The sequence below is a fragment of the Amycolatopsis sp. NPDC051106 genome, from assembly GCF_040682775.1.
In the GTDB taxonomy this organism is placed as follows: Bacteria; Actinomycetota; Actinomycetes; order Mycobacteriales; family Pseudonocardiaceae; genus Amycolatopsis.
In genome coordinates, this window is record NZ_JBFBBQ010000019.1 from 1 (window position 1) to 55629 (window position 55629).

Consider the following 55629-nt stretch of genomic DNA (forward strand, 5'->3'; position numbering starts at 1 on the left):
GTGTAGCCGCCGCGGGCCGCGTACAGATCCTCGGGCACCGTCTGCTTGCCGTCGGACATCAGCACTATCCGCGCCGGCGGTGGCCATGCGTCAGACGCACCGAAGGCCACATTGGGGCGCTTCAGGCCAGGGTCGGGAGCTGGGCCGCCACTTCGGCCGGGGACGGCATGGCCGCGACTTCGGCCGCCAAAGTGCGGGCCGCGTCGCGGACCGACGTGTCCGTGAGCAGGTGACGCGCCGTCGTGGCGACGGCGTCGGTGGTGACGTCGGCGGCCAGGAGGCGGTCCCCGACGCCGGCCGCCAGGACCGCGTCCGCGTTGCTGAACTGGTCCGCCCCCTGCGGCAGGAGCAGCTGCGGCCGGCCCGCGCCGAACGCGCCGAGCGTCGTGCCGCTGCCGCCGTGGTGGACCACCAGGTCGACGTGCGGGAGCAGCTCCGACTGCGGCACCCACGACTCGAGCCGCACGTTGCCCGGCACTTCGCCGAGCGCCGCCGGGTCGACCGTCGGGCCCGTCGCGACCAGGACGTCGACGTCCAAACCGGACAGACCGGTGATCGCCGCGCCCAGCACGCCCGCGTGGCCCATCGCCGTGCCGAGCGTCAGGTAGACCAGCGGCCGCGACCGCTCGAGCACCCCCGCGGGCAGCTCGCCCGGCTCGCTCCAGCCGACCGGCCGCAACGGGACGCGGGTCGCGCGCGCCAGGAACCCCGGCTCCTGCACCGACTCCGGGCAGATGTCGACGAACGGGCCGCCGAACGCCAGGTCCTCGCCGACGTCGATGCCCAGCTCCGCGCCGTGCGCGCGGATCGCGTCGCGGATCCGCGACACCATCGGGTCGTCGCTCGACACCCGGCCGAACCCGTGTGCCACCACCGGGATCCCGGCTTTCATCGCGGCGAACGCACCGCCCGAGTTGCCGGATTCGCTGACGACGAGGTCGGGCCGGAAACGAGAGAACAGCGGCAGCAGGTCGGCGACGAACCGCTTCGGCATGAACTCGCCGAACACCTTCGCGACGATCGGCCCGAGCACCTCCGGCGGGATCTCGCCGGGCGGGCGCCGCGGGCCCGGTGGCCCGGACTCGGCGAAGGCCTGCCCGAACGCGTCGCGGATCGCGAGCCCGGCCGCCGCCGTCTCGAGCCCGGCTTTCGTCAGCTGTGGCAGGAAGTCTTCCGAGGTGGCGAAGACGACGTCGTGGCCCGCGTCGCGCGCGGCGATCGCCAGCGGGACGAGCGGGAACGTGTGACCGAAGGACCCCAGTGAGGTGAAGAGCAAGCGCACTCCCCCGACCCTAGCCCGTAGGCTGGCGCGGTGACTTCGACCTCCACACTGCGTGACGCCGCGTTCCGCTGGATCGCCGACGACCCGGACGACAGCTCCCGCGCCGAACTGCAGGACGTCCTCGCCCGCGCGATGGGCGGCGAGGCCGGTGCGGCCGCCGAGCTGGCCGACCGGATGGCCGGGCCCCTGGAGTTCGGCACCGCCGGCCTGCGCGGGCCGGTGCGCGCCGGGCCGAACGGGATGAACGTCGCCGTCGTCACCCGGACCACGGCGGGGGTCGCGGAGTGGCTGAAGGCGCACGGGCACGCGGGCGCGCTGGTCGTCATCGGCCGCGACGCGCGGCACGGCTCGGAAGCCTTCGCGACCGCGGCCGCCGAGGTGCTCACCGCGGCGGGCTTCGACGTCAAGGTGTTCCCGAAGCCGCTGCCGACGCCGGTGCTCGCGTTCGCCGTCGGGCGGCTCGGCGCGGTGGCCGGGATCCAGATCACCGCGTCGCACAACCCCCCGGCCGACAACGGCTACAAGCTCTACGACGCGACCGGCGGCCAGATCGTGCCGCCGTCGGACGGCGAGATCGAGCGCGCCATCCAGGCCGCGCCCGCCGCGGTGAGCGTGCCGCGGGCACCCGGCGCCGAGGTCGTCGATCTGCTGGACCGCTACCTCGACGAGGTCGCGACGCTGCCGATGGGAGCCGAGCGCGCGGTGCGGGTGGCCGCGACGGCGCTGCACGGCGTCGGTGCCGACACGCTGCGCGCGGCGTTCGAGCGGGCCGGGTTCACCGACCTGCACCTGGTGGCCGACCAGGCCGCGCCGGACCCCGACTTCCCGACCGTGTCGTTCCCGAACCCGGAAGAGCCGGGCGCGACGGACCTGCTGCTGGCGCTCGCGTCCGATGTGGACGCCGACCTGGCCGTCGCGCTCGACCCGGACGCCGACCGGTGCGCGCTGGGCGTCCGGGACTCGGGCGGCGGGTGGCGGATGCTGCGCGGCGACGAGACCGGCGTGCTGCTCGGCTCGTACGTGCTGTCCACAGTGGACCGGACGCTCCTGCCGGATCCGCTGGTCGCGACGACGATCGTCTCGTCGTCGATGCTCGGCGAGATCGCGAAAGCCGAAGGCGCCCGCTACGCCGAGACGCTGACCGGGTTCAAGTGGCTGGTCCGCGCCGGCGAAGGGCTCGTGTTCGCCTACGAAGAGGCGCTCGGCCTGTGCGTGAACCCGGGTTTCGTGCGCGACAAGGACGGCATCGCCGCCGCGACGCTGGCCGCCGGCTACGCCGCCCGGCTGAAGGCCGAAGGACGCACTCCGCTGGACGTGCTCGACGAGCTGGCGCAGCGCCACGGCGTCCACCTCACCGACCAGGTTTCGCTGCGGGTCACGGATCTCGCGGTCCGCGGGCAGCTGATGGCGAAGGTGCGGGAGACGCCGCCGGCCGAGCTGGGCGGCGTCACCGTGACGCTGGAGGACCTGCTGCCGGACGCGGACGTGCTGCGGCTCACCGGCGACGGCCTGCGCGTGGTCGTGCGGCCGTCCGGCACCGAGCCGAAGCTGAAGGCGTACCTGCAGGTCGTGGCGCCGGTGCCGGGTTCGCTCGCGGAGGCTCGCGATGCCGCGAACGCGAAGCTCAAGGCGTTGCGGACCGCCGTCGAGGAACTGCTCGCCTGATGCCGAGGCTGTTGATCGTGCACCACACGCCGTCGCCGTCGACGCAGGCGCTGTTCGAGGCGGTGCTGGCCGGCGCGACGCACCCGGACGTCGAGGGGGTGGAGGTGGTCCGCCGGGCGGCGCTGGCCGCCACCGTCCCCGACGTCCTCGAAGCGGACGGCTACCTGCTGGGCACGCCGGCGAACCTGGGCAGCATGAGCGGGGCGCTGAAGCACTTCTTCGACACCGTCTATTACCCGTGCCTGGACGCGACCCGAGGCCGGCCGTTCGGGTACTGGATCCACGGGAACAGCGACACGTCGGGAACCGAACGCCAGCTGCTCTCCATCACCACGGGTTTGGCCTGGGAGAAGGTGGCGGAGCCGGTGATCGCCACGGGCGACCCGGACAAGAAGACCCTCGAAGCGTGCGCCGAGCTGGGCGGCACCGTGGCCGCCACGCTGATGTCCTGAAACGTAAGGGGCCTGTCACCGGAAGCCCTGGGGGTCGACCTCCGGCAACAGGCCGTGGCCAAGGGATCGCCCGAGAGCGTTCGACCTTGGCAGCTGAAGCGTACTACAGACCGCGGATCATGACGAGCCGGCGGACGCGAAGGCCTCTCGTCTTGCGGTTCCGTACACCCCCAGGGTACGGAGAGCAAGACGAGAGGCGCGTCAACTGTAAACCACTGCATACGATAGCTGTCAACATGTGCGTACAGTGGTTTCCCGGCTAGAATTTTCACGGTGGAAACCTAGGGGACGGGTATGGCACGGGAACGCACCTTCGCGGAACGCCTGAGCGCCCTGATCGAGGCCGCTCGGATGGACGGCCGCGCGCCGCACAGCTACCGGGAGATCTCGGCCGCCGTCGAGCGGGCCGGCGGGCCGGCGATGTCGCCCGCCTACCTGCAGCAGCTGGCCACGGGCAAGCGCGTCAACCCGAAGATCCACTATGTTGAGGCCCTGGCGAAGCTGTTCGGCGTGCCCGTCACGTACTTCTTCGACGAAGAGGCAGCCGCGCCCCCGGCCGGGGAAGCGCAGCTGATGGCGATGCGGGCGCAGGAACTCTCGCCGCAGGGCCGGCGGCAGGTGATGGACCTGCTGGAGCTGGTGGAGCGCTACGAACGGGCCGAACGCGAAGGCCGGAACCCGGAGGACGCCGCGCGATGAGGGAACGGGAGCTGCGCCGCCGCTGCCGCAAGCTGCTGAAGCAGCTCGACATCGGCCCGCCGCTCGACGTCGAAGTGCTTTGCGCGCGGCTGGGCGACCAACGGGGCAAGCCGATCCGGCTGATGCCCTATCCGCTGGAGGTGCCCGGGCCGTTCGGCTGCTGGATCGCCACCTCTTCGGCGGATTACATCTTCTACCAGGCCGAAACCACGAAATCCCACCAGGACCACATCATCCTGCACGAGCTCGGGCACATGCTGGCCGACCACCACCCGCACGGCGACGCCCAGCCGGCCGACTTCCTGCGCGGCCCCGCTCCGGATCTTGACCCGGATGCAGTACACCGCGCACTGCGGCGGACGTCCTACGATGACGCGCACGAGTGGGAAGCCGAGACCGTCGCCACCATCATCCTCGAGTGGGCGTCGGTCCTGAACTACACGATCCCGCGGCGTGCCGCTGACCGGGATCTCCGCCGGATCCAGGGGACGCTCGGCGATCACCAAGGGTGGTTGTGAGCACACTTTTCAGCCCCGTGAACATTCTCGCGATGGTGCTGTTCGCCGCCGCATTGGCGTGGCGGATCTACCAGGTGCAGCGCGCGCCGACGGTGCCGAACTGGGCCGTCACCGCGTGCATCGCCGGGTTCGCCGCGGCGTTCCTGCTGCAGCAGACCGTCGTGTCCGACGAAATCGACGCGGTCTTCGGCGCCGGCGCGGCGCGCGTGGCCAACAACGCGCTGCTGGCGTGCGCCGTGTGCGCGCTGGTGATCTTCTTCCTCGGCTCGACGCTGGGCCCGCGCCGCTACCGCCGGGTGGTGGTGGAACTGGTGCCGCTGGCCGCGGCGATCACGCTGATGATCGTCACGATGGCCCTTACGGCACCGGAACTGCGCGGGCTCCCGCTCGGGCCGTCGACCATCCACGACACCGGGATCGCGCTGTTCTACCTCGGCGCCGGGCTCTACCTGATCTACGGCCTGATCGCCTGCACCGCGTGGATCGTGCGCTACCTGCGGGTGGCCGACCGGCACCTGCGGATCGGGCTGCGGATGGGCGCGGCCGGCATGGCCTGCGCGGCCGTGGGCAGCATCTTCCGCGCCCTGTACATCGTGGTGGCGTGGGCGTTCGGCCCGGTCGTCAAGGTGCTGCTGCTCCTCGGGGTGCCGTTCGTGATCGTCGGCGGGATGCTGTTCCTGCTCGGCGTCACCTACCCGGGCGTGAGCGCGCGCGTGTCGGCGTTGCGCCGGCGCCGCCAGCACCGCCGCGAACACCAAGCGCTCGGTCCGTTGTGGACGGTCCTGGTGCAGGCGTTCCCCAGCATCGTGCTGCGGACCCCGCCGCGCCGGCGCAGCGAACTCCTTTCCCCGCGCAGCATCCACCGCGCACACTACCGCCGGGTGATCGAAATCCGGGACGGCCTGGTGCAGCTGTCGCCGTACCTGTCCGCGGACTTCGGCGAGGTCGTCGCCACCGATCCCGGGGCCGCCGCGGCCGCGTTGAAGACGGCGCTGGCGCGGCACGCGGCCGGCGAAGAGAGCGACGGCCACGCCAAGCAGGTGCTGCCCGCGCCGGCCGACGACATGGAATCCGACGTCCGGCCGTTGCTCGCGCTGTCGGCGGCGATGGCGAACGGGACGGCGTGACGTGGACACCCTGATCACCGCGGGCCGGGTGCTGCCGCGGCCGTCGGCGCCGGTCGAAGACGGCGCCGTGCTGGTGCGTGACGGGATGATCGTGGCGGCCGGTCCGCGCGCGGACGTCGTCGCCCAGGCGGCGCCGGACGCCGCGCGCCACGACTTCCCCACCGGTACCGCGCTGGCCGGGTTGTTCAACGTCCACGTGCACCTGGCCTTCGACGCGTCGCGGGAGATGCTGGCTCACTTCTCCGCTTCCGGCGATCCCCTGGAGGGCGCGCGCTCGCGGCTGACGTCGATGCTGCGCAGCGGCGTCACGACGGTGCGGGACCTCGGCGACCGCGACCACCTGGGCGCGGCGGTCCGCCGGTCGTTCGCCGGCGCGGCCGCGCCCCGGCTGCTGGTGTCGGGGCCGCCGATCACGGTCCCGGACGGGCACTGCCACTTCTTCGGCGGCGCGGTCTCTTCCGACGCGTCGATCCGCGAACTGATCGACGCGAACGCGGCGGCGGGCGCGGACGTGATCAAGGTGATGGCCAGCGGCGGTCAGATCACCGAGGGCGGCGCGGACATGTGGGAATCCCAGTTCTCCGAACGCGAATTGGCGTTGGTGGTGTCCCACGCGGCTTCCCACGGGCTGCCGGTGGCGGCCCACGCCCACGGCGCGGACGCGATCGAGGCGGCGGTGGCGGCCGGGGTGTCGACGGTCGAGCACTGCAGTTTCCTGACCGGGCCGAGGTCGTTCGACCGTCGCGATGCCGTGGCCGCGCGCATGGCCGCCGACGGCATCTCGGCGTGCTCGACGAGCAGCCGCAACTGGCGGGCGATCGTCGAGAAGCTGGGCGACGAGGTGGCCCAGGCGATGTACGGGCGGCTGCCGTGGCTCGAGGAGCACGGCGTCCGGCTGCTGGCGGGGACGGACGCGGGGCTGCCCGGGTCGGTGTTCGACGACCCGGTGGGCGCGCTGGAGCTGTACGAGTGGCTCGGTTTCCCCCGACGCCGGATCCTGGAGATCGCCACCTGCGACTCCGCGGCGGGGCTGGGCCTGGCCGACGTGACCGGACGGCTGGAAGCCGGGCTCTCGGCGGACGTCCTGGTCGTCGAAGGTGACCCGCTCGCGTCGCTCGCCGCGCTGCGCAACCCCCTCCTGGTGCTCGCCCAGGGTCGCGAAGCCTAGTTTCCCGATCGGGGCATACCTGGTTTGGTGACACTGTTTTAAAACAGTGTTATCGTAGCGGCAGCCCACCTCGAAGGAGTCCCCGATGCACGGCCCCACCCAGCTCTTCACCGTGATCGCCCTGGTCTCGCTCCCCACCGTCATGTACGGCGGCTACGCCCTGATGGGCGTCCTGCGCGACCGGAAGCTCACCGAACACCAGCGCGCCATGTTCCGCGCCGGCCACGCGCACGCCGGCGTCCTGCTGATCCTGGCCCTCGTCGCCCTGCAGGTCCTCGACCGGACCACCCTCTCCGACGCCACCCTGTGGGTCACCTGCTTCCTGCTGCTCTTCGGGATCCTCGCCCAGTCCGGCGGCTTCTTCCTGCACCTGATCCCGGACCGCGGCAAGCTCGGCGGCCGCGTGACATCCGCCGGCGCGGTGCTCCTCGCGGCCGGCACGCTGCTCACCGCGTACGGGGTCGCCTTCGCCTGACGAACCCGGTCGTTAAGCTGGGTGACGTGCCTGAATACCTGCCGACCGCGCCCTACAAGGGGACCCGGGACTTCCTGCCCGCCGAAATGTCCGTCCGTACGCAGGTCTTCGGTCATCTCTACGACGTCCTCGAGCGCCGCGGCTTCCTCCGCTACGACGGCCCGATCCTCGAATCGGCCGAGATCTACGAGCGGAAGTCGGGCCAGGAGCTGGCCGACAAGCAGCTGTACACCCTGACCGACAAGGGCGGGCGGCGGCTGGCGCTGCGCCCGGAGATGACGCCGTCGGTGGCGCGGATGATCGCCGGGAGCGCGAAGTCGCTGTCGTTCCCCGTCCGCTGGTACAGCCACCCGAACTGCCACCGGTACGAGGCGCCGCAGCGCGGCCGCGTGCGCGAGCACTGGCAGATCAACGCCGACATCTTCGGCTCGGACAGTGCCAACTGCGAGATCGAGATCTTCGAGCTGGTCCACGACATGATGGCCGCGCTGGGCGCGACGCCGGACATGTTCGTGCTGCGCGTCAACGACCGGAACCTGCTGACGTCGGCGCTCACCGACGTCGCCGGGGTGTCCGAGGACCACCTGGCCCAGGTGTTCGCGCTGGTCGACCGCTGGGAGAAGTACCCGCGCGAGAAGCTGGCGGAGAGCGCCGCGGAGATCGGGCTTTCGGACAAGCAGTTCGAGAAGCTGGCCGAGACGCTCGACATGGGCGAGGCGCTGCTCGACGAGCTGCCGGCCGAGGTGCGCGAGCAGTCGAACCTCGTGAAGGTGCTGAACAGCAGCGCGGGCAGCCTGGTGAAGTACGAGCCGATGATCGTGCGCGGGCTGGCGTACTACACGTCGACGGTGTTCGAGGTCTTCGACACCTCACCGGAGAACCGCCGAGCCCTCTTCGGCGGCGGCCGCTACAGCGACCTGGCGTCGATGTTCACGCCGCAGCAGATCCCGGGCATCGGGTTCGGCATGGGTGACGTGACGCTGATCGACTTCCTCGAGACGCACGGCCTGGCGCCGGCGCCCCGCAGCGAGGTCGACGTCATGGTGATCCCGGTGACCGAGGACCTCTCGGACGCGGCCCGCTCGGTGGCGTCGTCGCTGCGCGCGGCGGGGCTCCGGACGTCGACCCCGATCGAGCACCGCAAGCTGGGCAAGGAGCTCACCCGTGCGGACAAGGCGGGCGCGGTCGCGGTGGTGATCGTCGGCCAGGACGACTGGGCGGCCGGGAACGTCACGGTCCGCAGCCTCGCGACGCGGGAGCAGAACCCGGTCGCGATCGCCGACGCCCCCGCCGCGGTCCAGGCCCTGCTGGGCTGAAAACGGCTCGACGTCCCTGGCACGCTGGGAACGTGTTCGAAGCCGAGATGCCCGACCTCGACGTGCTCGCCGCCGGTGACGTGCGGCGGTGGGTCGAGTTCGACGTCGCCGTCCGGCGGGCGTGGTGGGTCGGGCGGGACCTGAAGCCGAGCCGGCGGCCGTCCCGCGCCGAGCTGGCGATCACCGCCTGCCACGGGAACGGCCGCTTGCGCGAAGCCGCCGTCGCGCGGCTGGCGGTCAGCGCCGATCCCGAAGCCCTGCCACTGCTGCTGATCCGGTGCGTCGACTGGGTCGAGCCGGTCCGGGACCTCGCGCGGTCGCTGGTGCTGCCCAAACTGGACGAACCGGCGTTCCGCGCGATGCTGCCGTTGATCGGCGTGCTGCGCCGGCGCCAGGTCGACGACTGGATGACCACGCTGTTCCGGCAGGCGCTGACCCCGCGGCTGCTCGACGCCGCGTTGGCGGTCGCGGACCGGGAGACCCGCCGGTGGGTCCACGGAGAAGCGATCGGGCTCTTGTCCCGCGAGCGGCTGCTGGACATTTCGTTGCGGGACCAGGACTTCGTGGTTCGCGCACGGTGCGGCACCGCGTTGCTGGACCGCGGCGAATGCGTCGAGGAACTGCTCGCGGGCGGAGCACCGAAGGTCCGGATGCGGGCGCTCACCCTGGCCGGCCACGCAGAGGCGTACTTGGCCGACCCGGCCTCCGCCGTGCGCTCGATGGCGCAGGCCCTGGTGCGCAAGGCGGGCGGCGACCCGGCCGCGCACTACCGCGCGCTGCCGGTTTCGTTCGGCATGCTCGCCGGGCTCGGCGAGACCGGGACGTCCGAAGACGCCGGACTGCTGGAACGGCACCTCACCGACGAGCGCCCCCGGATCCGGCGGGCCGCCGTCCGCGGGCTGCGCCGGATCGCGCCGGAGTCGACGGCGGTGCGGCCGCTGCTCACGGACCCGTCGCCCGCGGTGACCCGCCAGGTGGTGGCGTTCCTGCGCGGCAAGTTCGTCGACGTGTCCACGCTCCAGGGCTTGCTCGCCACGGACGGGCCGCTCCACACGCGACGCGCGGCCGCGGCGCTGCTGCGCGACCGCGACACGTGGACACGGCTCCACACGGACCTGACCCTCCTGGGCGACCCGGATCTCGCCGACGAAGCCCGTCAGGACATCTACGCCTGGCAGGACCACGTGACCGGCGTGTACACGAAACCGCCGGCCGGCTGGCGAATCGAAATGGAGGTCCTCTGCGACCAGCTCGAACCCGCGCTGGCCCGCGAGATCCGCTTCGCACTGGGCTTCAGGAACTGAGCTGACACCGATCTCGCGTGATCGGAGCCGTAACTCGCGTGATCAGGTCCGTAACTGGCGTGATCAAGCCCGTAACTCGCGAGTTCCGGCTTCAATCACGCGAGATCCGGGTTCCGTCACGCGAGTTCCGGCCCTGATCACGCGGGGTCGGCGCGGAGGAGCCGGAGGGTGAACGTGGCTCCGTCGCCCGGGCGGCCCGCCGCCGCGATCGTGCCGCCGTGGCCCGTCACCACCTCGCGGACCAGGGCCAAGCCCAGGCCGAACCGGCGGCCGTCGCCGTCCGATCCTCGGGCGAAGCGCTCGAAAATCCGCTCCGCGTCCGCCGACGGGAAGCCGATGCCCGTGTCGCGGATGCGCAGCTCGACGTGCCTTTCGTCCGGGACGCCCAGCCACACCTCGATCGAGCCGCCCGGTGGCGTGTGGCCCAGCGCGTTGTCCAGCAGTGCCGAAAGCACGCGCCGCAGGGCTGTCGGGACGCCCTGGACCACGTACGGCCGGCGCTCCCGGGACACCGCGAGCCGGACCTGGCCCGCCCCCGCGCGGACCGCCTCCGCAGCCACCGCTTCCTCGGCCAGGCCGCCCAGCTCCACCAGCTCGAACTCCGGCCGGTCGCACGCCTGGGCCGACAGCAACAGGTCTTCGACGACCTCACCGAGTTCCCGCGTGCCGCGGACCAGCTGCTCGAGGTCCTCCGCGTCACGACCGGACGCGCGCCGGGCCAGCAGCTGCGCGCGGGTGTGCAGCCGGGTGAGCGGGGCGCGCAGCTCGTGGGACGCGTCCGCCACGAACGTCCGCTGCCGGCGCAGCGCGTCGGCCAGGGGCCGGATCGCCCGGCAGGCCAGCACGCGGCCGCACAGCACGGCCGCGAGCAGCGACAGCACCTCGGCGACCACGAGCCCGGACACCAGCGCCGAGCGGTCCTGGATCTGGTACAGCTCCTCGAAGTACGCCTGCGAAACGACGCCGCCGCGGTTCTCGACGCGGATCGTGTACGTCATGCCGCCGATCGGGCGCCGTTCCGTGTGGACGTCGCCGGGCGAGGGCACGGTCGCGTCCAGCGCCACGATCGGCATCCCGGCCGGCGGTTTGCCCGCGGGCGCGTGCAGGACCGGGGTGAACAGCCAGACGCAGCCGGGCGGGGTCGCGGCCGGGCCCAGCTCGACCGTCCTGGCCAGCGTGCGGTCGGCCTCGGCGTGCTGCCGGGTCAGCAGCATCGCGTAGGCGATCCCGCCCGCGACGGCCACCAGCATCGACACCACGACGGCGATCTGCGCGGTGATCGCCCACCGCGCCCGCCGCAGGGCCCGCTCCTCCGGGGCCGGTCTCATACCGCGCCGAGCTGGTAGCCGAGGCCGTGCACGGTCCGGACGACGTCGCGGCCGAGCTTGCGCCGCAGGTAGTACACGTAGGTGTCCACAATGGACTCCCCCGTCGAGTCGGCGAAGACGTTCGTGCGCAGCGACGCGCGCGGGTGGATCGCCTTGGGCCGCTGCGCGAGCGTCCGCAGCAGCTCGAACTCCCGTCCGGACAGCGTGATCCGCTCCCCTCGCGGCAGCACGACCTCGTGCCGCTGCAGGTCGAGGGCCGCCGCGCCGAGCGGAAGGCACTCCGCGCCCTCCAGGTCACGGCGGCCGAGCGCGCGCAGCCGGGCCAGCAGCTCCTCGGCCTCGAACGGCTTGACGAGGTAGTCGTCGGCGCCGGCGTCGAGCCCGCCGACGCGGTCGGCGAGCTCGCCCAGCGCCGAAAGCACGAGGACGCGCGTGGTCACCGCCTGCGCGCGCAGGCGGGCGAGCAGTTCGAGGCCGTCCAGCACCGGGAGGCGGCGGTCGATGATCATCACGTCGTACCGCCCGGTGAGCCCGAGGTGCAGGCCCCGCTGGCCGTCGTGCGCCGCGTCGGTTTCATAGCCTTCGTCCGCGAGCAGCTCGGCGAGCATGCCCGCCAGCTCGCGGTCGTCTTCGACGAGCAGCACTCTCGGTTTCGTCGCCCCATCGTGCACGTACCCATACTGGCAGTGATTTTCCGAAATTGAACTATCAACTTTTCCCGGTAACCGGGACCGGATCGACCATCAGGAGCACCTCGCTGCTCCCCTTGCGGGCATCGCGGCGGTCGAGCCAGCTGAGCAGGGGCGCCGTCATGATCGTGGTGACCAGCGCGACCAGCACCAGTACCGTGAACAGCGCCGGCGAAACGATCCCCGCGGCGAGCCCGACGTTGAGCGCGATCAGCTGCATCAGCCCGCGGGCGTTGACCAGCACCCCGACGCGGGACGCGATCTCCGGCGGCTCCCCCGCCAGCCGGGCCGCGCCCCACGACGCGCCCAGCTTGCCGACGATCGCGACCGCCACGGTCACCAGCGCGAACGCGAGCAGGTTCCGGTCGGCGAGCAGCGCGAACCGGGTGTTCAGGCCGGAATAGGTGAAGAACAGCGGGACGAACACGATCCGCCCGATCGGCATGATCTTCGCGAGCACCGCGTCGGAGGCTTCACCGCGCGGGAACGCGACCCCGACGGTGAACGCGCCGAACACCGCGTACAGGCCGATGGTGTCGGTGAACCAGGCGGCGGCGAACAGGATCATCGCGGTGACGAGCACCCGCTGGTCGACGGTCACGCGGTCGCTGCTCATCACCCGGTTCAGCAGGCGCCGTCCGACGATGAAGACGAGCAGCGCGAACAGCAACCCGCCCCCGAGGGCGAGCGCGATCGGCCCCGCGGACCCGGCGTGCATGCCGAGCACGACGGCCAGCAGCAGCCACGCCAGCACGTCGTCGAGCGCGCCGCAGGCCAGCGCCAGCGACCCGAACTTCGTCGACGCGATCCCGCGTTCGGTGATGATCCGGACCATCATCGGGAACGCCGTGATCGCCACCGCCACCCCGACGAACGCGGCCGACGTCGCCAGCGAGACGCCTTCCTTGCCGATGCCGACCCACGACGTGCCGAGGACCGCGACCGCGATCCCGAGCGCCAGCGGCACCACCGTCCCGGCCGAGGAGATCGCCGCGACCGACTTCTTCGACTTCCTGATGCTGCTCAGGTTGAACTCGTAGCCCGCCCCGAACATGTAGATGACCAGGCCGATCTGGCCGCCGACGTAGAGCAGGGACTTGATGCCGTCCGGGAACACGGCCGCCTGGACGCCGGGCAGCAGGAGCCCGAACAGCGACGGGCCGAGCAGCACCCCGGCGACCATCTCGCCGACCACCGGTGGCTGACCGAGCTTCACGGCGGCCATGCAGACCAGCCGGACCACCACGAGGATGACCACGACGGCGAGGAAGAACAGCGGTGCCGCTTCCGACGGGCTCATGACTTTCCTCCGGCGAAGTAGGTCGAGCAGAGGGCTTGCTTCCGGGCGTCGAGCACCATGTACGTGCCGAAGACGAGCTGGGCGAAACTGCGCCAGACGTCTTCCCAGCGGTCGCGGACCGCGAGCCACACCAGCGGCGCGCGCTTGCGGCGCGCGCCGTGGGGGGTGAGCAGCGCCGGGCCGCGGTTGGGGATGGAACGCGTGTGCCCGGCCGTCGAGGCGAGGCTGAACCGGCGCAGGACTTCGCGCGTCACGACCCGCATGGTCGGCGGGGCCAGGCCGCGGGCCGGGCAGGCGCGGTTCTGCGCGACGCCGAACGGGATGAACTCGTCCTTCGCGGTCTGGGCGGCGAAGCCCGGGTAGCTGAAGCACAGCACGGTGCCCGCCGGGATGGTCAGGTCCGCCAGGTCGATGTCGGCGGTGGAGATCCGGTGCGCGATGCCGAACAGCGGGAACTCGCGCAGGCCGTCGTCGATGACGCGGTCCAGGTAGGCGTCGTCGTCCGGGTGCTCGACGAGGTGCCGCTGGACCTCCGGGCGCTGGGCGACGATCATCAGCAGGTGCGCCATCGCCTCGGACATCTGCACGACGGCGGTGTTGAAGAACGTGCCCTGCAGGTAGTAGGCCTGCTCCTCCGGCGTCAGGGACTGCGGCAGCGGGTGCGGGACGTCGGCGAGGCGCCGCCGCAGGTACTTCGTCAGCCGGGCCCGGCGGCGCATGTTCCGCGGCCGCACGCACTTCAGCGCCGAGACGACGTCGTCGGCGTGCCCCACGATGAGGTCGCGGGCCTCGGGCGGGCACGGCTCGTCGAACACCAGCTCGTAGTACAGCTCCGCCCAGATCGGCATCATCTCGTCGCGGAAGCGGACGAGCCCGGGCCGGACGCCGTCCAGCACGTGGGCGGCGACGCGGCGGGCCAGCTCCTCGGAGTCCTTTTTGGACCGCACCAGGATGTGCCGGGTGCACTTGGCGACCTCGTCGTAGCGTGGCCCGGCTTCGAGGTGCTCCTGGTGCACTTCGGGCCCGGGCGCGAGCCAGTACCAGAACAGGTCGGACAGCGCGGCGCCGCGGCTGCGGCCGTTCGCCGCCGGGTCGGCGTAGACCCGTCGGAAGTCCTCGACGCCGACCTGCTCGCCCGGGATCGTCACCACGTCCTGGCCGTTGACCAGCGAGAAGATCCTCATCCGCAGCGCCACGACCCGGTCGGGCAGCCACGCGGGCGCGGTCACGAGGGCCGCCGTGGCAAGCGCTTTCCCGATCATCGCCGCACCTGGTCCGGGGTCAGGTCGGCCGGGTGCCGGCCGCCGCACATGGCCAGCGCCTGGTCGAAGTCGTCGCGCAGCAGCTCCAGGACCTGCGTGACGCCTTCGCGGCCGCCCGCGGCCAGCCCCCACACGACCGGCCGGCCGACACCGACCGCGTCCGCGCCGAGGGCGAGGGCCTTGACGACGTCGGTGCCGCGGCGGATCCCGCCGTCGAGCAGGACCGGGATCGCCCCGCCCACGGCCGACGCGATCTCGGGGAGGACGTCGATCGTCGCGGGCACGGTGTCGAGCTGGCGGCCGCCGTGGTTGGACACGACGATCCCGGCGACACCGTGGTGCACCGCCAAACGCGCGTCCTCGGCGTGCAGCACGCCCTTGATCAGCACCGGCAGCTTGGTCTTGCCCCGCAGCCACGCGATGTGGTCCCAGTTCAGCCCGGCCGACATGACGATCTCGCGGACATGGCTGGCGTTGCCGCCGCTGCGGTTCTCGCCCAGGTTGCGGAGGTTCTCCACGGCCAGCCCCGGCGGCAGGTCGTGGAAGTCGTTGCGGTCGTCGCGCTCGCGGCGGCCGAGCACCGGCGAGTCGACGGTCACGACGAACGCCTTGACGCCGGCGTTTTCGGCCCGGCGCACGATCGCCTCCGTGAACTCCAGATCCGGCTGCAGGTAGAGCTGGAACCACAAACCCGGGTCCGGCGCGATCTCGCGCGCCGCCGCGGCGATGTCCTCGATCGCCGCGGTGGCGGCCATGCTGACGATCATGATCGTGCCCGCCCGGGCCGCGGCGCGGGCGGTCGCGAGCTCGCCGTCGGCGTGGGCGAGCCGGTGGAACGCCGTGGGCGCGACCAGGATCGGCATCGAGGACGACGTCCCGAGCAGCGTCAGGCTCAGATCGCGCTTGTCGCTGCCGCGCAGCACCCGGGGCAGCAGCTTCAGCCGTTTGTACGCGGCTTCGTTGTCCGCCACGGTCAGTTCGTCCTGCGCGCCGCCCGCGAAGTAGTCGTAGTGCACCGGGTCGAGGCGCTGCCGGGCCGCCGCCTCGAACTCCGCGATCGTGCGCATCACAGCTCCCGGGCGAAGAACGCGGTCAGCGGTTCGACGTGCACCTCTTTGTCCCACTCGTTCTCGAGGTTCTCGGTGACGTGGTGGGTCGCGACGAGCTCGCCACGGCGGTAGTGCCGGACGATCGGGTGCAGGTAGTGGCCTTCGCCGGAGTCGTTGGCCTTGTCCTGCGCGGCGCGCGCGACGAAGTCGAACGGGTCGATCTTGTCGTGGTCGGGGCCGTAGTCGAGGGTGACGACGTAGGCGTCGTCCGGCGGGTCCTGGAGGACGCGGTCCACCGGCACCTCTTCGAGGTAGCGGGCGGTGTCGCCGTCCACGACCAGGACGTCGCCGAGGAAGCCGAACTGCTGGTACAGCGCGGAAGTCCGGTTGATCCGGGTGATCACGGCATCGGTCAGCGCGTCCGGTTTGGCGGGCAGCTCGGTGCTGGGCCACGGGGTGTCGTGGTGGCGCTCGTTCAGCACCTTGGCCAGCGCGCGGACGCCGTAGCGGAAGCCGTGGATGAACGCGCTGGTGGCCTTCTTGAAGTCGCGGACCTGCGTGATCGTGCCGGCGAAGTAGAGGCCGGGCACGTTGACCGACTCCCAGTCCGGCGTCTGCGCCGGGAAGCGGTCGTTGATCGTGAGCTGCGGGCGGCAGTCTTCGTCGAACAGCGACGCGTCGAACCGGAAGCCCGTGCAGCCGATGACGCGGTCGTAGCGGATCTCCTTGATGACCTCGTCGGCGCGGGCGAAGGAGAACTTGACGTGGTAGCCGTCGGCGTCCTTGCGGACCTCGCGGACGTCGCCGTCGAGGATCGCGTGCTGGAGCTTCAGCTGGTACATGTCGAGGATGCCCGCGTTGTAGGCGCGGAGGTGGCCGACGAAGTGGGTGCGCCAGGCCAGTTTCACCGGCCGCGGGCCGCCGACGTGCACGACCGCGGCGGTCTCGATGAGGTTGTCCGCGGTCTCGAAGGCGGAGTTCCCCTTGCCCAGCACCAGGACGCGCTGGTCGGTGAAGCTCGCCGGGTCGACGTCGACGTCCACGTACTGGTCGATCAGCTCGACGCCGGGGAACTGCGGGATGTACGGCTTGGTGACGCCGGAGGCCATGACCAGCCGGTGCGCCTTGAACTCCTCGTCACCCGCGGTGAGGATGAAGACAGCGCTTTCCGGGTCACGGCGGATGCGCGTCACCCGGGTGTCGTAGCGGACGTTCACTTGATGCTTCGCGGCGTAGTCGGCGACGTAGCGGAGGAAGTCCGGCGCGTCCGGGAAGAGCTTCGCGCTGTAGTCGGTGAACAGGACCGGTTCGGCGTCGCCGTCGGCGAGGATCGAGTTCCAGTCCATCCGCATCCGCAGCTCCGGGTCGGCGTACCCGGTGTGCTTCTTGTTGATGGAGATGAGCGTCCGGTGCCGGGGGAACGTCTCGAAGAAGTGGCCGGGCGCGGAACCGGCCTCCAGCACCAGGTACCGGTGCCCGGCGTGGCCGAGGTGCTGGCCCAGCTGCAACCCCGCCGGTCCGGCCCCGACGACCAGATAATCGAGCACTTCCTCCACGACGACCTCCTGAGGCTCGGCACCGACCTTGATCGGCGCCGAGCCTGCTCCGGAGATCTCAGAAAAGGCTCAGAAGCAACTCCGTGCCTACTTGCCGGCGGCGCGGGCCAGGCGTTCGGGGTAACGCTCCCCCGCGACGGCCTCGGCGGGGGCCGCGGCCGCGATGGCCGCCAGGTCCTCCGGCGTCAGCTCCAGCGAAGCCGCCGCCACGTTCTCCTCGAGGTACTTGCGGCGCTTCGTCCCCGGGATCGGGACGACGTCCTCGCCTTGAGCCTGCACCCACGCGAGCGCCAGCTGCCCCGCCGTGACGCCCTTCTCCTCGGCCAGCTTCCGCAGCGCGTCGACGATCGCCATGTTGCGCTCGAAGTTGCCCTCGGCGAACCGCGGCAGGCCGCGGCGCATGTCGTCCTCCGGCAGGTCCGCCATCGACTTCACCGCGCCGGTCAGGAAACCTCGGCCCAGCGGCGAGAACGGCACCACGCCGATGCCGAGCTCCCGGCACGTCGACAGGATTTCGCCTTCGATGCCGCGGGTCCACAGCGACCACTCGCTCTGCAGCGCGGTCACCGGGTGCACCGCGTGCGCGGCACGGATCGTCGCCGCGCTCGCCTCGGAAATCCCGGCGTACCGGATCTTCCCGGCTTCCACCAGCGAAGCCAGCGCGCCCCAGGTCTCCTCGATCGGCGTGTCCGGGTCGACGCGGTGCTGGTAGTACAGGTCGATGTGGTCGACGCCGAGCCGGCGCAGCGACTCGTCGCAGGACTGCTTGACGTACTCCGCGTCGCCGCGGGCCCCCATCGCGCCGTCGGTCCACACGATGCCGAACTTCGTCGCGAGCACGACCTCGTCGCGGCGGCCGGCGATTGCGCGGCCGACCAGTTCCTCGTTGACACCGTTCGCGTAGACGTTCGCGGTGTCGAGCAGCGTGACCCCGAGATCGAGAGCCCGGTGGATCGTCGCGATCGACTCTTCGTCGTTGTCGCGGACGCCGTAGGCCTGGCTCATCCCCATGCAGCCGAGCCCCTGGGCGCCGACCTCCAGGCCGCCGAGCTTCCTGGTCTTCACGCGGAAATCTCCTCCCTGCCCGGTTCCACGCCGAGTACGTTGCGCTCGACCTGGGCGTAGTTCTCGATCTTGTAGTCCAGGATGTCGAGGCACCCCTGCAGCTCGGCGATCCGCTCGGCGACCGACCGGCGCTGCTCCACCAGCAGGGCCTTGCGGCGGCCCGCGCTGGCGACGCCGTGGCGGCGCAGCGACGCGTACTCGCGCATGCTCTTGATGGGCATCCCGGTGGTGCGCAGCTTGGTCAGGAACCCCAGCCAGCCGAGGTCGTCGTCGGAGTAGGCCCGGCGGCCCGCGGTGTCCCGCGCGGGCGGGTCGAGCAGTTTGATGCGCTCGTAGTACCGGAGAGTGTCGATCGACAGTCCGCTACGTCGCGCGGCTTCCGCTATCGAGTAGCTCATGAGCTCGACACTACGACCTGGAGTGCACTCCAGGTCAAATCCTCGTTCCGGCAAACATAACAGCGTTCCGATACGCTGTGTGCATGGCTCGGCCACGCACCCACGACGAAGCGCTCCGGCTGAAACTCCTCGACCGCGCCGGCGAGCTCATCGCCGCCGACGGGCCGAAGGCGCTTTCCCTGCGGAAGCTCGCCGCCGACGCCGGGACGTCGACCACCGCCGTGTACTCCCTCTTCGGCAGCAAACCCGATCTGGTGAACGCGCTCTACACCGAAGGCTTCCGCCGCTTCGGTGCCCGGATGGCCGGCACCGTGCTGACCGGCGACCCCGTCGACGACCTGGTCGCGCTCGGCAGCGCCTACCGTGCCAGCGCGCTGGCCGACCCGAACCTCTACGGGATCATGTTCACCAGGTCGGTGCCCGGGTTCGAGCCCAACGAAGACGCCGAGAAGCTGGCCCGGAAGACCCTGGAACCCCTCGAGGCGATCATCCGCCGGGCCATCGCCGACGGCGTCTTCCTCGACGTCCCGCCCGAGACGGTCGCCGTCGGCTGCTGGGCCTGCGTGCACGGGCTCGTGTCCCTCGAGCTGACCGGCAACCTGCCGGAGGAGTTCGACGTCACGGGCTCGTACGAGACGGCCCTGCGCGCGAACGCCTCCGGCTGGCTGCGGCCTCACAGCAGCCGCAGCGACCCGTCGTAGACGACCTTGCCCTGGGCGTCGCGGGCCTGGACGTGGACCATCGCCTGCGGGTCGAGGTGGATGTTCCGCGGGACCCACGTGGCGACCATGCCATCGATGACCGCGGTCGTGGTGCTCGTCCCGATGCCGAAGTCGATGGTCACCTCGGCCGCCGTCGTGGGCAGCGCCGCGACGAACGGGCGGCGCGCCTTCCCTTGTTCCGCCTCCGACTCGGTCCCGCCCAAGGTGTCCACGATCAGGGTGCGCGCCGGCGGAGTCTGTGGCCCGGTGAAGTCGAGGTAGGCGCGGTACTTCGTCTTCCCCGGCCGGTGGCGGTCGGGCTGAGCCGCGCAGACCACGACCCGGCCGTCGTGGCGGCCGAGCACCACCCGGTAACCGTCGGCCTCGAGCACCGGCCCCGGCGCGTACGCCTCGGCGTCCGGGACCACATCCAGCTCGGCGAGGGCCAGGCATTCGCCCAGCGCCCGGCCGGCCGGTGACGTCCGGTCGGCGGTCACCGGCCGGTCGACGGCCATGACCAGCCACGGCGGCGGCGTGGGCAACACGGTCCCACCCGGCGCCGGCGGGGTTTCGAGGCTGAGCGTCGTCGTCCACAGGGCGGACCGGGTCATCGCGATGAACTGGCCGGTGACCGGGGAAGAGCGGATCGACTGCGACATGTTTTCGCCGTCTTCGGTACGCGAGCCGAGGAACGCGTGCGCCGAACCCGCGTCCACGACTCCGGCGACCACCCCGGTCGGGCTGTGCAGCAGCAGCCCGGTGCGCGTGCCCGGCACGTAGGCGGGCGTGGCTCCCGGGTCCGACAGCGTCACGGTCGTCGCGGTGGTCTCGCAGAACATCGGCTTGCCCGCGGCGGTCGCCGCGACCACGGAGTCCCCCGCCAGGACTTCCGTGAACAGCGGGACCCACTCCTCGCGCGGGGGCACGCGGTCCGTCTTGCCCGCCGCCCGCACGGCCGCCCAGCAGCGGTCGAGCGCGGTCGTCGCCACCTTCGCATCGAGGGTGAGCCGGTTTTCGGGGTCCGGATGCGGCGGCGGGCCGGCGACGGACTGGTGCCGGACCGCCTGCGTCGCGACGACCGCGCCCGCGGCCAGCACGACGACAGTCGCCGCCGCGGCGGCGTACCAGACGCGTGTCGGCCGCCGCTTCGTCATGCCCTGGCGGACCTCGGCGCGCAACCGGTCGCGGACGTCGTCCGGCAGTGCTCGCCGCGGCGGAAGCCCTCGGAGGTCGTCGCTCATTTCTCCTCCAGCAACGTGCGCAGCCGGGCGCGGGCCCGGGACAGGTGGGCGCGGACGGTGACCTCGGCGACGGTCAGCGCCGCGGCCGCGTCGGCGACGCTCAGGTCACCGAGCAGGCACAACTCGACGACGGCCCGCTGCGCCTTCGGCAGCGTCCGCACGGCTTCGACGATCTCGCGCAGCCGTTGCTCGCCGTCGAGCTGCTCGGCCACCGCGTCGGCGTGGTCGGACACCACCGGCGGATCCGGGATCTTGCGGAGCAGCCGCAGCCGCCGTCTCGCGCCGCGGTACTCGTCGCGGGCGGCGTTGCCGGCCACGGTGTAGAGCCACGGCAAGGCGCTGTCCCGGATCAGCGTGACGTCGGCGCGGCGGCGCCAGGCGGTCAGGAAGGTGTTCGACGTGAGGTCCTCGGCGGCCGACCACGAGCCGGTCAGCCGGTAAGCGTGGTTCCAGACGGCTTCGGCGTGCCGCTCGAAGAGCGCGCTGAACGCCGCTTCGTCACCCCCGGAAGCCTTGTCCCAGAGCGCTCGATCACCCTGCGCCCGATCGTCCACCGGCGCCCCCGTCGCATGGCTGGTCACACCCCTCAGTGGCCGGCACCGGCGCGGACGTTGCGCGCAACTTCCGCGAACCGGGCGGCCACTTCCGGTCGTGATCATGGAGCAGGTCCGGACCACGGACAACCTTCGCCTGCGGTTGCCCGCAGCCGTCGCGTGCGTGTCGGCGGCGGTGTTCCTGCTGGCCCGGCCGCACCTCGTCGACGACACGTTCATCACGCTCGCCTACGCGCGCAACCTCGCGTTCCACGGCCACTGGGGACTGCTGGCCGACGCGACGTCGAACTCGGCGACGTCGCCGGCCAACGTCCTCGCCCTGGCGGCGCTGACCTTCGTGGTCCGCGACGCCGTGTTCGCGGCCGGAGTGCTCTACGTGGTGTGCCAGGTCGCGCTCGTCCTGGCCCTGCGCCGGCTCGGCACGGCGTTGCCGCGCTGGTTCCCGTCGCTGGCGTTCGCGGCGCTGACGGTCAACCCGCTGCTGCTTTCGTCGATCGGGCTGGAGGTCGAGCTCGGCGCCGCGGTGCTCGGGTGGGTGACGGTGTTCGCCGTCGAACGACGGCCCCTGGTTTTCGGGTTCAGCGCGGGCGCTCTCGCACTCGTGCGGCTGGACCTGCTGATCTTCGCCGTGGTCTTGGGTTTCTCGCTGCGTTCCGGACGGGCGGTGCTCGGTGCCGCGTTGGTCGCCGTGCCGTGGTTCGTCTTCAGCTGGGTCGTGCTCGGCGCGGCGGTGCCCGACACGTTCGTGATCAAGACGCTGCAGGGCGCGCAACGGGCTTGGGGTGCCTGGACTTTCGCCAACGGCCCGCTCTTCTACGCCCGGACCGACCCGTGCGTGGCGGTGCTGTCCTTCCTCCCGCTCGCGGCCGTCCCCTTCGCCTTCCGGCGGTCGCCCGCGCTCCGGCCGTTCGCGCTCCTCGCCCTGGGCGGCGCGCTCTACCACGGGATGTACGTGCTGCTCACGGTTCCGCCGTACCACTGGTACTACGGCCCGGGGATCACCGCGGCGACCGTGTTCGCCTGCGCCTGGGCGGCTTCGAGCCGGATCGCGACCGGCGCGGTTCTGGCGCTGGTGGCCGCGAGCGTGGTCGCGTACGCGGCGCCCGGACTGCCCCGGGAGTTCGCGCCGTTGACGTCCAACTACGCCTCGACCGCTCGATATGCGGAGATCGGCCGCGACCTCCACGCGCTGGCCGGGTCACGCGTCGTCGGCAGCGCCGGGGAGATCGGCGTGCTGGCCTACACGTGCGAGTGCGCGATCGTCGACGTCTTCGCCGACCGCGGCCTGCTCCCCGCCGCCATCGACGCCCGCGGCGCCGGTGATCGGTGGATCCGCGCGGCGCTGCGGGTCGACTACGCGTTCTTCGACTTCGACGTCCGGCCGCGGCGGCCCGACCTCGTCCTGCGTCGCCTGCCGAGCCCGCCGCCGGACGCCGTCGCGCACTGGACGCTCGACGCGCCGACGCTCGGACGGCAGGAGCTCTACTTGGTGCCGTCGTGAAGGAACTGCGCGTCGGTCAGGTCGAGTTCCTGGTGTTCGCCGCCCTCGAAGTCGGCGCCCTCTTCGAAGACCGTGCGCGAAAACTCGAACCGGCCCCCGGAGCGGATCCGGGTGAAGCGGACGTTACTGGTGAAGTGCGCCCGGGAGAAGAAAGCGCCTTCCTCGAAGACCGACCGGTCGAAGTTCACGATGTCAAGGAACTCCGTGCCGTAGAACCCCACCTGGCGGGTGAAGTGCGTGCCCCGGATGTGGAGCTGACCGACGAACCGCGCGCGGCTGAAGTCGGCGGCGTCCAGGGTGCACCCGCTCAGCCGGAAGTCGACGAGCGTGGCTCGCTGCAGGTCGATCGACATCCCCGGCCAGTAGCCCGCCGCGTCGTGGCTCAGGTGCGTCTTGAGCAGCTCCTGCACGGCCAGCCGGACGAGGAGTTCACCCTCCTCGGGGTCGTGGTCCAGATCGCGTGCCGCAGTGCCCTTGAGCCCGACGACCGGGGCCTTGAACGGCATCCGCAGGTAGGCGCACAGCACGTTCACGATCGTCTGGCGCTGCTTCGGGTTGTCCTGCCCGAGCCGCTCCAGCGCGTAGAGCCCGCCGAACCGCACCGGCGCCTTGTCGCTGCCGAGCTGTTCGACGGCCTTCGTGTAGAGCTCGGTGACCCGGCGCTCCTCGAGGTCGCGTTCGGTCACGCCCGCGACGCGGGTCGTCTCGGCGAGCTGCAGCTCCATCGTGCGCTGGCGGCGCGTCGCCAGCCACAGCGCGCACACGCCGCCCGCACCCGCGCCGATACCGAACGCCGTCTTGACGGCGTCGATGCGCACCGGCGCGTCCGGCGACCCGGACCAGCCCAGCAGCAGCCAGAGCAGCCCGGCCGTGACGACCGCGACCACCCCGGCGGCCGCGGCCACCCACCGCCACTTCAGGAGGGGCAAGGCTTTAGACGGCGCCGTACTGGCGGTCACCCGCGTCGCCGAGGCCCGGGACGATGAAGCCCGAGTCGTTGAGGCGCTCGTCGATGCTGGCGGTGACGACGCGGACGGGCAGGCCGGTCTTTTCCAGGTGGGCCAAGCCTTCCGGCGCGGCCAGGGCGCAGATGGCCGTGACGTCGTCGGCGCCGCGATCGGTGAGCAGCCGGATCGTGTACTCCATCGAGCCGCCGGTGGCGAGCATCGGGTCGAGCACCAGCACCGGCCGGTCGGCGAGCGATTCCGGCAGTGATTCGAGGTACGGCGTCGGCTTCAGCGTCTCCTCGTCGCGCGCGAGGCCGACGAAGCCCATCTGCGCGTCCGGGATCAGCTTGTGCGCCTGGTCGGCCATGCCGAGGCCGGCCCGCAGCACCGGGACGAGCAACGGCGGCTTGGCCAGCTTGTAGCCCTCGGTGCGCGCGACCGGCGTGTGGATCCGCTCGGTCTTGACCGGCACGTCGCGCGTGGCTTCGTAGACCAGCATGACGGTCAGCTCGTGCAGCGCGGCCCGGAACGCGGCGCTGTCCGTGCGCGCGTCGCGCATCGTGGAGAGCCGGGCCTTCGCGAGGGGGTGATCGACGACGTGCACATCCATGCGGGTCAATCTAGCCGTCCCGCGAACCTTTTCACCCAGCCGCGCTGCCAGGGCGTTTCGACGGCACGTTCGTTGTAGTGCTCACGCACCCAGGCGACGGCTTGATCCTCGCGGACGCCGGAGAGGATGGCCAGGCAGGCCATCACCGTGCCGGTCCGGCCGGCGCCGCCGTAGCAGGCGACTTCGACGGTTTCGGTCTTGGCTCGTTCGTGGAGGGCCGTGATCTGCCGGCGTGCTTCGGCGGGCTTGACGGGCAGCAGGAAGTCCGGCCAGGTGACCCATTCGTGCGGCCAGGTGATGCCGCCGCCGTGCTTGCGCCGCAACCGGCTCGTCCCCAGGTACAGCCCGAAGTCCGGCTCGCTTTCGTCCGGCCGCGGCCGACCCAGCCCGCGGCCGCGGACCCGGACGCCGTCCGGGAATTCCACTGTTGTCGACCCCATCGGGTCAGTGTCCTCCGGAAGATGGACACGCAGGGTGGTTTTCGCCGCTAAGCTCCGCCGGGTGAGCGAACTGACGCCCGACCAGATGAGGGCTTCCGACGCGGACCGCGAGCGCGTCGCGCAGGTGCTGCACAACGCCCTTTCGGAAGGGCGGATCACCGTCAACGAGCTGGAAGAGCGGCTCACGACGGTCTACGCGGCGAAAACCGTCGGGGAGCTCAAGCCGGTGACGGCCGACCTCCCGAGTTCTTCCGCCACTCTCGAACCGGCGCCGACGCGGGCCTTGGGCTTCCCGGACCAGCGCATCGGCGGCCACCCGGGTTCCCCGGTGTCGATCGGCGTGCTGTCGGGAGCGGTCCGCAAGGGCAGCTGGGTCCTCCCACCCCAGCACAACAGCTTCGCCTTCTGGGGCGGCGCGGAGATCGACCTGCGCCAGGCCCGGTTCGCCGACCGCAACTGCACGATCACCGCGGTCGCGATCATGGGCGGCATCCAGATCACGGTCCCGGACGACATCAACGTCGACGTGACGGGCATCGGGTTCATGGGCGGGTTCGTGCTGGAGGACAAGTCCGGGGCTCCGCCGGCCCCGGCGACAGCTCCGACGGTGAAGATCAACGGGTTGGCTTTCTGGGGCGGGGTGGTCGTGTACCGAAAACCGGCGAAGCGGTCGGAACCGCCGCAGATCGAGGGGGACTGACGCTAGCGTGGCACCATGCGATCTCTTGCTCGGATCATCACGGCCGGCTTCTTCGTCTCGGCGGCCGTCCTGACGCTCGTGCCCGTGTCCTCCGCGGCCCAACCCGGCTGGTGCTCGGACAGCGACGGGCCCTGCACCGTGTCCGCGCCGGCTGCCGCTGCCCCCGACGGCTGGTGTGTGCTTCCCGGGTCGGACATCTGCCGTCGATATTGACCCTCGCCACCTGGGGCGTAACACAGGGTGACCCGCCTCCGGACGCCGCGCGCTGTCGGGACCGCACTGTCGGACCCGCCGCCTAGACTCAGCCCCATGACAGCCACGACCAGCACGTCAGCGGCGCCGGCCACCCCGGCACCGCTGGTGGACGCGACTCGCGACGACGCGAGCCTGCGCCGCTTCCTGCTCGGGCTGCCCGGTGTCGACCAGGTCGGCGTCGAGCAGCGCGCGGCGGGCCTCGGCACGCGCAGCATCAAGAAGGACGCCAAGCGGTGGGCCATCGACACCGCCATCTCCATGGTCGATCTGACCACCCTGGAGGGCGCCGACACCCGCGGCAAGGTCCGGGCGCTCGCCGCGAAGGCCGTCCGTCCCGACCCGGAACGCCAGGACACCCCGCGCGTCGCCGCCGTCTGCGTGTACCCGGACATGGTCGCCACCGCCGTCGAAGCGCTCAAGGGCAGCGGCGTGCACGTCGCCAGCGTCGCGACCGGCTTCCCCGCCGGGCGCACGAGCCGCGAGATCAAGCTGGCCGACACCAAGATCGCCGTCGACGCCGGCGCGCACGAGGTCGACATGGTGATCGACCGCGGCGCGTTCCTCGAGGGCCGCTACATGGACGTCTTCGAGGAGATCCAGGCCATCAAGGCCGCCTGCGGCGACGCCCACCTGAAGGTCATCCTCGAGACCGGCGAGCTGGCGACCTACGACAATGTGCGGCGCGCGTCGTGGCTGGCGCTGCTGGCCGGCGGGGACTTCATCAAGACGTCCACCGGCAAGGTCTCCCCCGCCGCGACGCTGCCGGTCACCCACATCATGCTGCAGGCCGTCCACGACTGGCACGTCCAAACCGGCGAGCTCCGCGGCGTCAAGCCGGCCGGCGGCATCCGGACGACGAAGGACGCGATCAAGTACCTGGTCGCGGTGCACGAGGTCGCCGGCGAGCAGTGGCTGGTCCCGGACCTCTTCCGCTTCGGCGCGTCCAGCCTGCTCAACGACCTGCTGCTGCAGCGCCGCACCCAGGTGGACGGCCACTACAGCGGCCCCGACTACGTGACGGTGGACTGATGCCTGTTTTCGAGTACGCACCGGCGCCGGAGTCGCGCGCCATCGCGAACCTGAAGGACTCCTACAAGCCGTTCATCAACGGCGAATTCGTCGACGGCTCGGGTGAGCCGCTCAAGACGATCAACCCGGCCACCGAAGAGGTCCTGGCCGAGGTCGGCACCGCGTCGAAGTCCGATGTGGACACCGCGGTCAAGGCCGCGCGCAAGGCTTACGACTCGGTCTGGTCGAAGATGCCGGGCACCGAGCGCGCCAAGTACCTCTTCCGCATCGCGCGGCTGATCCAGGAACGCTCGCGCGAGCTGGCGGTGCTGGAGAGCCTGGACAACGGCAAGCCGATCAAGGAGTCGCGCGACTCCGACGTCCCGACGGCGGCGGCGCACTTCTTCTACCACGCGGGCTGGGCCGACAAGCTGGAGTACGCGGGGTACGGCCCGAACCCGCGGCCGCTGGGCGTCGCGGGCCAGATCATCCCCTGGAACTTCCCGCTGCTGATGCTGGCCTGGAAGATCGCGCCGGCGCTGGCCACCGGCAACACCGTCGTGCTGAAGCCGGCCGAGACGACGCCGCTGACCGCGCTGGTGTTCGCCGACATCTGCCGGCAGGCGGAGCTGCCGCCGGGCGTGGTGAACATCCTCCCGGGCGCCGGCGACATCGGCGCGTCCATTGTGGACCACGCCGGGATCGACAAGATCGCCTTCACCGGCTCGACCGAGGTCGGCAAGGCGATCCAGCGCCAGGTCGCGGGCACGCCGAAGAAGCTGACGCTGGAGCTGGGCGGCAAGGCCGCGAACATCGTGTTCGAGGACGCGCCGCTCGACCAGGCCGTCGAAGGCATCGTCAACGGCATCTTCTTCAACCAGGGCCACGTCTGCTGCGCGGGCTCGCGGCTGCTGGTGCAGGAGTCCATCGCCGAAGAGGTGCTGGAGAAGCTCCGCTACCGCGTCTCGACGCTGCGCGTCGGCGACCCGCTCGACAAGAACACCGACGTCGGCGCGATCAACTCGGCCGAGCAGCTGGCGAAGATCCGCGGGCTCGTCGAGTCCGGGGACGCCGAGGGCGCGCAGCGCTGGACCAGCCCGTGCCCGATGCCGGACCGCGGGTTCTTCTTCGCCCCGACGGTGTTCGCGAACGTCCACCAGTCGATGCGGATCGCGCGCGAGGAGATCTTCGGCCCGGTGCTGTCGGTGCTGACGTTCCGCACGCCGGACGAGGCCGTCGCGAAGGCCAACAACACGCCGTACGGGCTTTCGGCCGGCATCTGGACCGAAAAGGGCTCCCGGATCCTGTGGATGGCGAACCAGCTGCGCGCGGGCGTGGTCTGGGCCAACACCTTCAACCGCTTCGACCCCACCGCCCCCTTCGGCGGCTACCAGGAATCCGGCTTCGGGCGCGAAGGCGGCCGCACCGGGCTGGAGGCGTACCTGAATGTCTGACCGGATTTCCGTCGCGAAGACGTACAAGCTCTACATCGGCGGCAAGTTCCCGCGTTCGGAGTCCGGCCGGGTGTACCCGGTGACGGACGCGAAGGGCAAGTTCCTGGCGAACGCGGCGCACGCGTCCCGCAAGGACGTCCGCGACGCGGTGGTGGCGGCCCGCAAGGCGTTCCCGGGCTGGTCGGCGGCGACGGCGTACAACCGCGGCCAGGTGCTCTACCGGGTGGCCGAGGTGCTGGAAGGTCGTCGCGACCAGTTCATCGCGGAGGTTTCGGCGTCCGAGGGCCTGGCGGCGAAGAAGGCCGAGTCCCTTGTGGACGCCGCGATCGACCGCTGGGTCTGGTACGCGGGCTGGACGGACAAGATCGCCTCCGTCCTCGGGTCGGCCAACCCGGTCGCGGGGCCGTACTTCTCGTTCACGATGCCGGAGCCGACCGGCGTGGTGGGCGTCCTGGCACCACAGGGGTCGTCGTTGCTGGGCCTGGTCGAGGTCCTGGCCCCGGTCCTGGCCACGGGCTCGACGGCGGTGGTGGTGTCGAGCGCGGAGAGGCCCCTCCCGGCGATCACGCTGTCGGAGGTCCTGGCGACGTCGGACGTCCCGGGCGGAGTGGCGAACATCCTGACGGGGCGGGCAGCGGAGCTGGGTCCGTGGCTGGCATCCCACGGAGACGTCAACGCGCTGGACCCGACTGGCGCTGCGCTGGACGACCGCCCGGGCTTGGCCCGCGAAGCGGCGAACACGGTGAAGCGGGTGCTGACGGTCCCGGCGGCGGAGCCGGACTGGACAGCGGCGCCGGACCTGACCCGGGTGCGGCGTTACCTGGAGGCGAAGACGGTCTGGCACCCGCTGGGCGTCTGAAAGCAGTAACCAAGACAGCCACTGGGCATAGTGGTAACCTCCCGGTCACGCAGCGACACGGGAGGGACGCTGGTGGCCGATCAACCGCGTTGGGGTTTCGAGGAGTACAAGGACTGGGACGACGAACCGGCGGCGCCGGCCCCCGAGGCGCCGCCGGAGGACGAGCCGACGCTGAACGGAACCGATCCGGACGGCGTCGTCGAGGTCCTCGTCACGGCGAACGCGGAGATCGCCGCAGTCCGGCTCTCCCGTGACTGGCGCAGAGCCCTCGATCCCCGCGCTCTCGATGGCGCCGTGCTGGCCGCGGCGAACACGGCGACCATGCGAGCGCTCGCGAAGAGCGTGGAAGAAAACCCGATCGAGCCGTCCGGCGACGCCGAAGGCACTCGACCCGCGGAAACCGGCCGGCTCAGCACCGCCGACGTGCAACGGCTCCTCGACAGCGTCCACCAGGAGCTCGCGGGATTCACCCGGAAGCTGGCATCCGTGGTCGACCGCCCGGCTGAAGTGGAAAGCTCCGGCCGTCACGTGCGAGGAACGGCCGAGCGTGGCCACTTCACGACCCTGACCATCGACCCCTTGTGGGCAGGGCAGGTACGGCACACGGAGATCGAAAGCGAACTGACCGAGGTGCTGCGCGAACTCCATTCCGCCAGCACGCCCGGCGAGCTGGCGGCGGGTCCGCAGGGCCCCGCGGTCGCGGAACTCATGGACCTCGCCCGCGATCCGGAGCTGCTCATGCGCCGGCTGGGCATGCCGAGCAGCTGAGCGCCGACCACCAGGGGAGACACCGGAAATGGATCTGAAGACGGCCGTCGACGCCTTGCGCTCGGACGCCAGGACCTGGGACGGCGCCGGCCAGGCCCTCGACGGGCCCAAACAGGCGATCGGCGGTCTGGGCCTCACCCCCAGCGATGTGATGATGTACGGAGTCGACAAGGGGATCGACAAGACCTACGCCTCCGCCCAGAACGCGTTGCTGAACATGCTCGGCCAAGCCGCCGAGAACTTCCACAACCTCGCCGGGGCACTGCGCCACGCGGCTGACCTGTACGACGAGACAGAAGCCGCCCACCAGCAGCGCATCCAGCGCGCGTCCGGTCACTGATCGAGCAAGGGGCACGAGAAGCGTGACGAGTACCGCGATCCAGCAGAGCACCGGCACGTTCCACGAGCTGGAACAGAAGATCCTGGAGTTCATCAACAAGGTCAACGACACGCTGGACTGGGTTCCCGGCTTCTTGTCCGACCTGATCCAGCCGATCAAAGACGGCATGGCCTTTCTACAGCAGAAGGCCAAGGAGTTCTGGGACCGGGTGAACCAGCTGATCGACCAGCCGGGTAACCCGGACCGGCTCCACCAGGTCGGGGCCGACTGGGTGGCGAAGGTCGGCAACGTGGTCGGCGACATCTCCGGTGACATCGCGCTGGACAAGCTCCAGGCCAACCTGGACTGGCAAGGGCGTGGCGCCGAGGCGTACAAAGCCACGGTGCCCGCTCAGGTCGGCGGGCTCAACTCCGTCAAGGACCTGGCCAACCAGCTGAGGAGTTCGCTGGACAACCTCGCCAACGGCATCGACACGTTCTGGGTGGCCATGGGCGTCGCCGGTGGCGTCTTCGTGGCCGGCGCGATCGGCGCGATCGCGGCCGCGTGCACCGTGGTGGGCATCCCCGCCGCCATCGCCGCGATCGCCACGGCTGCCGGCGTCGCCATCGGCCTGGTCACCACGGCCATCGTCTCGGTGATGTCGCTGATGAACACCATCTCGACCGAGCAGAATACCATCGCGCAGAAGGTGCACGACCTCGGTGACCAGTGGGCGAAGTCGAATGTCGGGGCCATGCAGGAAAAGTCCGACTGGCACGTGATGCAGTGACCGCCTTCGAGCCGGCCAGGCGAAGCACGGCAACGGTCCCCGTCACGGGCTGGGTGGCCGTGGTCTCGGCGCTGGTCAGCTGGGTCGCGTTGATCTGGCTGGGCGTAACCGCACCGACGCATACGCATCCGCTGGCCTACTTCGGCCTGATCTTCCTCGGCGCGGGCGGCTTCGCCCTGCTCATCGCGGGGTCGAGCGACTTGACGGCACGCTCGCGCTCGGTCGCCGGACGGCTGACGACGTCGTTCGTGACCGGCGTTCGCAACCTCGTCCTGGCGATGTGGTGCTGCACGCTCGTGACGGACTTCCTGGGCTGCCTGATCATCCTGGGCACCGGCGGTCGCGGGGGCACCGCTCCGGTCACCGCGGGCATGGTGGTCGCGGTGTTCGTGATCACCGTGGTCACTGCCGTCGTCGGCGGCGTGACGTCCTTCTCCGTCCGACGGGCCTACCGTCTCGGCTGAGTGCGCGCTAGCTCATCGTCACCGAGAAGTCCGTCAGCGTGAACCTCGCCTTGCCCCCACCCGTCGAGCAGAACTCGATCCCGTAGCCGATCTGGTTCACCGTCGGGTTGGGCGGGATGAACCCCTTGCCGATCGCGAACGCGATCATCGCCTTCAGATCCAGGCTTCCCGAGTACTGCGTCGACCGCGAAACGAACGCCACGTACCCGTCGTCGTCCGCCCACACGTCGTACGTGGAGCCGTCCGCCGTGTACGTCGTCAGCTTGTCGCCGGACGGCTGCTGCTTGAGGTTCTCCGTCCACACCATCAGCTCGCTGACGCCGGCTCCGTCGCCCACTCCGTTCAGCCACAGGTCGTACGCCACGTCGTAGATGCCCACGCCCGGGCCGCGGCCGGCGAACGTCGTCTTGATCACCGAATAGTCGTTGAACGGTTTTCCGTTCTGGTCATTGATGTCCTTGTGCACATTCGGATAGGTTTTCACCGACGTCGAATCGGGTTGGGTGGATTCGACGTACCAGTTGTCGTAGGCGCACGCGCGCAGCGTTTCCGGGCCCGCCTCGTCCGCGTTCCACATGTTGTTGTGGACGTAGTAGCCGCCGTCCGACCAGCCGCCGTCGGGGTCGGTCGTCGTGAACTCCGGGCTGCGGCAGCCGCGCACCGGTGTCGTCGACGGAGGCGTCGGAGTCGGTACCACCGCAGGAGAAGACGTCGCCGGCGAGACCGAAGTCGCCGGCGAGAGGGACGTACTCGGCGACGTCGTCGAGGGGGCCGCCGGGGCCGGGGCCGCGGCGCCGCCGACCGGGCCGTCACCGCAGCCGGCGACCACCAGGAAGGGAATCGTCAACACCACGGCCAGCATTCTTCGTCGCATTTTCCCGCCCGCAACCCGAATTCGGCAGAACGAGGCGGAACCCTAACACGGAAAACCGGGAAATCAGCCGTGGTCGTCCGCCGGATCCAGGTCGTCCGAAGTGATCGGGCGGCCCGGCAGCTCGGTGCCCGGGCGCGCGCTGAGCCCGTCGATCATGATCCCGACACAACGGCGTGCCGCCATCTCGGCCACCTCCGGAGCCTTCGCCCGCACCTGCCGCAGCAGGGTCGCGAAGAGGATGGCGATGTCGCCGGCGCCGACGTCCGGGCGCAGTTTGCCCTCGGCCTGGGCACCGCGGACGAAGTCTTCCACCACCGCCAGGATCTCGTCGCGCAGGCGCCGGACCTCCGGGTCGCCCTTGAGGATCACCAGCGCCCGGTGCGACACCATCGCCAGCTGGATGCTCAGCTGCAGCTCCACCGACTGCCGCAGCAGCCGCTCCAGCGCGCGCCACGGCGACGTCTCCTCGGCGGCGATCGTGCGGGCGTCGATCAGCACCCGCTCGAAGTTGTCCATCGCGACCGCGCGGACCAGCGCGTCCCGGTCCGGGAACCGGCGGTACAGCGTGCCGACGCCGACGCCGGCCGCGCGGGCGATCTCCTCCATCGGCACCTCGGGACCGGAAACGGCGAAGATGGTCTTCGCGGCGGCCAGGATCTGGTCGCGGTTGCGCCGCGCGTCCGCCCGCAGGGTGGTCTCGGGGTCTGCCGTCATGCCGTTCGCCTCTCGCTGGATCGCGCGGGGTGATTCTCGCATGGTCAAGCGGCCACACACTCGAACTCAAGTGAGTCACCCGTTAGCTAGTGGACGACTTCCCTCCACTTCGGTACCTTGGGTCGTAGAACCGGAATGTAATCCTCCGCATACTGTTAGTCCGTTTTAGGGGGCCCGAAATGACCGAAGTCGCCGATCCCACCACGAAGGACGAAGTCTTCCCGCTGGAGCGCACCTGCCCGTTCGCCCCGCCGGCGGCGTACGAGAGGCTGCGCGAAGCGGGGCCGGTCCAGCGCGTCGAGCTGCAGTCCGGCCAGGAGGCGTGGGCGATCACCCGGCTCGAGGACGTCCGGCAGATGCTCACCGACCCGCGGTTCAGCTCCGACCGGTTCAACCCCGGCTTCCCGTTCCTGACCAAGCAGGGGCGCCCGGTCCGGCGGACCAACTTCACCGCGTCGCTGATCAACATGGACCCGCCGCAGCACGGCGCGGCGCGCCGCGAGGTCGTGGGCGAGTTCACGGTCAAGCGGATGAAGGCGCTGCAGCCGCGGATCCAGCAGATCGTCGACGAGCACATCGACGCGATCCTGGCCGGCCAGAAGCCCGCCGACCTGGTCACCGCGCTCAGCCTGCCGGTGCCGTCGCTGGTCATCTGCGAACTGCTCGGCGTCCCGTACGCCGACCACGACTTCTTCCAGGTCCGCAGCTCGACCCTGCTCAACCGGGACGTCGACCAGGACACCCGCGTCAAGGCCGTCGACGAGCTGCAGGAGTACCTCGACCAGCTGGTCACCAAGAAGGAGACCGACCCGGCCGACGACCTGCTCAGCCGCCAGATCGCCAAGCAGCGCGAAGAGCACGGCGAAGCCGACCACGACTCGCTCGTGTCGCTGGCGTTCCTGCTGCTCATCGCCGGCCACGAGACGACGGCGAACATGATTTCGCTCGGCACCGTCGCGCTGCTGGAGAACCCGGACCAGCTCGAACTGATCAAGAACGACCCCGGCAAGACGCTCGACGCCGTCGAGGAGCTGCTCCGGTACTTCACGATCGCCGAGTTCGCGACCTCGCGCGTCGCCACCGAGGACCTCGAGATCGGCGGGCAGCTGATCCGCGAAGGCGAGGGCGTGCTCGGGCTGAGCTACTCCGGCAACCGCGACCCGGAGGCGTTCGACAGCCCGGACGAGCTGGACATCGAGCGCGGCGCGCGCCACCACGTCGCGTTCGGGTTCGGCCCGCACCAGTGCCTCGGGCAGAACCTGGCCCGGATGGAACTGCAGATCGTCTTCGACACGCTCTTCCGCCGCATCCCGGAGCTGAAGCTGGCCGTACCCGTCGACCAGCTGCCCTTCAAGCACGACTCGTCGATCTTCGGCCTCTACTGCCTGCCCGTCACCTGGTGAGGAGAACGCCATGACCGCGGTCCACGAATTTCCGATGACCCGCACGTGCCCGTTCGCGCCGCCGCCGGCGTACGAGGAGATCCGGGAGAAGGACGCGGTCACGCGGGTCCGGCTGCCCGACGGCGGCCAGGCCTGGGTGGTCACCCGGCACGAGGACGTCCGGACCGTGCTGAACGACCGGCGGTTCAGCGCCGACCGCCAGCACCCGGACTTCCCGCAGCTGGTCAAGGGCGGCTTCCGCCGGCAGGGCGACGAGCGCACCATGATCACCATGGACGCGCCCGAGCACGGGCCGGCCCGCAAGGCCGTGCTCGGCGAGTTCACCGTGCGCCGGATGGAGGCGCTGCGGCCGCGGATCCAGGAGATCGTGGACGGGCAGATCGACGCGCTGCTGGCCGGGCCGAAGCCGGGTGACCTGGTCGAGACACTGTCGCTGCCGGTGCCGTCGCTGGTGATCTGCGAGATGCTCGGCGTGCCGTACGCCGAGCACGACTTCTTCCAGGAACACACGGCGAAGCTGATCAAGCGCTCGACGACGCCGGAAGAGCGGCGGGCGGCGTTCGACACCATCCGCGGCTACATGGAAGACCTCATCGCGGAGAAGGAGGCGAACCCGCCGGACGACCTGCTCGGCCGGCAGATCGTCAAGCTCCGCGAGGACGGCACCTACCGGCGCGCTTCCCTGGCCGCGACGGGGTTCCTGCTGCTGGTGGCGGGCCACGAGACGACGGCGAACATGATCTCGCTGTCCACCGTGGCGTTCCTCCGCAACCCGAAGCAGCTCGCGGCGATCCAGGCCGACCCGGGCAAGACGCTCGACGCCGTCGAGGAGATGCTGCGCTACTGGACGATCGTCGACGCGGCCACGGCGCGCCTGTGCGTCGAGGACGTCGAAGTCGGCGGGCAGCTGATCCGGGCCGGGGAAGGCGTGCTGGCGCTGGGTTACGCGGCGAACCGCGACCCGCGGGCGTTCGAGAACGCCGACGAGCTGGACATCGAGCGCGGTGCCCGCCACCACGTCGCGTTCGGCTTCGGCCCGCACCAGTGCCTCGGCCAGAACCTGGCCCGGATGGAACTGCAGATCGTCTTCGACACGCTCTTCCGGCGGGTGCCTTCCCTCGAGCTGGCCGCTCCGGTGGACGACCTGGCGTTCAAGGACGACGCGAACATCTACGGCCTGTACCGGCTGCCGGTGACCTGGTAGAGATCGAACTGCCATCCCACCACAGGAGAGAAGAACCATGAAGATCATCGCGGACACCGGCAAGTGCGTCGGCGCCGGTCAGTGCGTGCTGACCGAGCCCGAGCTGTTCGACCAGAGCGAAGACGACGGCACGGTCATCGTCCTGAACGAGACGCCCGAGGGTGCGCTGGTCGAGAAAGCCCGCGAAGCGGTGCACGTCTGCCCCAGCCAGGCCCTCTCCCTGCAGGAGTAGCGCCCGCACGACGCACGCCGTGGGTGGTGAGCCGGGTTGGTCCCGGTTCACCACCCACGGCTTTTTTGCGCTCGCACGCGTAACAAGGGGTGCTCGACCGCCGATCAGCACAGCTACAACACCGGCGAGGAGGGCATGGATGTCAGGGGGCTACGAGGTCGATCCGGAACGGATGAGGTCGCTCATCGCCACCTTGGAACGGGCCCGGGAGCGGATGACCAGCGCGGGCAACGCGCTGAAAGACGCTTCCGCCCGCGATCTGGGCAGCCACGACATCGACGCGGCCGGCGGCCGGTTCCGGGACCGCTGGGAGTACGGCATCGCCAAGATCGGCGCCTTCTCCGGAACTGTCGCCGAAGGACTGACGCAGGCCGAGCGGGTCTACGCCGAAACGGAGCAGAAGGTCGCCGGCGCGCTCGACCGCGGTCAGGTCGGGTCGGCCCCGCCGGCGCGCGCCGGCGAGTCGGAGATCTGCGACCGGCTCGACGGGAGAACGGCGTGACCTGGGAGCAGCTCGAAGACGCCGTTTCCCCGGTGGGGAGCGCGGACTACCCGGCGCTGGGGTTCGATCCCGCCCCGGGCGCGGTCGCGGGGGTCGAAGAGATCGCCGGCACGCTGAGCGCGGTCGCCGCCGAGCTGGACCGGGCCTGCGACGAACTGACCGGGGTCGGGAAGTCCGGCGGCTTCTGGGAAGGCGACGGCGCCGACGCCTTCCGCGAGACCGTCGGCAAGGTCCCCGGCTACCTGGACCAGGCGCACCGCTCGCTCGCGGGTGCCGCGGGCACGCTCAGCGGCTGGGCCGACGACCTCTCCGCGCTGCAACGGCACGCCGTCGACCTGGAAACCCGGGCGGAGACAGCGCAAGCCCAGCTGACGACGGCGCAGGCCAACCCCCACCTGCGGCTCGCCGGGCAGGTGTTCACCGACCCGGCCGAGCTCCAGCGGGCCGAGGCGGCCCTCGGCCGCGCCCAGCACGAGTTGACCGAGGCCCAGCACGGACTAGACGCGCTGCGGGCGGACGCGAAGCGCCTGCGGGCCCAGCACCGGGAACTGGCGGGACAGGTCGCTGCCGCGCTGCGCAAGGCCACCGACGAGGCCCCGGAGGAGCCGGGCTGGCTCGACAAGATCGGCGACGCGGTCGGCAAGATGGTCGACGGCGTCAAGGACCTGGCCGGCAAGGCGTGGAAGTGGACACAGCAGCACGCCGACCTCATCGCCACGATCGGCGACGCGCTGTCGAAGGTCGGCAGCGTGCTGGGAGTGGTGGCCATCGCCACCTCCTGGATCCCGGGGGTCAACGCGGTCACCGCAGCGGCCGCGGTCGGCGTCAGCGCGGCCGCGGTGGGAACGAAACTGCTGGCCAAAGCCGCCGGCGCCGACGTGTCCTGGGGCGGCATCGGCATGGACGCGATCGGGATCATCCCGGCGGGGAAGACCGTGGCCACCGTCGGAAAGATAGGCGAACTGAAGAACCTGGCCGGTCTCAAGAGTGCGGCCTTCCAGGCAGGGAAAGGCGCCGTGCTCGCGAAAGCCGAACGATTCCGGCCGGGCATCACCCAGATGCCCGTCATCGGGCAGAAAGTCGTCGAGCTGGGTGGCGAGAGCTTCGCGCCCATCACCGTGAAAGAGCTGGTCACCGGCCGGAACGCGGCGATCGAGCAAGCCGCGAAGTACAGCCACGCCGGCGCGGTCAACCTGCTTCCCGGCATCAAGCTGGATCCGTTCAGCCCCGCTGGGATCGCCACCGGTGTCGGAGTCGGCTCAGCGAAAGGCGTGCTGGTAGGCGGGACGAAGGACTTCGTCACGGACAAGATCGGCGACCACCGGTAGTGGCCGTCCCGGAGTTCTCCCTGGTCCTGCCCACCGGGTTCATCACGCTGCCCGCGGCCGAGCTCGACGAGCCGGGGTTCCGCGCTCTGGCCGCCGAAGTGGCGGCCCGGTTCGGTCTGGCGGGCGAACTCGACCAGGGGCTCGCCGAGACGACCGTCATGCTGGCCACGACCGCCGCGGCTGCCCGGGCCGGCGGGTCCGGCTACACCACCGCCGGGTTCTTCCGGTCCCCCGATGATCCGGACCGGCCGATCATGGTGCTGGTCAGCTGCTTCTTCCTGGAGGCCGGGCACCCGTCGACCGCCGTCGCGATCACCGGCTTGCGGCAGGTGCACGAAGCGACCGCGACCGGGCCGGTGGACGTCGTCGAGCTGCCGGCCGGCCCGGCGGTGCTCGTGCAGTCCGTCACGCACAGCGGCGTCCCGGCCGGTGCGGGCACCGTGCGGATCACCCAGCACGGGATCACCGCGTGGATCCCCGGCCCCGCCGGGGTTCTCGGGCTCGCCGTCACCAGTAACAACACCGAGGACTGGGCGCACGTCGCCGGGCTGGCCCGCGGGATCTTCGACACCTTCGCGTGGGCCCGCGCCGGGTGAGCCGGAGCTCACCCGGCGCCGGGTGTCACGAAAGGCGCAGGGTCGTTTCGGGGTGGAAGGCGTGGGTCTCGCCTTCGCCGCGCAGGCCCACCCGGACGTTGTCGCCCATCCGGGGCGGCGTGCGGCCGTCGACGCGGACGACGAAACGGTCGTCGCCCACCTTGCCATGCAGGTACGCGTCCGCGCCCAGCTCCTCGACCAGCTCCACCACCAGCTCGAAGCCGCCTTCGGAGACCAGCTGCAGCGACTCCGGGCGCACGCCGAAGACCACCTCGCGCAGGTCCCCGGCCGCGGACACCACCGATCGCGGCAGCGGCAGCACGACGTCGCCGAGCTGGACGCCGCCCTCGGTCAGCGGCAACGTCGCCAGGTTCATCGCCGGTGACCCGATGAAGCCCGCCACGAACGAGTTCGTCGGGTTCTCGTACAGCTCCCGCGGGGTCGCGCACTGCTGCAGGACGCCGTCTTTCAAAACAGCCACCCGGTCGCCCATCGTCATCGCCTCGACCTGGTCGTGCGTGACGTAGATCGTCGTCGTCCGGAGCCGGCGTTGCAGCTGAGCGATGTTCGCCCGGGTCTCCACCCGCAGCTTCGCGTCCAGATTGGACAGTGGCTCGTCCATCAGGAACACGCTGGGCTCGCGCACGATCGCCCGGCCCATCGCGACGCGCTGCCGCTGGCCTCCCGACAGCGCCTTCGGCTTGCGGTCCAGGAACTTGGTCAGGTCCAGCATCTTGGCCGCTTCGCCGACCTTGGCCGCGATGTCCGAAGAGGACAGCCCACGCAGCTTCAGCGCGAAGCCCATGTTGTCGGCCACCGTCATGTGCGGGTACAGCGCGTAGGACTGGAACACCATCGCGATGTCCCGGTCCTTCGGCGGCAGGTTCGTGACGTCGCGCTCGCCGATGTGGATGGCGCCCTCGTCGACGTCCTCCAGCCCGGCGAGCATCCGCAGTGCCGTCGACTTGCCCGAGCCCGACGGCCCGACCAGGACCAGGAACTCGCCGTCCGGCACCGCCAGGTCGAGCTTGTCGACCGCCCGCACCTCGTGCGTGCCGGGGTAGATCCGCGACGCCTTTTCGTAGCTGACACCCGCCATGACTACTTCACCGCTCCCATCGACAGACCCCGGACGAGGTGGTTCTGCGCGATCCAGCCGACGATCATCACCGGCAGCGAGGCCAGCAGCGCGGCGGCGGAAAGCTGGGCCCAGTACAGGCCCTCACTGGTGATGAACCCGACGAGGAACACCGGCACGGTGCCGGCGCGCGCCGCCGTCAGGTTGACCGCGTAGAAGAACTCGGTCCAGGAGAAGATCACGCAGATCAGCGCGGTCGCCGCGATCCCGGGCGCGACCACCGGCATGATGATCTTCCGCAGCAACGTCGGCAGGTTCGCGCCGTCGATCCGGCCGGCCTCGATCATCTCGTGCGGCACCTCGAGGAAGAACGACCGCATCATCCAGATGGCCAGCGGAAGGTTCATCGACGTGTAGAGGATGACCAGCGCCCACACCGTGTCCAGCAGCTCGGTGTTCTGCGAAATGATGTACAGCGGGATGATCGCCGCCACGATCGGCAGCATCTTCGTCGAGAGGAAGAAGCCGAGCGCGTTCGACGTCTTCTTCACCGGCGCCAGCGACAGCGCGTACGCCGCCGGGATGCCGAGGATGAGCACCAGCAGTGTCGAAAGCACCGTGACGAACGCGGAGTTCGACAGGTAGGGCAGGAACCCGCCCTTCAGCACGTTGGCGATCTGGTCGAACGTCGGGCTGAAGAACAGCTTCGGCGGGTCGGTGTAGGCGTCGGCCTCCTGCTTGAACGCCGTGAGGATCATCCACAGCAGCGGGAAGACGAACAGGATCGCGATCACCCAGGTGACGGCGGTGAGCGCGCCCGGGCCGAACTTGCGCTTCGGCTTGCGGGCCGGGGGTGCGGTGGCGGCCGCCGACGGGCGGGTTTCGAGGGTGGTCATTTGATGCCTCCGTCCACCGAGAAGGTCCGGAACATCAAGCGCAGCGCGAACGTCGCGACGATCATCGTCAGGATCACGACGATCACGCCCATCGCCGACGACTGGCCGACGTCGAAGCCCTCGAACGCGCGCTGGTAGATGTAGTACGGCAGGTTGGTGCTGGCCGTGCCCGGTCCGCCCTGCGTCATCAGGAAGATCGCGTCGAAGCTGTTCACGATGTAGATCGCGCCCAGCAGCGTCGCCAGCTGCAGGAACCGGGACAGGTGCGGCAGCGTGATCGAGGCGAACGTCCGCCACCGGCTCGCACCGTCCACAGAGGCCGCTTCGAGGACCTCTTTGGACTGGCTCTGCAGGCCGGCCAGGATGAGCAGCATCATGAACGGCGTCCACTGCCACACGATCTGCGCCATCACCGCGGCCAGCGGGAACTCCGAAAGCCAGTCGACGTCGGTGCCGAAGACGAAGTGCAGCAACCCGTAGGTCGGGTCGAAGACCGTCGTCTTCCACAGCAGCGCGCCGGCCGCCGGCAAGATCAGGAACGGCGTGATCAGCAGCGTCCGGACTACGCCGCGGCCGAGGAACTTCCGGTCGAGCAGGATCGCCAGGCCGAGGCCGAGCAGCAGCGCGACCAGCACGCACACCACGGTCAGCACCACGGTGTTGAGCAGCGCGACCAGGAACGTCGTGTCGCTGAAGACGTCGATGTAGTTGTCGAGGCCGACGAAGTGCCGCGAGCCCGGCCGGACCAGGTTCCACGACTGGAACGAGTAGAACACGGTGAGCAGGAAGGGCAGCTGCGTCACCGCGATGACGAAGATCAGCGCGGGCAGCAGCGGCAGCCGCCGCTTGGCCGCAGTGCTCAGGCCTTTCTTTTCCTCGGCCTTCGCGTGGGAGGTGGACGTGGGGGCATCTACGGAGAGCGTGGACATCACTGCACCGCCTTGTAGGAGTCGCCCACCGTCTGGGCGTAGTCCTGGGACTGCTTCAGGGCGTCGTCGACCGACTCGCGGCCGGCGATGGCCGCCGACAGCTGCTGGCTCACCCGGGTGCCCAGGTCCTGGAACTCGGGGATGCCGACGAACTGGATGCCGGGGTAGGGCACCGGGTTCGCCATGGCCTTCTGCTGGTTCGCGTCCGCGATGCCGTCCAAAGTGGGCTTCGCGTAGGCCTGCGCGGCCTTGGCGTAGTCGGGAATGTCGTAAGTGGACTGACGCACGCCCGGCGGCACGCGGTTCCAGCCGTAGGTCTGGCCGACCTTCTGCACGTACGCCTTGTCGGTCATCCAGGCCATGAACTTCCAGGCCGCGTCCTTGTCCTTGGCGACCTTCGGGATGCCGAGCGCCCAGGTGTAGAGCCAGCCGCTGGCCTGCGTCTTGACGACCGGCGCCGGCGCGTACCCGGACTTCCCGACGATCTTGCTGCTCGACGGGTCCTCGTTGGTGCCCGCCATGACCGTCGCGTCGTACCACATCGCCGCGTTGCCCTGCGTGTAGCGCGTGCCGCACTCGGAGAACCCGGCGCTGGAGGCACCGACCTCGCCGTGCTCGCGGATCAGGTTGACGTAGAAGTTCGCGGCTTCCTTGAACTCCGGCGACGTCAGCTTGGCGTTCCAGTCCTTGTCGAACCACTGCGCGCCGAAGGTGTTGGCCACCGTCGTGAACGGCGCGAGGCTCTCGCCCCAGCCCGGCTTGCCGCGCAGGCAGATGCCCGCGACGCCGTTCGCCTTGTCGTCGAGCTTCGCGGCGAAGTCGGCGATCTGCTGCCACGTCGGCTTGGCCGGCATGGTGATCCCGGCCTTGTCGAAGAGGTCCTTGCGGTAGGCCAGGAACGACGACTCGCCGTAGAACGGCACCGCGTACATCTGGTTCTGGTACGACAGCGACTGCTTGATGCTGGGGATGAAGTCGCCTTCGTCGTAGTCCGGGGTGGCCGCCATGTGCGGTTCGAGGTTCTCGAGCCAGCCGTTGGCCGCCCACTGCGGGGCCTCGTAGTTGCTGATCATGACGACGTCGAACTCGCCGCCCTCGGTGGCGGTCGACGCGGTGATCTTCGCGCGGGCCTGGTTCTCCGGGAGCGAGACGAACTTCAGGTTGATGCCCGTGGCCTTCTCGAACTCCGGGGCGAGGGAGATCGCGTCCTTCATCTGCGGGTTGGCCACGATCGCGATGACGAGCGTGCTCCCGCCGGTGCCGACCGAGCCGGCCCCGGCGCACCCGGTGACCAGCAGGGACGTCGCGGCGAAGAGGGCGAGCAGCTTACGCACGGCTACCTCCCGGGAGTACCTGCACCTTGAGGCCCGAGCCGCTGCGCATCTTGGCGAGCGCCTCGGGGTACTGCTCCAGCGGCAGCGTGTCCGTGAGCAGTGAATCCGTGTCGATCGCACCGTTCGCGACGAGGTCGAGCGCGGTGCCGAAGCTGTGCAGCACGGCCATCGAGCCGACGATGGTGATTTCGTCGTTGTAGATGCGGAACGGCGACAGCGCGACGCGGGCCTCGGCCGGCGCGACACCGAAGACGAGCAGCCGGCCGCCGCGGCGGATCGAGTCGAAGGCGGCTTCGATGGCGGGGGCGGCGCCGGTGGCGTCGACGGCGACGTCGAACTTCTCGCCGTTCAGGTCGCTGACGTCCTTCGCGGTGGCGACGGCACCGAGACTGGCTGCTCGCGGGAGCCGGGCCTCGTTGCGGTCGACCACCGTGACCTGCGCGCCGGAGCGCTGCAGCAGCTGCTGCATGATCAGGCCCATGGTGCCGGCGCCGACCACGAGGAAGCGCTCTCCGGCTTCGACGCCGACGCGGCGCACGCCGTGCACCGCGCAGGAGACGGGCTCGACCAGCGCGCCCTGCTCCCAGGTCATCGAGTCGGGCATGCGGTAGCAGGTGGACGACGGGACGGCGACGTACTCGGCGAAGGCGCCGTTGACGGTGTCGCCGGTGGCGCCCCAGTTCGCGCAGAGGTTGCCGTGGCCGGCTCGGCACGGGCCGCAGTAGCCGCAGAACAGCGACGGGTCGACCGCGACGCGGTCGCCGACCTTCCACTCGCCCGGCACGTCCGCGCCGAGCTCGACGATTTCCCCGGCGAACTCGTGCCCGGGGACGATGGGATACGGCGTGGGCGGGAAGTGCCCGTCGGCGATGTGCAGGTCGGTCCCGCAGATCCCGCACGCTCCGACCTTGACGACGACCTGGCGTTCTCCGGGTTTCGGATCGGGCACCTCGCCGACCCTGATCTCACCGGGCCGGTCGACGATGGCGGCACGCATGCCTTGCCCCTTCCTCGCGCTCATACGAGCAGCGTTGACCTATGGCGTCGAGAACATGTGAAGGCATTACAGGACTGACCTCGGTGTTACGTCAACCTTTCGGGCAGATTTCGGGCTATAGTTGCTCATATGAGCGCTTCCAAGAAGCAGGCGTCGCTGACCGAAGCGATCCTGCTGGCCACCGTCGCCCGGCGCTTCTACGTGCAGGGACGCTCCAAGCTGGAGATCGCCGACGAGTTCGGCGTCAGCCGGTTCAAGGTGGCCCGGATGCTCGACACGGCCCGGGAGTCCGGCCTGGTCAGGGTCGAGTTCTCGCTGCCGGCGCCGGTGGACCTGGCACTGTCGGACGAGGTGCGCTCGGCGTACGGCCTGGAGCGCGCCCTGGTGCTCGAACGCTCAACCGAGCGCGAGCCGAGAGAGGTCGTCCGGGCCAAGATCGGGACCCTGTCGGCCCGGCTGCTGGAGGAGATCGCGACTCCTTCGGACGTCATCGGGCTGTCGTGGGCACGGTCGGTGAACGCGATGACCGAGGCGATCCGGGCGCTGCCGCGGTGCCCGATCGTCCAGCTGTGCGGGGTACAGGCCGGGATGGACATGCGCGGCCGGTCGGTGGAGACGGTCAGCCGCGTGACGTCGGTGTCCGGCGGCGACGCGTACCCGATCTTCGGGCCACTGGTGCTGCCGGACCGCCGCACGACGGAGACGTTGCGGCGCCAGCCCGGCATCGCGGAGACGTTCGGCCAGTTCCGGCACCTGACGAAGGCCGTGGTGAGCATCGGCGCGTGGCAGCCGGGCGAGTCGACGGTGTACGACGCCCTGGACGAGGCCGAGCGCGCGGCGATCACGGCCCGCGGAGCAACGGCGGAGGTCGCGGCGCGGCTGTTCGACGCTTCCGGCAACGCGTTGTCGACCGGACTGGCCCACCACGTGCTGGCGATCAGCCACGAAGAGCTGACGGCGGTGCCGGAGGTGATCGCCCTGGGCTACAGCCGGCCAAAGGCGGCGGCGGTGGACGCGGTCCTGCGCTCCGGCATGGTCACGACGCTGATCACCGACGCGGCTGCCGCGGTCCCCCTCCTGGCCCTGGCAGCCAAAAACCCACCCCACTGAGGCCGCAGCTTTCGCCGAGAAAGATGCGCTACTGAGCCCCCCAGGCGGAGCTTTCGCCAGGAAAGATGCGTTACTGGGCCCCCCAGGCGGAGCTTTCCCTAGGAAAGATGCGTCATTTGGGACGCGGGTCTCAGGATGTGGACCTACTCCCCTGGGTGTAGGCCTCGTCCCGCGCGCTAACCCAGCGGGTGCAGATCGCGTGCCTCGGGCTCCGGGGATTGGCCCGATGTGCGCGCGTGTTTCCTCCGCGAGCCTGGAAGACGTGACCCGAACCAAGACTTCCCCGCACTGGCGCCAAGCCGTCGTCTGGCTGCACGTCGTCTCGTCCGTCGCCTGGATGAGCCAGGCCCTCGCCCTCGTCGTGCTGATGTCCCTGGCCGTCGCGCATCCCGTTCCGGCCGCGACGTCGATGGCCGACCGGCTCGACTCCGTCCTGCTCGCCCCGATGGCGAACGTCTCGGCGTTCACCGGCCTGCTGCTCGCCGGCGCGACCGCTTGGGGCTACACCAGGCACTGGTGGGTGCTCACGAAGTTCACCCTGACCCTCATCCAGCTCTACGCCGGCATCTTCCTGCTCTCCCCCGCGCTGCGCGAGTCCGCGGACACCGGCACCGCGACCTGGACGCAGATCGCCGGAGCGTCGCTGATGGCGAGCGCGCTCTCGTTCCAGGCGTGGCTCTCGATCGCGAAGCCGTGGAAGAAGACGCCGTGGTCGCCCGCCGCGAAGCCGCCGACCGCGCCGACCTGGGTGTTCGCCGCCGGAATCGTCGCGCCCGCGGTCGACGTCACCGCCGGGCTCGCCCTCGGCTTCCCCATGCCGGCGGCGGAGCTGATCATGCTGGTCGTGCTCGGTTTTGAGCGGCGACGACGTCGTCGCCGTGCTCAGCCGCCCACCGCCCGAAGCCTTCGATCGGCTCCAGGAAACTCGAGCCCAGCGACGTAAGGGCGTACGCGCCTTCGCGTCGCTCGACGAGACCGTCGAACTCCAGGCGGCGCAAGGCTTCCGTGAGCACCTTCGCGCTGATTCCGCCGATCGTGCGACGCAGGTCGCCGTGCCGGCGCGGGCCGTGACGCAGCGCCCACACCACGACCGGGTGCCACGTGTTGGCGACCAGGTCGAACGCGAGCCGCGTCCGGCAGTCGGCGAGGAAGTCCATGGTTACCGTTCGGTTCCTTCCCGGGTTCCTACCGTCGTGCTGGTACCAGCCAAGCACAAGGAGGACGCATGCGGATCGGGATCTTCGGCACGGGCGCGATGGCGGACGCGCTCGGCACGCACTGGGCGCGCGCCGGCCACGAACTGAGGGTGGCCGGCCGCCGCACCGGAACCTGGACCGAGGTGGCGGCTTTCGCGGACGTCGTGCTCCTGGCGATCCCCGCGGACGCCGTCTTCGAAGTTCTGCCGGAAGCGGGACCGCTGCGCGGAAAGGTCCTGGTGGACTGCACCAACCAGCCCGGCCCGACCGGCACCGAGCCCCCGCCGGGCACCCCGGTGGCGACCCGGATCGCCGCCGCCGCGCCGGGCGCGCACGTCGTCAAGGCGTTCAACCTGGCCCCGGCCGACGTCTGGCGGAAGCCACCCGCGACGCTCGCCGTCCCGCTCTGCGGCGACGACCCGGCGGCCCTCGACGCGGTCCGCACGCTGGTCCGCGACGTCGGCTGCCGGCCGGTGTCCGGCGGCGGCCTCGACCGGGCGCACCTGCTGGAGGCGACGGCGGCGTTCGCCATCGGCCTGTGGTTCGCCGGTGAAGACGCCCAGGCGATCCTGGTCTCAGCCCACAGCTGAGACGTTGCCCGAGGCGAGGTCCGCCACCCGGGCGTGCAGTGCCTCGCCGCCGCGGGGAACCACCGTCACCGTGCCGTCGGCCAGATCCGTCACCACGGTGCTCAGCGTCATCAGCGGGTCACCGCCGGACGCGGTGCGGTACACGTCGTTCGTCAACGCCGAGACCAGCCACTTCGCGTCCGGCGCGAGCGGGTTCAGGTGCGCGCACACCTCCGCCCGGTCCAGGCTCTCCTCCGGCGCCACGTCCCGATGCGGCGAGAGCCGGCGGAAGTGGTTGGTGTGCCAGGAGAACCCACTGCCCACAGTGGTCACCGCGGTCTCGTCCCCGGCCTTCTCGACCACCGTCACCGCCGGCGAACCGACCTGGCCCATCGTGTACGCGAACCCGCCCGCCGAAGGGCGGGAACGCAGCACCGACACCGCTTCCGCCACGGACGACGCACGCTGAGCCGTGCGCGCCACGAAGTGCCGCCCCGCGCAGGGCGACGGCGCCACCACGCTCACGCTGTCGATCCCCCAGACCAGACCGTGCGTGGTCAGCGTGAAGGTGTTGGCGGGCAGGAAACCCGGGTACCACCAGACGCACACGCCGGGCTCGCCGTCGATCAGCAGCGTCAGGAGCCGCCCGATCCCGTCGAACACCGGGGCGCCGTCTTCGTTGTGGCCGAGCAGTGACGGCGAACCCGCCCACGCCAGGTCCGTGCACCCCGTGCCGTCGCCCGCGCCGAGGTCGCCGCGCAGGTTGGCCAGCAGCAGGTCGTCGAACGGCACCCCGGCCCCCGCCGCCAGCGCCGTCAGCTCGGCGTACGCGTCCGGGTGCTCGACCTGGGACGCCGATTCGATCGCGCGGAACAGCACCGGCGACCGCCGCGCGCGCTCGGTGACCGGCCACGCCGGCAGTCCGGTCAGGACAGTTCGGATGTCGGCGGCGGCATGCGAACCCAACGCGCGGAAAGCGGCTTCCCGGGGCCCGCGGACGACCGTCCAGCGCACGTCGCCGATCCGGTGCTCCCGCACTGTCGCCACCATGGGATCACGATGACTGAGCAGTCAGGAAAAGGCAACGGCTAGCGACATCCGGGGCTTCGCCACCCGGAACCCCCGAAGAAAGTCAGTGCGCGCCCACCTCGGTCACCCGCACGACGGCCATGCCGGCCTCGTCGGACGCCGCCAGGTCGACCTCCGCGCTGATGCCCCAGTCGTGGTCGCCCGCCGGGTCGTCGAAGATCTGGCGGACCTTCCAGACGTCCGGCAGCTGCTCGATCATCAGCAGCGCCGGGCCGCGCGCGTCCGGGCCGGTGCCGAGCGTCTCGTACTCCTCGAAGTAGTCCTCGATCGCGTCTTCCCACGCGTCGGCGTCCCAGCCGGACGCCGCGTCCAGCTCGCCGAGCACGTTCCACGCCCGGCGCCCGAACAGCTCGACCCGGCGGAACAGCTCGTTGCGCACCAGGACGCGGAACGCGCGCTCGTTGCGCGTGACGGCCGGCGGCAGCTCCGGCGGCCGCTGCGACACCGGGCCCTCTTCGTCGGGGTGCCGCAGCGCCTCCCATTCGTCCAAGAGGCTCGAGTCGACCTGCCGGACGAGCTCGCCGAGCCATTCGATGAGGTCCTGCAGCGGCTCGGTCTTGGCCTCGTCGGGCACCGTGTGGCGCAGCGAGTCGTAGACGTCGGTGAGGTAGCGCAGCACCAGCCCTTCCGACCGGGCGAGCTGGTAGAAGCCGATGTACTCGACGAAGTTCATCGCGCGCTCGTACATGTCGCGCACCACGGACTTCGGCGAAAGTTCGTAGTCGTCGACCCACGGGTGGCCCTGTCGGTAGCTGTGGAACGCGCCCTGCAGCAGCTCTTCGAGGGGCTTCGGGTACGAGACGTTCTCGAGCAGCTCCATCCGCTCGTCGTACTCGATGCCCTCGGCCTTCATGGCGTTCACGGCCTCGCCGCGCGCCTTGAACTGCTGCTGTGACAGCACCGGCCGCGGGTTGTCCACTGTGGCCTCCACAGTGGACACGACGTCGAGCGGGTAGCTCGGCGACTCGAGGTCGAACAGGTCGATCGCGGCCAGCGCGAACGGCGAAAGCGGCTGGTTGAGCGCGAAGTCGAACTGCAAGTCGACGGTGAGCCGGATGACCCGGCCCTGCTCGTCCGGTTCGGGCAGCCGTTCGACGACGCCGGCGGCGAGCAGCGCGCGGTAGATCGCGATGGCGCGCAGGATGAGCTTGCGCTGCGACGCGCGGTCCTCGTGGTTGTCCTCGAGGAGGTGCCGCATCGACTCGAACGCGTTGCCCGGCCGCGAGATCACGTTGAGCAGCATCGAGTGCGTGACCTTGAAGCTGGACGTCAGCGGCTCGGGCTCGGCCGCGATCAGCCGGTCGAACGTGCTCTCGGTCCAGTTGACGAAGCCCTCCGGCGCCTTCTTCCGGACGATCTTCTTTTTCTTCTTCGGGTCGTCGCCCGCCTTCTCCAGCGCCTTCGCGTTCTCGACGACGTGGTCGGGCGCCTGGACGACGACGTAGCCGTCGGTGTCGTAACCCGCGCGCCCGGCGCGGCCGGCGATCTGGTGGAACTCGCGCGCCTTGAGGTGGCGCTGGCGGACGCCGTCGTACTTCGTCAGCGCGGAGAAGACCACTGTCCTGATCGGTACGTTGATGCCGACGCCGAGGGTGTCCGTCCCGCAGATCACCTTGAGCAGCCCCGATTGGGCCAAGGTCTCGACCAATCGCCGGTACTTCGGCAGCATGCCGGCGTGGTGGACGCCGATGCCGTGGCGGACCAGCCGCGAGAGCGTCTTGCCGAACCCGGCGGCGAAGCGGAAGTCTCCGAGCAGGTCGGCGATCGCCTCCTTCTCGGCCTTGGTCGTGACGTTGATGCTCATCAGCGTCTGCGCCCGCTCGATGGCCGCGGCCTGCGAGAAGTGCACGACGTAGACCGGCGCCTGGCCGCCGTTGAGCAGCTCGGACATGGTCTCGTGCAGCGGGGTGAGCGCGTAGCGGAAGGTCAGCGGCACCGGGCGCTGCGCCGACGTGACGACGGCGGTCGGCTTGCCGGTACGGCGGGTGAGGTCCTTCTCGAAGAAGGACACGTCGCCCAAGGTCGCCGACATCAGGACGAACTGGGCCTTCGGCAGCTCGAGGATCGGTACCTGCCACGCCCAGCCGCGGTCGGGCTCGGAGTAGAAGTGGAACTCGTCGGCGACGACCTGCCCGACCGGGGCGTCGGCACCGAACCGCAACGCGATGTTCGCCAGGATTTCGGCCGTGCAGCAGATGATCGGCGCGTCCGGGTTGACGCTGGAGTCGCCGGTCATCATCCCGACGTTGTCGGCGCCGAAGATCTCGATGAGCTGGAAGAACTTCTCCGACACGAGGGCCTTGATGGGCGCGGTGTAGTAGCTGCGGCGGCCCTGGGCGAGCGCGGTGAAGTGCGCGCCGACGGCGACGAGGCTCTTCCCGGAGCCGGTCGGCGTCGAGAGGATGACGTTCGATCCGGAGACGACCTCCATCACCGCCTCCTCCTGCGCCGGGTACAGCTCGATGCCCCGGTCGGCCGTCCAGGTCGTGAACGCTTCGAAGAGGGCGTCGGGGTCGGGATCCGCAGGCAGGAGGTCTGTGAGAGTCATCAGGGGTCCATCGTGCCATCCGCTCGTCGCAAAGTCGGCAGGGGCGATCGCATCGCGCGTGGTAAACCCGTAGGCTTCGCGGTACCGCGCGTCGACCGGGTGATCCTTCCGGTCACGCGCGCATACGGGCGGTACTCCGGAGGGCTAAGGAATGGCACAGGACATCATCCCGATCGAACTCGGGCTTCCGCAGGGCGACGTCGTCACCCTGTGGGCCCCGCGCTGGCGGGAAGACGGCGAGGAGTGGGAAGCGTTCCTCGGCGACGAGGACGACCTGTACGCCTTCCCGGACGCCGCACACCTGGCTGCCTTCGTCCGCACGTCCGAGCGCCACGACCTGCTGGACCACCCGGCCTGGGACGCCGTGCCGTCGCTGAACGTGCCCGAGCTGATCCCGGACGAGGACCACACGTACGACCTCGTCGGCGTGCCGGAGCTCGTCGCCGAGGAGCCGGACGTCTGGCACATCGCGGAGCTGGCCGAGATCGTCGGCATCGTGCGCTCGCTCGCCGACGTCTGCGACCTCGAAGAGGTGCACGAGATCCTCGACTCGACCGAGGGCTTCTCGCTGCTCGACCAGGGCACGCTCCCGTTCACCGGGAGTGTCGGCGTGCAGGTGTGGAACGACCTGTCCGAGACGGTGTCGCAGAAGTGGGACACCGTGCTGGACGCGATCGACGGCCTGGTGACCGCGCCGGACGTCGACGAGAAGGTGCTGGAGCAGACGGCCGAGGAGCTGGCGGCGTTCCACGAGGAGTCCGCGGAGGCCGAGGCCGGCGCCGAGGGCGAAGAGGACCTCGAGGCGATCGACTCTCTTGACTCCGACTCGGACGAAGACTCCGATGAGGACGAGGACGACGCTCCGGTCGGTTTCTGGGCCGAGGTCGGCATCGACCCGATCAAGATCATCACGTCCGGCGCGGAGTACTACACGCTGCGCTGCTACCTCGACGACGCGCCGGTGTTCCTCGGCAGCGAGGGCGAGATCGACGTGTTCACGTCGGAGAAGGCCCTCGCGCGGGCCCTCGCCGACGGCAAGGACCTGGCCGACACGGACCTCGCGGACGTGTCCACGTGGGACGAGGTCCTGGCGAAGGCGACGGCGGGCGAGCTCGAGGTCGAGGTCGACGCCGAGAACACGTACGTGCTGACGGGCCTGGACGCGGACATCGCGGAGGGCCCCGAGGCGATCGACCCGACGCAGCTGGAGCTGGCGGTCGAGCTGATCACGGACGCGGCGGACTGGGCGGGCGACGACTCGGTCGAGACCGCCCTGGCGGGCAACGAAAGCCTGGGCTGGCTGGTGTCGTTCGTGCTGAGGCCGGACCCGACGCGCCTCGAGCCGTCGGCGCCGTTCGACGCTGAGCAGAGCGCGTGGCGGAAGCTGGTCGAGGGGTTCGAGAACCGCCTGACCGTGGCTTGATCTTTTTGGTTCGGCGAAGGCCGCCTCCCCCGCTTTGTCGGGGAGGCGGCCTTCGCCATGTCCGGGCCTCGCGCGCACGCCGTGAATGACTCATTCACGGCGTCGGACGAGGTGAATGAGTCATTCACGGCATGTGGGCCGCTGCCGCACACCGGTATCCACAGCCCCCGCCGGTTGTGGACAACCCGGCCCGCGGTGGGCTCCGGCAGCCGGTTTCCGTCGGAGCCGGCCGATACGCTGGAGACGGGGGGCGCCCCCGCGGCCGGAGGCCGGTTCGCCGGGGCGATCAGCCCCGCGCGATGCCGCTCCAGACACAGGTGATGCCCCTGCGATCACGCGTGAAGCCGCTCGGATCACGCGCGATCGCCGGCCCGCTCGCCGCGGACGGCTCGGCCCGCGTACCCAAATTGCCAACTCACGTACCCGGACGGTCGGCTCGCGTACTCAGGCGGTCGGCTCACGTACCCAGAGGGTCGGCTCACGTGCTTAGGCACGTGTCTCGCGTGATCAGGCGCGTGTCTCGCGTGATTGAGCGCGCAACTCGCGTGACCAGGCAGGCATCTCGCGTGACTGGAGGGGCATCACCTGTGATGGGGAGGTCGACACGGGTCAGTCGCGGGGTTCGGCGCGGACCGGGACCACCAGCACCGCCAGCGCCGGGAACACCGCCGCCACGCAGAACGCCAGCGCGTACCGGCTGTCGCCGATCACCAGGCCCAGCAGGGGCGGCGTCAGCGAGGCCGCGATGTTCTGGCCCGTGTTCTGCGTCCCCATCGCGCGGCCCGACCACGCCAGGCCCGCCAGCTCCGCCGACGCCGTGAAGCCGAGCCCGTTGTCGGCCACCGTGATGATCCCGGCCAGCGCCAGCGCCAGCAGCACCAGCCAGAGCCCCGTCGCATCTCCCAGCGCCACCAGCAGCATGACGAGACAGCTCAACACCGCGAGCTGACGCATCGGCCGCAGCCGGCTCCCCACGCGGTCGGACCACCAGCCCGACCCCAGCCGCCCCAGTGCGCCGAGCACCTGGACCACCGCCAGGTACCAGCCCGCGGACAGGGGGCTCCAGTGGTGCACCGCCACCAGGTACGCCGGCGCGAACGCCGACACCGCGAACTGCGGCACCACCAGCAACGCACTCGCGCCGTGAACCCGCCACAGCGTCGCGTGCCGGTACGGCGACGGCGGCTTCTCCCCCGATGACGCCCGCGGTGGCCGAGGCGGGTCCGTGACCAGCCACGCCACCAGCAGCGCGACGACGATCGCCAGCCCGGCCGGCAGCAGCACCGCCGCGCGGAACCCGAAGTGCTCCGCCAGCGGCGGCAGCCCGAGCGCCGCGACGCCGACGCCGAGCGGCTGGGCCGTCTGGCGGATCCCCATCGCGACCCCGCGCTCGGACTTCGCGAACCAGCCCATCACCACGCGACCGCTCGCCGCGTTGACCGAAGCCGTACACGCTCCGGCCGCCAGGAACACACCAAAGAGAAGCCCGACCGGGTGAGCTCCGACCCCGGCGTACACCAGGAGTAACCCTGACGCACCCAGGCCGAGCGCCATGATCAGACGCTCTCCGTAACGGTCCGCAGCCGCGCCCCACACGATCAGGGTGAACAACAGGCCGATGCTCGGGGCCGCGACGACCGTGCCGGCCTGGGCCAGCGTCAGCCCCTCCGCGTCCCGCATGACCGGGACCAGGAACGGGATGCCGTAGAGAAAGGAACAGCTCGCGGTCTGCGCGGCGAGGCCGAGCGCGAGGATGAGCCACCGTCGCGAACTCGCCTGCACCCGTTCGGCCGAATCGCCCGCGACCTGCGCCATCGTCGTCACCGTCTCAAATTCTGAGAACAACTTCCTACATGGTGAACGATAGTTGGCATGGCTAAGGACCGCAAGCACCCAGCGGGACGGTCAGCGCAGCGCGGCGTACCCGGGCTTGATGACGTCGTCGATCAGCGCGAGCCGGGCGTCGAAATCGATGAACGCGGATTTCATCGCGTTGATCGTGAACCACCGGAAGTCGTCGAGGTCGTACCCGAACGCCTCGTGCAGCGCGGCGAATTCGCTGGTCATCGTGCATCCGCTCATCAGCCGGTTGTCCGTGTTCACGGTCACCCGGAAGCGCAGCCGCTCGAGCAGCGCGAGCGGGTGCTCGGCGATGGAGCGCACCGTGCCTGTTTGGACGTTCGACGTCGGGCAGATCTCCAGCGGGATCCGGCGGTCGCGGACGTACGCGGCCAACCGTCCAAGGTGGACCGTGCCGTCCGCGTCGGTCTTGATGTCCTCGATGATCCGCACGCCGTGCCCCAGCCGCTCGGCCCCGCAGTGCTGAATCGCCTCCCAAATGGACGGAAGGCCGAACGCTTCGCCGGCGTGAATGGTGAAATGCGCATTGTTCTGCCGCAAATACTCGAAAGCGTCGAGATTGCGGGTCGGCGGGAATCCGTCTTCCGGTCCGGCGATGTCGAACCCGACCACGCCGGCGTCGCGGTAGCGGACGGCCAGGGTCGCGATCTCGAGGGCCCGGGCGTGCTGGCGCATCGCGCAGAGCAACGTCCCGACGCGGATCGAACCGCCGTTCGCGGCCACGCGCCGTGTGCCCTCCGTGAACCCCGCCTGGACGGCCTCGACCACCGCATCGAGTGACAGACCGCGTTCGACGAACAACTCCGGTGCGTAGCGCACCTCGGCGTAGACGACGCCGTCGGCGGCCAGGTCCTCGACCGCTTCCGCGGCGACCCTGACCAGCGATTCCTCCGTTTGCATCACTCCGCAGGTGTGCGCGAAGGTCTCGAGGTAGGACACGAGTGAGCCGGAGTCGGCCGCGCGGCGGAACCAGGTGCCCAGCTCGGCCGGGTCGGTGGTGGGCAGCCCGGCATAGCCGGTGGCTTCGGCGAGCTCGGCGACGGTGGCCGGGCGCAGGCCGCCGTCGAGGTGGTCATGGAGGAGGACCTTCGGCGCGCGGCGGAGTGTCTCGCTGGTCAGAACAGGGCTTTCGTCAGGCATCCCCCAACGGTAACCTCGTTGTCATTCCCCTACATGGCCGTAACTCTCAGGCTCCGGTCAACGCTCAGCGTTGACGATCATGCGACGAATCGGCCATCCGGGGGCAGCCTCCGTAATACGCGCTTCACGGGGGCCATACGCACAGCAATTTCGCAATCGTTAAGCTTCGTGGCACGTCCCTCCATTTCCCCGCCGACGAAGGACACACAGCAGTGACCACTGACAACCACATTGCCGCCCCGTCCTTCGACCGGATGCGCAACATGCTGGTGCGCGCGGCCGAAGTGCGTGAGAGCGAGCAGCAGCAGATCTTCGACGCGCTCGACGACATCTACGCCCGCCTCGCGCCGGTGGACTCGCTGGGCGCGGTCCGCAAGCGGCTGTCCGAGATGCCCGACCGCACCGAGGTCAGCGTCCTGGCCGAGCGCCTCGACGAGACGATGTCGCGGCTCGAGGCCCAGGACAACGCGATCGCCGCGCTGACCCGCGCCGTCGAGAGCATCGTCGACAAGCTGGCCAAGCCGTTCGCACAGCTCGACGGCCGGCTCGACGGCATGGCCGCCCGCTTCGAGGGCGTCGCGGGCCGGATGGACGGACTCGAGGACAAGCTCCAGAACATCCACCGCCGGATCGACGAGGTCGGCAGCCACCTCGACAAGCAGGACGCGAAGCTCGACTCGATCCCGCAGTCGGTGCACGGCCCGGTCCGCGAGCGGATCGAGCAGGCCGAGGCGTCGCTGCGCGACCGCGTCGACCACGCCGACCACGAGCTGCGGGGCAAGCTGGACGAGCTGAGCCGCACGACGCAGGAGCGCATCGGCGAGCTCGACCGCGTCACCGGCGAGCGGATCGGCGCGAACACCGAGGCGCTCAAGACGGCGCTGACCGAGACCGGCGAGATGATCGACGCGTCGGACCGCCTGGAGGGCCTGGGCAACCGGCTCGAGAAGGTCACCGTCCGCCTCGACGAGCTGGCCGGCCGCCTCGACAAGGTGGAGGACGGCTTCCTCTCCGGCATCGGCGACCTCGACGGCGCGCTCAAGGCCGGGCTGTCCAAGGTCGAGGGCACGCTGTCCAAGCAGCCGGACACCGACTCGGTCGACACGCTGGTCCGGAAGAGCAACGACGAGAGCGTCCGCCGCATCGGCGGCCAGCTCGACGAGGCGATGGCCACGTTCGCGGAGCTGATGCTCGGCGGCGGCCCGGCGGTGCAGCAGATCTCCCCGCCGCCCCCGGCCCCGCGCCAGCCGCGTCGCAGCTCCCGCAACGGCCGCGCGCCGAAGCCGGCCGACGCCAAGGCCAAGTCGGGCGAAGGCGCCGAAGAAGCCACGGAGTAACCCAGC

At 70.5% G+C, this 55629-nt stretch carries 56 protein-coding genes; 30 read left to right on the forward strand and 26 right to left on the reverse strand.

The window, feature by feature from the left end; genetic code table 11:
- Positions 1-121: 121 nt before the first annotated feature.
- Positions 122-1282, reverse strand: coding sequence for a glycosyltransferase (locus AB0M83_RS16955; RefSeq protein ID WP_364517918.1), 1161 nt, complete (start codon positions 1280-1282; stop codon positions 122-124).
- Between the two features lie 30 nt (positions 1283-1312).
- On the opposite strand from AB0M83_RS16955, the gene AB0M83_RS16960 reads away from it, so the two are divergent.
- The 9 genes from AB0M83_RS16960 to AB0M83_RS17000 all read left to right on the forward strand — a co-directional run bounded on the left by AB0M83_RS16960 (position 1313) and on the right by AB0M83_RS17000 (position 10006).
- Positions 1313-2947, forward strand: a complete 1635-nt coding sequence (locus AB0M83_RS16960; protein ID WP_364517920.1) for a phospho-sugar mutase — start codon at positions 1313-1315, stop codon at positions 2945-2947.
- Positions 2947-3399 carry an NAD(P)H-dependent oxidoreductase gene (locus AB0M83_RS16965; RefSeq protein WP_364517922.1) on the forward strand — a complete coding sequence of 151 codons (453 nt, stop codon included), beginning with the start codon at positions 2947-2949 and terminating at the stop codon, positions 3397-3399. The genes AB0M83_RS16960 and AB0M83_RS16965 overlap by 1 nt, the downstream gene beginning before the upstream one ends.
- A 294-nt stretch (positions 3400-3693) precedes the next feature.
- Complete coding sequence (locus AB0M83_RS16970; protein ID WP_364517924.1) at positions 3694-4098, forward strand: helix-turn-helix transcriptional regulator; 405 nt, start codon at positions 3694-3696, stop codon at positions 4096-4098.
- The gene (locus AB0M83_RS16975; RefSeq protein ID WP_364517926.1) at positions 4095-4616 is read left to right on the forward strand and encodes a hypothetical protein; all 522 of its coding nucleotides are present in this window, start codon (positions 4095-4097) and stop codon (positions 4614-4616) included. Before AB0M83_RS16970 ends, AB0M83_RS16975 begins: the two co-directional genes overlap by 4 nt.
- Entirely contained in the window at positions 4613-5743 is a 1131-nt protein-coding gene (locus AB0M83_RS16980) for an MAB_1171c family putative transporter (RefSeq protein ID WP_364517928.1), read from the forward strand. The genes AB0M83_RS16975 and AB0M83_RS16980 overlap by 4 nt, the downstream gene beginning before the upstream one ends.
- 1 nt (position 5744) lies before the next feature.
- A complete protein-coding gene (locus AB0M83_RS16985) occupies positions 5745-6911 on the forward strand; it encodes an amidohydrolase family protein (RefSeq protein WP_364517930.1) in 1167 nt (388 codons plus the stop codon).
- Between the two features lie 85 nt (positions 6912-6996).
- Positions 6997-7386: a hypothetical protein gene (locus AB0M83_RS16990; protein WP_364517932.1), complete on the forward strand. Its 390-nt coding sequence runs from the start codon at positions 6997-6999 to the stop codon at positions 7384-7386.
- Positions 7387-7412: 26 nt separating this feature from the next.
- Positions 7413-8702 carry a histidine--tRNA ligase gene (gene hisS, locus AB0M83_RS16995; RefSeq protein WP_364517934.1) on the forward strand — a complete coding sequence of 430 codons (1290 nt, stop codon included), beginning with the start codon at positions 7413-7415 and terminating at the stop codon, positions 8700-8702.
- A 32-nt stretch (positions 8703-8734) separates the two neighbouring features.
- The gene (locus AB0M83_RS17000; protein WP_364517936.1) at positions 8735-10006 is read left to right on the forward strand and encodes a HEAT repeat domain-containing protein; all 1272 of its coding nucleotides are present in this window, start codon (positions 8735-8737) and stop codon (positions 10004-10006) included.
- Between the two features lie 137 nt (positions 10007-10143).
- Here the strand turns inward: AB0M83_RS17000 and AB0M83_RS17005 are convergent, their stop codons facing one another.
- From AB0M83_RS17005 to AB0M83_RS17040, 8 genes are all read right to left on the reverse strand, one after another.
- The gene (locus tag AB0M83_RS17005) at positions 10144-11334 is read right to left on the reverse strand and encodes a HAMP domain-containing sensor histidine kinase (protein ID WP_364517938.1); all 1191 of its coding nucleotides are present in this window, start codon (positions 11332-11334) and stop codon (positions 10144-10146) included.
- Positions 11331-11978 (reverse strand): response regulator transcription factor, encoded by a 648-nt coding sequence (locus AB0M83_RS17010; RefSeq protein WP_364518140.1) that lies wholly within the window; start codon positions 11976-11978, stop codon positions 11331-11333. Before AB0M83_RS17010 ends, AB0M83_RS17005 begins: the two co-directional genes overlap by 4 nt.
- 64 nt (positions 11979-12042) lie before the next feature.
- Positions 12043-13323 carry a cation:proton antiporter gene (locus AB0M83_RS17015; protein WP_364517940.1) on the reverse strand — a complete coding sequence of 427 codons (1281 nt, stop codon included), beginning with the start codon at positions 13321-13323 and terminating at the stop codon, positions 12043-12045.
- Positions 13320-14585 carry a cytochrome P450 gene (locus AB0M83_RS17020; protein ID WP_364517942.1) on the reverse strand — a complete coding sequence of 422 codons (1266 nt, stop codon included), beginning with the start codon at positions 14583-14585 and terminating at the stop codon, positions 13320-13322. The genes AB0M83_RS17015 and AB0M83_RS17020 overlap by 4 nt, the downstream gene beginning before the upstream one ends.
- Positions 14582-15652 carry an alpha-hydroxy acid oxidase gene (locus AB0M83_RS17025; RefSeq protein ID WP_364517944.1) on the reverse strand — a complete coding sequence of 357 codons (1071 nt, stop codon included), beginning with the start codon at positions 15650-15652 and terminating at the stop codon, positions 14582-14584. Before AB0M83_RS17025 ends, AB0M83_RS17020 begins: the two co-directional genes overlap by 4 nt.
- Complete coding sequence (locus AB0M83_RS17030; protein ID WP_364517946.1) at positions 15652-17190, reverse strand: NAD(P)-binding domain-containing protein; 1539 nt, start codon at positions 17188-17190, stop codon at positions 15652-15654. Before AB0M83_RS17030 ends, AB0M83_RS17025 begins: the two co-directional genes overlap by 1 nt.
- Before the next feature lie 87 nt (positions 17191-17277).
- Positions 17278-18201 carry an aldo/keto reductase gene (locus AB0M83_RS17035; RefSeq protein WP_364518142.1) on the reverse strand — a complete coding sequence of 308 codons (924 nt, stop codon included), beginning with the start codon at positions 18199-18201 and terminating at the stop codon, positions 17278-17280.
- Positions 18202-18251: 50 nt separating this feature from the next.
- Entirely contained in the window at positions 18252-18653 is a 402-nt protein-coding gene (locus AB0M83_RS17040; RefSeq protein WP_364517948.1) for a MerR family transcriptional regulator, read from the reverse strand.
- A gap of 83 nt (positions 18654-18736) precedes the next feature.
- Between AB0M83_RS17040 and AB0M83_RS17045 the strand changes: the two genes are divergently transcribed.
- Positions 18737-19354 (forward strand): TetR/AcrR family transcriptional regulator, encoded by a 618-nt coding sequence (locus tag AB0M83_RS17045; RefSeq protein WP_364517950.1) that lies wholly within the window; start codon positions 18737-18739, stop codon positions 19352-19354.
- Here the strand turns inward: AB0M83_RS17045 and AB0M83_RS17050 are convergent.
- Together AB0M83_RS17050 and AB0M83_RS17055 are read right to left on the reverse strand one after the other, a co-directional pair.
- Entirely contained in the window at positions 19327-20595 is a 1269-nt protein-coding gene (locus AB0M83_RS17050; protein ID WP_364517952.1) for a hypothetical protein, read from the reverse strand. The genes AB0M83_RS17045 and AB0M83_RS17050 overlap by 28 nt on opposite strands.
- Complete coding sequence (locus AB0M83_RS17055) at positions 20592-21149, reverse strand: RNA polymerase sigma factor (RefSeq protein ID WP_364517954.1); 558 nt, start codon at positions 21147-21149, stop codon at positions 20592-20594. The genes AB0M83_RS17050 and AB0M83_RS17055 overlap by 4 nt, the downstream gene beginning before the upstream one ends.
- 103 nt (positions 21150-21252) lie before the next feature.
- On the opposite strand from AB0M83_RS17055, the gene AB0M83_RS17060 reads away from it, so the two are divergent.
- Positions 21253-22650 carry a hypothetical protein gene (locus AB0M83_RS17060; protein ID WP_364517956.1) on the forward strand — a complete coding sequence of 466 codons (1398 nt, stop codon included), beginning with the start codon at positions 21253-21255 and terminating at the stop codon, positions 22648-22650.
- Here the strand turns inward: AB0M83_RS17060 and AB0M83_RS17065 are convergent.
- From AB0M83_RS17065 to AB0M83_RS17075, 3 genes are read right to left on the reverse strand one after another with little or no spacing between them, the layout of a single operon-like run.
- A complete protein-coding gene (locus tag AB0M83_RS17065) occupies positions 22632-23579 on the reverse strand; it encodes a pentapeptide repeat-containing protein (protein ID WP_364517958.1) in 948 nt (315 codons plus the stop codon). The two genes, AB0M83_RS17060 and AB0M83_RS17065, sit on opposite strands and share 19 nt — an antisense overlap.
- 4 nt (positions 23580-23583) lie before the next feature.
- Complete coding sequence (gene upp / locus AB0M83_RS17070; RefSeq protein WP_285482509.1) at positions 23584-24207, reverse strand: uracil phosphoribosyltransferase; 624 nt, start codon at positions 24205-24207, stop codon at positions 23584-23586.
- 5 nt (positions 24208-24212) lie between these two features.
- Entirely contained in the window at positions 24213-24647 is a 435-nt protein-coding gene (locus AB0M83_RS17075; protein WP_364517960.1) for a protein-tyrosine phosphatase family protein, read from the reverse strand.
- 85 nt (positions 24648-24732) lie between these two features.
- Here AB0M83_RS17075 and AB0M83_RS17080 point away from each other — a divergent pair, with 85 nt between their 5' ends.
- The 8 genes from AB0M83_RS17080 (at position 24733) to AB0M83_RS17115 (ending at position 31264) form a co-directional block, all read left to right on the forward strand.
- Positions 24733-25347 (forward strand): DUF1707 domain-containing protein, encoded by a 615-nt coding sequence (locus AB0M83_RS17080; protein ID WP_364518144.1) that lies wholly within the window; start codon positions 24733-24735, stop codon positions 25345-25347.
- Positions 25348-25656: 309 nt separating this feature from the next.
- Entirely contained in the window at positions 25657-26631 is a 975-nt protein-coding gene (gene deoC, locus AB0M83_RS17085; RefSeq protein ID WP_364517962.1) for a deoxyribose-phosphate aldolase, read from the forward strand.
- Positions 26631-28064 carry an aldehyde dehydrogenase family protein gene (locus AB0M83_RS17090; protein ID WP_364517964.1) on the forward strand — a complete coding sequence of 478 codons (1434 nt, stop codon included), beginning with the start codon at positions 26631-26633 and terminating at the stop codon, positions 28062-28064. The genes deoC and AB0M83_RS17090 overlap by 1 nt, the downstream gene beginning before the upstream one ends.
- Entirely contained in the window at positions 28057-28923 is an 867-nt protein-coding gene (locus AB0M83_RS17095) for an aldehyde dehydrogenase family protein (protein ID WP_364517966.1), read from the forward strand. Before AB0M83_RS17090 ends, AB0M83_RS17095 begins: the two co-directional genes overlap by 8 nt.
- Before the next feature lie 72 nt (positions 28924-28995).
- Positions 28996-29691 carry a YbaB/EbfC family nucleoid-associated protein gene (locus AB0M83_RS17100; RefSeq protein WP_364517968.1) on the forward strand — a complete coding sequence of 232 codons (696 nt, stop codon included), beginning with the start codon at positions 28996-28998 and terminating at the stop codon, positions 29689-29691.
- A 28-nt stretch (positions 29692-29719) separates the two neighbouring features.
- Positions 29720-30031: a hypothetical protein gene (locus tag AB0M83_RS17105; RefSeq protein ID WP_364517970.1), complete on the forward strand. Its 312-nt coding sequence runs from the start codon at positions 29720-29722 to the stop codon at positions 30029-30031.
- A 22-nt stretch (positions 30032-30053) separates the two neighbouring features.
- A complete protein-coding gene (locus tag AB0M83_RS17110) occupies positions 30054-30800 on the forward strand; it encodes a hypothetical protein (RefSeq protein ID WP_364517972.1) in 747 nt (248 codons plus the stop codon).
- Positions 30797-31264, forward strand: a complete 468-nt coding sequence (locus AB0M83_RS17115) for a hypothetical protein (protein WP_364517974.1) — start codon at positions 30797-30799, stop codon at positions 31262-31264. Before AB0M83_RS17110 ends, AB0M83_RS17115 begins: the two co-directional genes overlap by 4 nt.
- Positions 31265-31271: 7 nt before the next feature.
- On the opposite strand, the gene AB0M83_RS17120 is transcribed toward AB0M83_RS17115, so the two are convergent.
- Complete coding sequence (locus AB0M83_RS17120; protein WP_364518146.1) at positions 31272-32126, reverse strand: hypothetical protein; 855 nt, start codon at positions 32124-32126, stop codon at positions 31272-31274.
- A gap of 75 nt (positions 32127-32201) precedes the next feature.
- Positions 32202-32852 (reverse strand): helix-turn-helix domain-containing protein, encoded by a 651-nt coding sequence (locus AB0M83_RS17125; RefSeq protein WP_364517976.1) that lies wholly within the window; start codon positions 32850-32852, stop codon positions 32202-32204.
- A 179-nt stretch (positions 32853-33031) separates the two neighbouring features.
- Between AB0M83_RS17125 and AB0M83_RS17130 the strand changes: the two genes are divergently transcribed.
- From AB0M83_RS17130 to AB0M83_RS17155, 6 genes are all read left to right on the forward strand, one after another.
- On the forward strand, positions 33032-34255 hold the full coding sequence (locus tag AB0M83_RS17130) for a cytochrome P450 (RefSeq protein ID WP_364517978.1): 1224 nt from the start codon (positions 33032-33034) through the stop codon (positions 34253-34255).
- Positions 34256-34265: 10 nt separating this feature from the next.
- Positions 34266-35459 (forward strand): cytochrome P450, encoded by a 1194-nt coding sequence (locus tag AB0M83_RS17135; protein WP_364517980.1) that lies wholly within the window; start codon positions 34266-34268, stop codon positions 35457-35459.
- Positions 35460-35496: 37 nt separating this feature from the next.
- Complete coding sequence (locus AB0M83_RS17140; RefSeq protein ID WP_284747985.1) at positions 35497-35691, forward strand: ferredoxin; 195 nt, start codon at positions 35497-35499, stop codon at positions 35689-35691.
- 139 nt (positions 35692-35830) lie between these two features.
- Positions 35831-36193, forward strand: coding sequence for a type VII secretion target (locus tag AB0M83_RS17145; RefSeq protein ID WP_364517982.1), 363 nt, complete (start codon positions 35831-35833; stop codon positions 36191-36193).
- Positions 36190-37521 carry a putative T7SS-secreted protein gene (locus AB0M83_RS17150; protein ID WP_364517984.1) on the forward strand — a complete coding sequence of 444 codons (1332 nt, stop codon included), beginning with the start codon at positions 36190-36192 and terminating at the stop codon, positions 37519-37521. Before AB0M83_RS17145 ends, AB0M83_RS17150 begins: the two co-directional genes overlap by 4 nt.
- Positions 37521-38117: a hypothetical protein gene (locus AB0M83_RS17155; RefSeq protein ID WP_364517986.1), complete on the forward strand. Its 597-nt coding sequence runs from the start codon at positions 37521-37523 to the stop codon at positions 38115-38117. The genes AB0M83_RS17150 and AB0M83_RS17155 overlap by 1 nt, the downstream gene beginning before the upstream one ends.
- A 25-nt stretch (positions 38118-38142) precedes the next feature.
- Here the strand turns inward: AB0M83_RS17155 and ugpC are convergent, their stop codons facing one another.
- From ugpC to AB0M83_RS17180, 5 genes are read right to left on the reverse strand one after another with little or no spacing between them, the layout of a single operon-like run.
- On the reverse strand, positions 38143-39216 hold the full coding sequence (ugpC, locus tag AB0M83_RS17160; protein WP_364517988.1) for a sn-glycerol-3-phosphate ABC transporter ATP-binding protein UgpC: 1074 nt from the start codon (positions 39214-39216) through the stop codon (positions 38143-38145).
- 2 nt (positions 39217-39218) lie between these two features.
- Positions 39219-40091: a carbohydrate ABC transporter permease gene (locus AB0M83_RS17165; protein ID WP_364517990.1), complete on the reverse strand. Its 873-nt coding sequence runs from the start codon at positions 40089-40091 to the stop codon at positions 39219-39221.
- Positions 40088-41020, reverse strand: coding sequence for a sugar ABC transporter permease (locus AB0M83_RS17170; protein WP_364517992.1), 933 nt, complete (start codon positions 41018-41020; stop codon positions 40088-40090). Before AB0M83_RS17170 ends, AB0M83_RS17165 begins: the two co-directional genes overlap by 4 nt.
- On the reverse strand, positions 41020-42354 hold the full coding sequence (locus AB0M83_RS17175) for a sugar ABC transporter substrate-binding protein (protein WP_364517994.1): 1335 nt from the start codon (positions 42352-42354) through the stop codon (positions 41020-41022). Before AB0M83_RS17175 ends, AB0M83_RS17170 begins: the two co-directional genes overlap by 1 nt.
- Positions 42347-43351 (reverse strand): zinc-dependent alcohol dehydrogenase family protein, encoded by a 1005-nt coding sequence (locus tag AB0M83_RS17180; protein ID WP_364517996.1) that lies wholly within the window; start codon positions 43349-43351, stop codon positions 42347-42349. Before AB0M83_RS17180 ends, AB0M83_RS17175 begins: the two co-directional genes overlap by 8 nt.
- A gap of 129 nt (positions 43352-43480) precedes the next feature.
- Here AB0M83_RS17180 and AB0M83_RS17185 point away from each other — a divergent pair, with 129 nt between their 5' ends.
- Both AB0M83_RS17185 and AB0M83_RS17190 read left to right on the forward strand, forming a co-directional pair.
- Positions 43481-44461: a sugar-binding domain-containing protein gene (locus AB0M83_RS17185; RefSeq protein WP_364517998.1), complete on the forward strand. Its 981-nt coding sequence runs from the start codon at positions 43481-43483 to the stop codon at positions 44459-44461.
- A gap of 262 nt (positions 44462-44723) precedes the next feature.
- Positions 44724-45404, forward strand: coding sequence for a hypothetical protein (locus tag AB0M83_RS17190; protein ID WP_364518000.1), 681 nt, complete (start codon positions 44724-44726; stop codon positions 45402-45404).
- Here AB0M83_RS17190 and AB0M83_RS17195 read toward each other — a convergent pair.
- Positions 45295-45618, reverse strand: a complete 324-nt coding sequence (locus tag AB0M83_RS17195; RefSeq protein ID WP_364518002.1) for a helix-turn-helix domain-containing protein — start codon at positions 45616-45618, stop codon at positions 45295-45297. The two genes, AB0M83_RS17190 and AB0M83_RS17195, sit on opposite strands and share 110 nt — an antisense overlap.
- A gap of 68 nt (positions 45619-45686) precedes the next feature.
- Here AB0M83_RS17195 and AB0M83_RS17200 point away from each other — a divergent pair, with 68 nt between their 5' ends.
- Positions 45687-46247, forward strand: coding sequence for an NAD(P)-binding domain-containing protein (locus AB0M83_RS17200; protein ID WP_364518004.1), 561 nt, complete (start codon positions 45687-45689; stop codon positions 46245-46247).
- Here the strand turns inward: AB0M83_RS17200 and AB0M83_RS17205 are convergent.
- Positions 46233-47276 carry a C45 family peptidase gene (locus AB0M83_RS17205; RefSeq protein WP_364518006.1) on the reverse strand — a complete coding sequence of 348 codons (1044 nt, stop codon included), beginning with the start codon at positions 47274-47276 and terminating at the stop codon, positions 46233-46235. The two genes, AB0M83_RS17200 and AB0M83_RS17205, sit on opposite strands and share 15 nt — an antisense overlap.
- Before the next feature lie 82 nt (positions 47277-47358).
- Complete coding sequence (locus tag AB0M83_RS17210; protein WP_364518008.1) at positions 47359-49863, reverse strand: DUF3516 domain-containing protein; 2505 nt, start codon at positions 49861-49863, stop codon at positions 47359-47361.
- A 151-nt stretch (positions 49864-50014) separates the two neighbouring features.
- Between AB0M83_RS17210 and AB0M83_RS17215 the strand changes: the two genes are divergently transcribed.
- On the forward strand, positions 50015-51286 hold the full coding sequence (locus tag AB0M83_RS17215) for a primosomal protein (RefSeq protein ID WP_364518010.1): 1272 nt from the start codon (positions 50015-50017) through the stop codon (positions 51284-51286).
- 609 nt (positions 51287-51895) lie between these two features.
- Here the strand turns inward: AB0M83_RS17215 and AB0M83_RS17220 are convergent.
- Positions 51896-53101, reverse strand: a complete 1206-nt coding sequence (locus AB0M83_RS17220) for an MFS transporter (RefSeq protein WP_364518148.1) — start codon at positions 53099-53101, stop codon at positions 51896-51898.
- 90 nt (positions 53102-53191) lie between these two features.
- The gene (locus AB0M83_RS17225; RefSeq protein ID WP_364518012.1) at positions 53192-54286 is read right to left on the reverse strand and encodes an adenosine deaminase; all 1095 of its coding nucleotides are present in this window, start codon (positions 54284-54286) and stop codon (positions 53192-53194) included.
- 212 nt (positions 54287-54498) lie between these two features.
- On the opposite strand from AB0M83_RS17225, the gene AB0M83_RS17230 reads away from it, so the two are divergent.
- Positions 54499-55623 (forward strand): PA containing protein, encoded by a 1125-nt coding sequence (locus AB0M83_RS17230; RefSeq protein ID WP_364518014.1) that lies wholly within the window; start codon positions 54499-54501, stop codon positions 55621-55623.
- The last annotated feature ends 6 nt before the right edge of the window (positions 55624-55629 follow it).

Excerpts from the sequence above, each read along its gene's own strand:
- AB0M83_RS16965 (WP_364517922.1), top strand. The coding sequence starts at position 2,947 with ATGCCGAGGCTGTTGATCGTGCACCACACGCCGTCGCCGTCGACGCAG.
- AB0M83_RS16970 (WP_364517924.1), top strand. The coding sequence starts at position 3,694 with ATGGCACGGGAACGCACCTTCGCGGAACGCCTGAGCGCCCTGATCGAG.
- AB0M83_RS16975 (WP_364517926.1), top strand. The coding sequence starts at position 4,095 with ATGAGGGAACGGGAGCTGCGCCGCCGCTGCCGCAAGCTGCTGAAGCAG.
- AB0M83_RS16990 (WP_364517932.1), top strand. The coding sequence starts at position 6,997 with ATGCACGGCCCCACCCAGCTCTTCACCGTGATCGCCCTGGTCTCGCTC.
- AB0M83_RS17005 (WP_364517938.1), bottom strand. The coding sequence starts at position 11,334 with ATGAGACCGGCCCCGGAGGAGCGGGCCCTGCGGCGGGCGCGGTGGGCG.
- AB0M83_RS17015 (WP_364517940.1), bottom strand. The coding sequence starts at position 13,323 with ATGAGCCCGTCGGAAGCGGCACCGCTGTTCTTCCTCGCCGTCGTGGTC.
- AB0M83_RS17020 (WP_364517942.1), bottom strand. The coding sequence starts at position 14,585 with ATGATCGGGAAAGCGCTTGCCACGGCGGCCCTCGTGACCGCGCCCGCG.
- AB0M83_RS17025 (WP_364517944.1), bottom strand. The coding sequence starts at position 15,652 with ATGCGCACGATCGCGGAGTTCGAGGCGGCGGCCCGGCAGCGCCTCGAC.
- AB0M83_RS17035 (WP_364518142.1), bottom strand. The coding sequence starts at position 18,201 with ATGGGGATGAGCCAGGCCTACGGCGTCCGCGACAACGACGAAGAGTCG.
- AB0M83_RS17040 (WP_364517948.1), bottom strand. The coding sequence starts at position 18,653 with ATGAGCTACTCGATAGCGGAAGCCGCGCGACGTAGCGGACTGTCGATC.
- AB0M83_RS17045 (WP_364517950.1), top strand. The coding sequence starts at position 18,737 with ATGGCTCGGCCACGCACCCACGACGAAGCGCTCCGGCTGAAACTCCTC.
- AB0M83_RS17050 (WP_364517952.1), bottom strand. The coding sequence starts at position 20,595 with ATGAGCGACGACCTCCGAGGGCTTCCGCCGCGGCGAGCACTGCCGGAC.
- AB0M83_RS17060 (WP_364517956.1), top strand. The coding sequence starts at position 21,253 with ATGGAGCAGGTCCGGACCACGGACAACCTTCGCCTGCGGTTGCCCGCA.
- upp (WP_285482509.1), bottom strand. The coding sequence starts at position 24,207 with ATGGATGTGCACGTCGTCGATCACCCCCTCGCGAAGGCCCGGCTCTCC.
- AB0M83_RS17075 (WP_364517960.1), bottom strand. The coding sequence starts at position 24,647 with ATGGGGTCGACAACAGTGGAATTCCCGGACGGCGTCCGGGTCCGCGGC.
- AB0M83_RS17080 (WP_364518144.1), top strand. The coding sequence starts at position 24,733 with ATGAGGGCTTCCGACGCGGACCGCGAGCGCGTCGCGCAGGTGCTGCAC.
- deoC (WP_364517962.1), top strand. The coding sequence starts at position 25,657 with ATGACAGCCACGACCAGCACGTCAGCGGCGCCGGCCACCCCGGCACCG.
- AB0M83_RS17090 (WP_364517964.1), top strand. The coding sequence starts at position 26,631 with ATGCCTGTTTTCGAGTACGCACCGGCGCCGGAGTCGCGCGCCATCGCG.
- AB0M83_RS17095 (WP_364517966.1), top strand. The coding sequence starts at position 28,057 with ATGTCTGACCGGATTTCCGTCGCGAAGACGTACAAGCTCTACATCGGC.
- AB0M83_RS17105 (WP_364517970.1), top strand. The coding sequence starts at position 29,720 with ATGGATCTGAAGACGGCCGTCGACGCCTTGCGCTCGGACGCCAGGACC.
- AB0M83_RS17120 (WP_364518146.1), bottom strand. The coding sequence starts at position 32,126 with ATGCTGGCCGTGGTGTTGACGATTCCCTTCCTGGTGGTCGCCGGCTGC.
- AB0M83_RS17125 (WP_364517976.1), bottom strand. The coding sequence starts at position 32,852 with ATGACGGCAGACCCCGAGACCACCCTGCGGGCGGACGCGCGGCGCAAC.
- AB0M83_RS17130 (WP_364517978.1), top strand. The coding sequence starts at position 33,032 with ATGACCGAAGTCGCCGATCCCACCACGAAGGACGAAGTCTTCCCGCTG.
- AB0M83_RS17135 (WP_364517980.1), top strand. The coding sequence starts at position 34,266 with ATGACCGCGGTCCACGAATTTCCGATGACCCGCACGTGCCCGTTCGCG.
- AB0M83_RS17140 (WP_284747985.1), top strand. The coding sequence starts at position 35,497 with ATGAAGATCATCGCGGACACCGGCAAGTGCGTCGGCGCCGGTCAGTGC.
- AB0M83_RS17145 (WP_364517982.1), top strand. The coding sequence starts at position 35,831 with ATGTCAGGGGGCTACGAGGTCGATCCGGAACGGATGAGGTCGCTCATC.
- ugpC (WP_364517988.1), bottom strand. The coding sequence starts at position 39,216 with ATGGCGGGTGTCAGCTACGAAAAGGCGTCGCGGATCTACCCCGGCACG.
- AB0M83_RS17165 (WP_364517990.1), bottom strand. The coding sequence starts at position 40,091 with ATGACCACCCTCGAAACCCGCCCGTCGGCGGCCGCCACCGCACCCCCG.
- AB0M83_RS17170 (WP_364517992.1), bottom strand. The coding sequence starts at position 41,020 with ATGTCCACGCTCTCCGTAGATGCCCCCACGTCCACCTCCCACGCGAAG.
- AB0M83_RS17180 (WP_364517996.1), bottom strand. The coding sequence starts at position 43,351 with ATGCGTGCCGCCATCGTCGACCGGCCCGGTGAGATCAGGGTCGGCGAG.
- AB0M83_RS17185 (WP_364517998.1), top strand. The coding sequence starts at position 43,481 with ATGAGCGCTTCCAAGAAGCAGGCGTCGCTGACCGAAGCGATCCTGCTG.
- AB0M83_RS17195 (WP_364518002.1), bottom strand. The coding sequence starts at position 45,618 with ATGGACTTCCTCGCCGACTGCCGGACGCGGCTCGCGTTCGACCTGGTC.
- AB0M83_RS17200 (WP_364518004.1), top strand. The coding sequence starts at position 45,687 with ATGCGGATCGGGATCTTCGGCACGGGCGCGATGGCGGACGCGCTCGGC.
- AB0M83_RS17205 (WP_364518006.1), bottom strand. The coding sequence starts at position 47,276 with ATGGTGGCGACAGTGCGGGAGCACCGGATCGGCGACGTGCGCTGGACG.
- AB0M83_RS17210 (WP_364518008.1), bottom strand. The coding sequence starts at position 49,863 with ATGACTCTCACAGACCTCCTGCCTGCGGATCCCGACCCCGACGCCCTC.
- AB0M83_RS17215 (WP_364518010.1), top strand. The coding sequence starts at position 50,015 with ATGGCACAGGACATCATCCCGATCGAACTCGGGCTTCCGCAGGGCGAC.
- AB0M83_RS17220 (WP_364518148.1), bottom strand. The coding sequence starts at position 53,101 with ATGGCGCAGGTCGCGGGCGATTCGGCCGAACGGGTGCAGGCGAGTTCG.
- AB0M83_RS17225 (WP_364518012.1), bottom strand. The coding sequence starts at position 54,286 with ATGCCTGACGAAAGCCCTGTTCTGACCAGCGAGACACTCCGCCGCGCG.